51 protein-coding genes (2 of these 51 running past the window's edge) are annotated in these 57,544 nt (G+C 59.1%); 25 read left to right on the plus strand and 26 right to left on the minus strand.

The window, feature by feature from the left end:
* A protein-coding gene (locus tag LOC68_RS25395; protein WP_230224250.1) for a MotA/TolQ/ExbB proton channel family protein crosses the window boundary here: on the minus strand, positions 1-465 show its 5' end (the start). Its footprint begins 867 nt before the window's first position; the window shows 465 of its 1,332 coding nt (coding positions 1-465); it begins with the start codon at positions 463-465; its stop codon lies off the left edge, out of view.
* 714 nt (positions 466-1,179) lie between these two features.
* Between LOC68_RS25395 and LOC68_RS25400 the strand changes: the two genes are divergently transcribed.
* The 4 genes from LOC68_RS25400 (at position 1,180) to LOC68_RS25415 (ending at position 9,374) form a co-directional block, all read left to right on the plus strand.
* The gene (locus LOC68_RS25400) at positions 1,180-1,518 is read left to right on the plus strand and encodes a hypothetical protein (protein ID WP_230224251.1); all 339 of its coding nucleotides are present in this window, start codon (positions 1,180-1,182) and stop codon (positions 1,516-1,518) included.
* 52 nt (positions 1,519-1,570) lie between these two features.
* Positions 1,571-2,845: a helix-turn-helix domain-containing protein gene (locus tag LOC68_RS25405; RefSeq protein WP_230224262.1), complete on the plus strand. Its 1,275-nt coding sequence runs from the start codon at positions 1,571-1,573 to the stop codon at positions 2,843-2,845.
* A 334-nt stretch (positions 2,846-3,179) separates the two neighbouring features.
* Entirely contained in the window at positions 3,180-6,290 is a 3,111-nt protein-coding gene (locus LOC68_RS25410) for a cytochrome c biogenesis protein ResB (RefSeq protein ID WP_230224271.1), read from the plus strand.
* 9 nt (positions 6,291-6,299) lie between these two features.
* Positions 6,300-9,374 (plus strand): cytochrome c biogenesis protein, encoded by a 3,075-nt coding sequence (locus tag LOC68_RS25415; RefSeq protein WP_230224278.1) that lies wholly within the window; start codon positions 6,300-6,302, stop codon positions 9,372-9,374.
* 12 nt (positions 9,375-9,386) lie between these two features.
* On the opposite strand, the gene LOC68_RS25420 is transcribed toward LOC68_RS25415, so the two are convergent.
* Together LOC68_RS25420 and aroC are read right to left on the minus strand one after the other, a co-directional pair.
* A complete protein-coding gene (locus tag LOC68_RS25420) occupies positions 9,387-10,631 on the minus strand; it encodes a hypothetical protein (RefSeq protein WP_230224280.1) in 1,245 nt (414 codons plus the stop codon).
* Positions 10,632-10,676: 45 nt separating this feature from the next.
* Positions 10,677-11,816, minus strand: a complete 1,140-nt coding sequence (gene aroC / locus LOC68_RS25425) for a chorismate synthase (protein ID WP_230224282.1) — start codon at positions 11,814-11,816, stop codon at positions 10,677-10,679.
* 217 nt (positions 11,817-12,033) lie between these two features.
* Here aroC and LOC68_RS25430 point away from each other — a divergent pair, with 217 nt between their 5' ends.
* From LOC68_RS25430 to prmC, 4 genes are all read left to right on the plus strand, one after another.
* A complete protein-coding gene (locus LOC68_RS25430; RefSeq protein WP_230224289.1) occupies positions 12,034-13,020 on the plus strand; it encodes a bile acid:sodium symporter family protein in 987 nt (328 codons plus the stop codon).
* A gap of 124 nt (positions 13,021-13,144) precedes the next feature.
* Positions 13,145-13,384 carry a 50S ribosomal protein L31 gene (gene rpmE / locus LOC68_RS25435; RefSeq protein ID WP_146434160.1) on the plus strand — a complete coding sequence of 80 codons (240 nt, stop codon included), beginning with the start codon at positions 13,145-13,147 and terminating at the stop codon, positions 13,382-13,384.
* Between the two features lie 114 nt (positions 13,385-13,498).
* Positions 13,499-14,575 (plus strand): peptide chain release factor 1, encoded by a 1,077-nt coding sequence (prfA, locus tag LOC68_RS25440; protein ID WP_230224291.1) that lies wholly within the window; start codon positions 13,499-13,501, stop codon positions 14,573-14,575.
* A 67-nt stretch (positions 14,576-14,642) separates the two neighbouring features.
* Positions 14,643-15,503 (plus strand): peptide chain release factor N(5)-glutamine methyltransferase, encoded by an 861-nt coding sequence (prmC, locus tag LOC68_RS25445; RefSeq protein ID WP_230224293.1) that lies wholly within the window; start codon positions 14,643-14,645, stop codon positions 15,501-15,503.
* On the opposite strand, the gene LOC68_RS25450 is transcribed toward prmC, so the two are convergent.
* The 4 genes from LOC68_RS25450 to galE form a co-directional block, all read right to left on the minus strand.
* Positions 15,500-16,807, minus strand: coding sequence for a GGDEF domain-containing protein (locus LOC68_RS25450; protein ID WP_230224294.1), 1,308 nt, complete (start codon positions 16,805-16,807; stop codon positions 15,500-15,502). The genes prmC and LOC68_RS25450 overlap by 4 nt on opposite strands.
* A 141-nt stretch (positions 16,808-16,948) precedes the next feature.
* A complete protein-coding gene (locus LOC68_RS25455) occupies positions 16,949-17,983 on the minus strand; it encodes an HD domain-containing protein (protein ID WP_230224301.1) in 1,035 nt (344 codons plus the stop codon).
* A gap of 44 nt (positions 17,984-18,027) precedes the next feature.
* A complete protein-coding gene (locus LOC68_RS25460; protein WP_230224303.1) occupies positions 18,028-19,242 on the minus strand; it encodes a 1-acyl-sn-glycerol-3-phosphate acyltransferase in 1,215 nt (404 codons plus the stop codon).
* A gap of 23 nt (positions 19,243-19,265) precedes the next feature.
* Positions 19,266-20,249 (minus strand): UDP-glucose 4-epimerase GalE, encoded by a 984-nt coding sequence (gene galE / locus LOC68_RS25465; protein ID WP_230224305.1) that lies wholly within the window; start codon positions 20,247-20,249, stop codon positions 19,266-19,268.
* Between the two features lie 225 nt (positions 20,250-20,474).
* On the opposite strand from galE, the gene xerD reads away from it, so the two are divergent.
* Complete coding sequence (gene xerD, locus LOC68_RS25470; RefSeq protein WP_230224307.1) at positions 20,475-21,416, plus strand: site-specific tyrosine recombinase XerD; 942 nt, start codon at positions 20,475-20,477, stop codon at positions 21,414-21,416.
* Here the strand turns inward: xerD and LOC68_RS25475 are convergent, their stop codons facing one another.
* The 8 genes from LOC68_RS25475 to LOC68_RS25510 form a co-directional block, all read right to left on the minus strand.
* Complete coding sequence (locus tag LOC68_RS25475; RefSeq protein ID WP_230224309.1) at positions 21,417-21,980, minus strand: hypothetical protein; 564 nt, start codon at positions 21,978-21,980, stop codon at positions 21,417-21,419.
* Positions 21,981-22,185: 205 nt separating this feature from the next.
* A complete protein-coding gene (locus LOC68_RS25480) occupies positions 22,186-22,686 on the minus strand; it encodes an ExbD/TolR family protein (protein WP_230224311.1) in 501 nt (166 codons plus the stop codon).
* Between the two features lie 14 nt (positions 22,687-22,700).
* Entirely contained in the window at positions 22,701-23,132 is a 432-nt protein-coding gene (locus LOC68_RS25485; protein ID WP_230224313.1) for an ExbD/TolR family protein, read from the minus strand.
* A 39-nt stretch (positions 23,133-23,171) separates the two neighbouring features.
* Complete coding sequence (locus LOC68_RS25490) at positions 23,172-23,999, minus strand: MotA/TolQ/ExbB proton channel family protein (RefSeq protein ID WP_230224315.1); 828 nt, start codon at positions 23,997-23,999, stop codon at positions 23,172-23,174.
* A 235-nt stretch (positions 24,000-24,234) separates the two neighbouring features.
* Complete coding sequence (locus tag LOC68_RS25495) at positions 24,235-25,254, minus strand: tetratricopeptide repeat protein (RefSeq protein ID WP_230224316.1); 1,020 nt, start codon at positions 25,252-25,254, stop codon at positions 24,235-24,237.
* A 66-nt stretch (positions 25,255-25,320) separates the two neighbouring features.
* Positions 25,321-28,461 (minus strand): hypothetical protein, encoded by a 3,141-nt coding sequence (locus tag LOC68_RS25500; protein WP_230224318.1) that lies wholly within the window; start codon positions 28,459-28,461, stop codon positions 25,321-25,323.
* Positions 28,462-28,661: 200 nt separating this feature from the next.
* On the minus strand, positions 28,662-30,719 hold the full coding sequence (locus LOC68_RS25505; protein WP_230224320.1) for a vWA domain-containing protein: 2,058 nt from the start codon (positions 30,717-30,719) through the stop codon (positions 28,662-28,664).
* Positions 30,720-30,761: 42 nt separating this feature from the next.
* On the minus strand, positions 30,762-31,262 hold the full coding sequence (locus LOC68_RS25510; RefSeq protein WP_230224322.1) for an RNA polymerase sigma factor: 501 nt from the start codon (positions 31,260-31,262) through the stop codon (positions 30,762-30,764).
* 124 nt (positions 31,263-31,386) lie between these two features.
* Here LOC68_RS25510 and LOC68_RS25515 point away from each other — a divergent pair, with 124 nt between their 5' ends.
* The 6 genes from LOC68_RS25515 to LOC68_RS25540 all read left to right on the plus strand — a co-directional run bounded on the left by LOC68_RS25515 (position 31,387) and on the right by LOC68_RS25540 (position 35,993).
* Positions 31,387-32,457, plus strand: a complete 1,071-nt coding sequence (locus tag LOC68_RS25515) for a hypothetical protein (RefSeq protein WP_230224324.1) — start codon at positions 31,387-31,389, stop codon at positions 32,455-32,457.
* Positions 32,450-33,817 (plus strand): hypothetical protein, encoded by a 1,368-nt coding sequence (locus LOC68_RS25520; RefSeq protein WP_230224326.1) that lies wholly within the window; start codon positions 32,450-32,452, stop codon positions 33,815-33,817. Before LOC68_RS25515 ends, LOC68_RS25520 begins: the two co-directional genes overlap by 8 nt.
* 34 nt (positions 33,818-33,851) lie before the next feature.
* Positions 33,852-34,115 carry a DUF4236 domain-containing protein gene (locus LOC68_RS25525; protein WP_230224328.1) on the plus strand — a complete coding sequence of 88 codons (264 nt, stop codon included), beginning with the start codon at positions 33,852-33,854 and terminating at the stop codon, positions 34,113-34,115.
* Positions 34,116-34,120: 5 nt separating this feature from the next.
* Complete coding sequence (locus LOC68_RS25530; RefSeq protein ID WP_230224330.1) at positions 34,121-34,417, plus strand: hypothetical protein; 297 nt, start codon at positions 34,121-34,123, stop codon at positions 34,415-34,417.
* Positions 34,418-34,424: 7 nt separating this feature from the next.
* Entirely contained in the window at positions 34,425-35,075 is a 651-nt protein-coding gene (locus LOC68_RS25535; RefSeq protein ID WP_230224337.1) for a pentapeptide repeat-containing protein, read from the plus strand.
* 90 nt (positions 35,076-35,165) lie between these two features.
* Entirely contained in the window at positions 35,166-35,993 is an 828-nt protein-coding gene (locus tag LOC68_RS25540) for an alpha/beta hydrolase (protein WP_230224339.1), read from the plus strand.
* An 18-nt stretch (positions 35,994-36,011) separates the two neighbouring features.
* On the opposite strand, the gene LOC68_RS25545 is transcribed toward LOC68_RS25540, so the two are convergent.
* Entirely contained in the window at positions 36,012-37,319 is a 1,308-nt protein-coding gene (locus LOC68_RS25545) for an NAD(P)/FAD-dependent oxidoreductase (protein WP_230224341.1), read from the minus strand.
* Positions 37,320-37,461: 142 nt separating this feature from the next.
* On the opposite strand from LOC68_RS25545, the gene LOC68_RS25550 reads away from it, so the two are divergent.
* Positions 37,462-38,562, plus strand: a complete 1,101-nt coding sequence (locus LOC68_RS25550) for a hypothetical protein (protein WP_230224354.1) — start codon at positions 37,462-37,464, stop codon at positions 38,560-38,562.
* Between the two features lie 215 nt (positions 38,563-38,777).
* Here LOC68_RS25550 and LOC68_RS25555 read toward each other — a convergent pair whose 3' ends face one another.
* Positions 38,778-39,848, minus strand: a complete 1,071-nt coding sequence (locus LOC68_RS25555) for a thiamine phosphate synthase (protein ID WP_230224356.1) — start codon at positions 39,846-39,848, stop codon at positions 38,778-38,780.
* Between the two features lie 504 nt (positions 39,849-40,352).
* On the opposite strand from LOC68_RS25555, the gene LOC68_RS25560 reads away from it, so the two are divergent.
* The 3 genes from LOC68_RS25560 to LOC68_RS25570 all read left to right on the plus strand — a co-directional run bounded on the left by LOC68_RS25560 (position 40,353) and on the right by LOC68_RS25570 (position 43,933).
* Positions 40,353-40,787, plus strand: a complete 435-nt coding sequence (locus tag LOC68_RS25560; RefSeq protein WP_230224358.1) for a tetratricopeptide repeat protein — start codon at positions 40,353-40,355, stop codon at positions 40,785-40,787.
* A gap of 72 nt (positions 40,788-40,859) precedes the next feature.
* Positions 40,860-43,403 carry an ATP-dependent Clp protease ATP-binding subunit gene (locus LOC68_RS25565; RefSeq protein WP_230224360.1) on the plus strand — a complete coding sequence of 848 codons (2,544 nt, stop codon included), beginning with the start codon at positions 40,860-40,862 and terminating at the stop codon, positions 43,401-43,403.
* Positions 43,404-43,519: 116 nt separating this feature from the next.
* Positions 43,520-43,933 (plus strand): hypothetical protein, encoded by a 414-nt coding sequence (locus tag LOC68_RS25570; RefSeq protein WP_230224362.1) that lies wholly within the window; start codon positions 43,520-43,522, stop codon positions 43,931-43,933.
* Here LOC68_RS25570 and LOC68_RS25575 read toward each other — a convergent pair.
* The 5 genes from LOC68_RS25575 to ubiE all read right to left on the minus strand — a co-directional run bounded on the left by LOC68_RS25575 (position 43,916) and on the right by ubiE (position 47,839).
* Complete coding sequence (locus LOC68_RS25575; protein WP_230224364.1) at positions 43,916-44,734, minus strand: phosphatidylinositol-specific phospholipase C/glycerophosphodiester phosphodiesterase family protein; 819 nt, start codon at positions 44,732-44,734, stop codon at positions 43,916-43,918. The genes LOC68_RS25570 and LOC68_RS25575 overlap by 18 nt on opposite strands.
* Positions 44,735-44,812: 78 nt before the next feature.
* Positions 44,813-45,544: a type 1 glutamine amidotransferase gene (locus LOC68_RS25580; protein WP_230224366.1), complete on the minus strand. Its 732-nt coding sequence runs from the start codon at positions 45,542-45,544 to the stop codon at positions 44,813-44,815.
* A gap of 27 nt (positions 45,545-45,571) precedes the next feature.
* The gene (locus tag LOC68_RS25585; RefSeq protein ID WP_230224368.1) at positions 45,572-46,483 is read right to left on the minus strand and encodes a UbiA-like polyprenyltransferase; all 912 of its coding nucleotides are present in this window, start codon (positions 46,481-46,483) and stop codon (positions 45,572-45,574) included.
* The gene (locus LOC68_RS25590) at positions 46,467-47,135 is read right to left on the minus strand and encodes a UbiX family flavin prenyltransferase (RefSeq protein ID WP_230224371.1); all 669 of its coding nucleotides are present in this window, start codon (positions 47,133-47,135) and stop codon (positions 46,467-46,469) included. The genes LOC68_RS25585 and LOC68_RS25590 overlap by 17 nt, the downstream gene beginning before the upstream one ends.
* Positions 47,132-47,839 carry a bifunctional demethylmenaquinone methyltransferase/2-methoxy-6-polyprenyl-1,4-benzoquinol methylase UbiE gene (gene ubiE / locus LOC68_RS25595; RefSeq protein ID WP_230224372.1) on the minus strand — a complete coding sequence of 236 codons (708 nt, stop codon included), beginning with the start codon at positions 47,837-47,839 and terminating at the stop codon, positions 47,132-47,134. Before ubiE ends, LOC68_RS25590 begins: the two co-directional genes overlap by 4 nt.
* A gap of 199 nt (positions 47,840-48,038) precedes the next feature.
* Here ubiE and LOC68_RS25600 point away from each other — a divergent pair, with 199 nt between their 5' ends.
* Together LOC68_RS25600 and LOC68_RS25605 are read left to right on the plus strand one after the other, a co-directional pair.
* The gene (locus LOC68_RS25600; RefSeq protein WP_230224374.1) at positions 48,039-48,773 is read left to right on the plus strand and encodes a 2-phosphosulfolactate phosphatase; all 735 of its coding nucleotides are present in this window, start codon (positions 48,039-48,041) and stop codon (positions 48,771-48,773) included.
* A gap of 110 nt (positions 48,774-48,883) precedes the next feature.
* The gene (locus LOC68_RS25605; RefSeq protein ID WP_230225195.1) at positions 48,884-50,488 is read left to right on the plus strand and encodes a glycine--tRNA ligase; all 1,605 of its coding nucleotides are present in this window, start codon (positions 48,884-48,886) and stop codon (positions 50,486-50,488) included.
* 75 nt (positions 50,489-50,563) lie between these two features.
* Here LOC68_RS25605 and LOC68_RS25610 read toward each other — a convergent pair whose 3' ends face one another.
* From LOC68_RS25610 to LOC68_RS25620, 3 genes are all read right to left on the minus strand, one after another.
* On the minus strand, positions 50,564-51,052 hold the full coding sequence (locus LOC68_RS25610; RefSeq protein WP_230224376.1) for an RrF2 family transcriptional regulator: 489 nt from the start codon (positions 51,050-51,052) through the stop codon (positions 50,564-50,566).
* A 166-nt stretch (positions 51,053-51,218) separates the two neighbouring features.
* Entirely contained in the window at positions 51,219-51,854 is a 636-nt protein-coding gene (locus tag LOC68_RS25615; RefSeq protein ID WP_230224378.1) for a signal peptidase II, read from the minus strand.
* Complete coding sequence (locus LOC68_RS25620) at positions 51,829-52,236, minus strand: TraR/DksA family transcriptional regulator (protein ID WP_230224380.1); 408 nt, start codon at positions 52,234-52,236, stop codon at positions 51,829-51,831. Before LOC68_RS25620 ends, LOC68_RS25615 begins: the two co-directional genes overlap by 26 nt.
* A gap of 199 nt (positions 52,237-52,435) precedes the next feature.
* On the opposite strand from LOC68_RS25620, the gene thrC reads away from it, so the two are divergent.
* From thrC to LOC68_RS25640, 4 genes are all read left to right on the plus strand, one after another.
* On the plus strand, positions 52,436-53,836 hold the full coding sequence (thrC, locus tag LOC68_RS25625; RefSeq protein ID WP_230224382.1) for a threonine synthase: 1,401 nt from the start codon (positions 52,436-52,438) through the stop codon (positions 53,834-53,836).
* Between the two features lie 226 nt (positions 53,837-54,062).
* A complete protein-coding gene (gene dapB, locus LOC68_RS25630) occupies positions 54,063-54,860 on the plus strand; it encodes a 4-hydroxy-tetrahydrodipicolinate reductase (RefSeq protein WP_230224384.1) in 798 nt (265 codons plus the stop codon).
* The gene (locus tag LOC68_RS25635; RefSeq protein ID WP_230224386.1) at positions 54,861-55,232 is read left to right on the plus strand and encodes a hypothetical protein; all 372 of its coding nucleotides are present in this window, start codon (positions 54,861-54,863) and stop codon (positions 55,230-55,232) included.
* Positions 55,233-55,340: 108 nt separating this feature from the next.
* Positions 55,341-56,390, plus strand: a complete 1,050-nt coding sequence (locus LOC68_RS25640; RefSeq protein WP_230224388.1) for a threonine aldolase family protein — start codon at positions 55,341-55,343, stop codon at positions 56,388-56,390.
* Positions 56,391-56,552: 162 nt separating this feature from the next.
* On the opposite strand, the gene LOC68_RS25645 is transcribed toward LOC68_RS25640, so the two are convergent.
* Positions 56,553-57,544, minus strand: partial view of an ROK family protein gene (locus tag LOC68_RS25645; RefSeq protein WP_230224390.1) — the 3' portion only. Its footprint extends 1 nt past the window's final position; the window shows 992 of its 993 coding nt (coding positions 2-993); the start codon is cut by the window's right edge — 2 of its three bases fall inside, at positions 57,543-57,544; it ends in the stop codon at positions 56,553-56,555.

Here is a 57,544-nt window from a genome sequence, read left to right on the forward strand (position 1 = left end):
GGCTCGCTCGGCGTCTTGATCGGCGAAGTATTTCAGTTCTTCCTGCAGGGCGGCGGCGTTACCGCTGACATGGACATGTTCGATCCCCTGGAAGAGTCGACGCCAAAGCGAATGACGCTGCAATCGCTGCGGATATTCTTCTAATTGATCGAGCAGGCTGGCCGCTTCTTCAATCATCTGACCGTCGCGCGGCGGCGCGGGGAGTTCGATCTTGCCGACCGAAGCCAATTCGCGACCGACATCCTGCAGTTTCAACAGGATCGCGGCGAGGCCGACGAAGAACATCGCCGTTTCGATGTATTCGACCGGGTGTCCGGCGAAATAGCGGACGACCAGCGGGCTATTAATAACGCCTTGGTTGATCAGGGCGTAGAACCCAGCCGAGGCAGCCAGGCCAAGAGCGACCGGCCAGCCAAGTTTTCCGCTGATGTTGTACCAGAACTTCGAGGTGTTTCTTGCAGTCACCGATTTCTGTCCTTCCTACGCGGCGCCATCGAGCGGCCAGAGAGGTATGTCCGCACAATCGTCATAATCGGAACAACCGCGGCATGGGTTTGAGGATTTGTTGGCGCAATGAGTAGGAAACCAGCGTCGCGACGTCAATGCGAGGTGGTTTTTGATTGCTAGCAAGAGGTGGGGGACGAATTCAGCAACTTTTGCCGGTTTTGTGGAAAAGAACGTGAATGTCGGCGCGACCGCCTGCCGATAACTTCTTTTGTCGCAAACGACATCCATCTGACGCAAATCGCTACGCTCACTTGAGTTACATCAGGTTTGGGCCGAAGCGAAGCACAAATAAATCCCGGGGGGGAATGAAAGTTCGGCTGGAGCCCGCTTGGCTCCACCGAACTTCTTTTATTTCTTGACCCTCTCAAGCCGCTCCCCCCTCTTGCCGCGGTGAGCGATGGATTGACATTGCCTGCATTTCCGGGCTGCCGGTAGGATGCGCTCGTCTCACGCCGGAGGGAATCTGGAAGCGGAAGTGGTCGCAGTCGTAAGTCTTTTTGCTTGAATGGCTTACGGGCTTGTCACCGCTTCGGCGGCCCCATTCGTCCGGAGGATCGCCAATTGCGAAAGCGACTGGCCGCTAGCGTTTGGGGACGAAAGAGTTGCATCGAGGAAACGGGCTTCTAGAATAGAGGAGGTCCGATTCCGCAATCCACGAAGAGTAGGTGGTTTATGCGTAGTGCGGTGTTGGGCTTTACCCTTGTCCTGAGCCTCATCTTTGTCGTCGCTTGGTTGGATAGTCCTCCTACCCCAGCCCAAGCGCAAGCTCCGTATGCGGCGATGCCAAGCGGTTCGCTAATTTCCCACTCCACCAATACGGCGGCGGGAATGCAGCAGGTTGTCCTGATTGATCCGCAAACGAGAGTGATGGGCGTCTATCATGTTGATGGACTGACCGGAAAGATTTCTCTCAAGAGCGTTCGCAATCTACACTGGGATTTGTTGCTGGAAGCGCACAACAGCACCAACCCGAGTCCAAGCGAAATTAAAGCATCGCTCGGCCGACCCTAAGCAATTCGCTCAGGCAGCCGGGCACTTACGATTTGATAAACCGGAGCCTGGCATGGCCAAATTAATCCCCCTCAGCGAAGCAGCTCAAATCCTGGGCATCTCGGAAGAGCAGCTGGTCGAAATGCGATCACGCAACGAGATCCACGGATATCGCGATGGGGCGAGCTGGAAATTCAAAGAAACCGAAATCGAACGGATCAAATCCGAGCTCGCTTCGGGCGGTCTTTCCAGCCACGGCGACAGCGGTGAAGATCTGATCGAATCCCCCAGCGACTCCGATGACGACAGCGAATTCGAATTGTCGCTCGGCGGCGATGACGGTTCGTCGGGCGAAATCGATTCGCTCCTCGTTCAAGACGAAGGTCGCAGCGGCGAGTCGGGGATTATCATCGGCGATGAGCTTTCTGTCGGCGGTAGCGACCTGAAGCTGGCTGATAGCGATATCGAGCTCGGCTTTGAAGGTTCCAGCGCCATTGATCCTGCTTCGGACACGAACAGCAACCTGAACCTCGATCTGGAAGGTTCGGACGTTCTCAACAGCTCGTCGATCAACGTTCCGGTTGACGCCGAAGACGATGACGATGAGTTGCTTCTGGCTCCGATGGACAAAGATGACGTCGGTATCGGCACTGAAAAACGAGATCCCGAAGGGACCGGCTCGGGCGTCAGCCTGGCGTTGGGCGAAGACGATCTCGACCTGGGCGAAAGTGCGATTTCGGCGATCGACGATCTCGATAGCGGCGAATTGACCCTCGATGCCGGCGACAGCGGCGTGAGTCTGGTCGATCCGGCCGACAGCGGCATCGACATCGGCATGGAACCGTTGGATCTTTCCGGCTCGAAGGTCGACGCCTTCGACCTGGCCGGCGATTCGGGCGTCGAAGTCGATCAAGACATCGCTTCCGGCCTTTCGGCCAAGGGCGCCGGCGAAGACGACTTCCTGCTCACCCCGGTCGAAGGGGAGCTGGATGACGACGACAGCGGTTCGCAGGTGATCGCGCTCGATTCGGACTCGATTGGTTCGGAATCGGCGCTGTTCGGCAGCGGCATCGATGATGGCGATTTCGCCGCGGCGGAAGCTGGCTTGGAGCCGATCGACGATGGCGGCACGATGGAGGTGACCTCCGCCGGCGTTCCTTCGGCGGCCGCTCCGGTGGAAGCTCCCTACAGCGTGCTGAACATCATCAGCCTGGCAGCGACGGCCGCCCTGGTACTGGTCGCGGGCTTGATGGTGACCGACCTGGTTCGCAACATGTGGTCGTTCGATCAGCCGTACGCGATCAACAGCTCGATTATGGACGGGATCATCAGCTTGATGGGGGTCTAATTCCGGGCCAATCCGGGATCCCCGCAAACCAATTTAAGAAGCCGCGAGACCTCTCGCGGCTTTTTTCGTAACTGCTGTTTGCTGCAATCGTTACAACCGAACGACTTAATCGGCTGGTAGCGCCGCGCCTGCGGTATCTTTTCCCCCTGGCCGCGCTATAATCTACTAGTTGCGGACTTATTTCTCCGCGTGTCGAGGGGGGATGCTTCTCTCGGCGCCGTATCTGATGGCGTTTTGACCGCCAAGCGAAGTCAGCGTCGCTGACGAAGCCTGGTCCCGCCGCACAACGCCTTAAATTGCCGACACAACTCAACGCTGGCGAACATATAACCGCATGGCTCGACCGAAACTGGCCTCCTCTGACCAAAATCTTTTCGTCTGGGGAGTGTTGCGTCTGTACGAAATCGCCGCGTCCCTGCAACTGGCGGTGATCTTGCTGTTTGGGATGGCGCTGACCCTGGGGATCGCGACGGCGGTCGAAGCGGCGTTTAACACCAACGTGGTGCAGTTTTACGTTTATCAGTCGTGGTGGTTCTCGCTCCTCTACGTGCTGTTGGCGATCAACATCTTCTGCGCCGCCGCAATTCGCTTTCCTTGGAAGCGTCATCAGACTGGTTTTGTGATCACGCACATCGGCCTGTTGGTTTTGCTCTTCAGCGGGGTCGTCAGTCGGGTCTGGCGAATCGACTCGCAAGTGAGCGTTTGGGAAAACAACGTCTCGGACATCCGCGCGTTTGAGCCGGATCATTACCGCTTCGCGCTGCGGATCGATCGTCAAATCGGCTCGCCGCTTGATCCGGCGGAGAGCGTCGAAGTCGACATCCCGTTCAAGCCGGGCCCGTTCAGCTGGGACGACTATCAAGAAGGCTTTCAAAACATCGAAGTCGCGAAGCCGGAAGTGGCGAATCTCTTTTCGCCGTTGTTCTATCTGGCCAGCCGAAATCACAAGGGAGACGTCGTTTACGCCGATGGCGACATCAAGCTCGAAGTCCTCGACTATTACGGCGACAGCCATTGGGAAGATGGGATTCCGTCGGTTGAAATGCGTTTGAGCATGCCGGCCGGGCGAAAGATGGACGCCAATGGCCAGATGGTCGCTGGCGACATGCAATGGGTTCCGGTCAAGCTCGGCGTGCATGAGGTCGACGGCGATACGCAATACAAGTTTGGCGTGGGAGATCGGCAGCCGATGGGCGCCGGGGCGTTCACGATGGCGATCGCTCCTGATCGCGCGGCGACGGTCGCCTTCCTGGAAGGTGGGCCGAAGGGTGAGATCGGCGAGAAGGGACAAGCGGTTCTCTTCGCCGGCGGCAAACGTTTTGAAATCAACATTGCCGAAGCGATCGACAAGGATCCGACCCCGCTCGAAGGAACTCCCTACGCGTACGAGGTAATCTCCTTCATGCCGTCGGCCGTTCCGAGCCGCAAACCGAACGGAGGCATCCTCTGGGGCGATGGCGAACAGAGCGAAGTCCCGCAGAACCCGACCGTTCGAATCGAATTGACCAAAGATGGTAAGCCGTACGACGAGCTGGTCCTGCTCGCCGATATGCCGAACTTCAACGCTCAAGCCTACGACGCCGAAGTCTACGGTTCGTACTGGTTTAATCATGGCGAAAGAGACGCCGCTCAACTATTGCAAGCGAGCGGCCCTGGCGGTTCGCGGATCGACGTGATCCAAGGGGTCGACAAGGATGGCGAAACGAAGCGGCTCTTCTATCGCTACTGGAATCGAAAGGAAGTGGTCGCGTCGGGCGAATTGCCGCTTGGCGGCGGCAAAGAAGAGGCGGTCGACGCCTTCAAGATGCCGATCGCGCAGCTGAAGATGTACGTTGAGAGCTACGTCCCGGCCGACAAACCTTCGTCGACCGCGGTTCGCGATCCGTTCAATCCCAAGATGCAAATGCCGACTCCGGCGGCGCTGGTCCGATTGACCAAGGGAGACATGTCGGACGAGTTCTGGATTCAGGCTCACTTCGGCGATCCGAACGCCGGCCATGTCGACGAGAGCACAAAGCACGTGATGAAGGTCGGCGATACGACGCTGACCTTGGCGATGCCAATTGAGTCGTACGACATCGGCTTCCGCATCTTCCTCGAAAAGTTTGAGCGTCGTCTCGATCCCGGCACCGCGCAGCCGTCGCACTATTCCAGCGACGTCCACTATGTCGATCGCGTCCGTGATCGTTGGCTGATGATCTGGGACCCGGCCACGAGCAGCACGAAGCGAGTTGAGTTTCCGTTGACGATCGACAGCAACTCGCCGAGCGACATCGCCAGCGGCGACGGTCAGATCTATTGGGTCGACAACGGTTCGCCGGCGGCGATCTGGAGCATGCCGATCGCCGCGCTCGAGTCAGGCGACTTCGAGCAAGCGAAGAAGATCATTCCGTTCGGTTTGAACAACCCGCAACAGATCGCGTGCGATGCGAAGGGTGGCAAGCTCTACTGGACCGATTGGCGCAAAGGACGTTCCGGCGACGAGGGGGTGATTCGCAGCGCCAATCTCGACGGTTCGGCCCCGGGAAGCGTGATGACGTTTGCGGGACGACCGAGCGGAATCGCCATCGATAACGAGCGCAATTGGATCTACTACACCAACGACGCCTCCGGTTACGTGGGGCGGATGCATTTGGATGGCACTGAGCTGACGCCCGATTGGGTCGCGATTCCCGAGGGACGCGCAACCGACGTCGTCGTTGATCCGGCGACCGGGAATGTCTACTGGACCGACCAGGCGAAGAACGTGATCCGGGGAGCGACGACCGACGGCAGCATGCTCGACAAGGCGCCGTTCCTTGGCTCGGCAGGTAAGGGAATGCCGAACTCGCTGGCGATCAGCGACGACTATCTCTACTGGACCGACATTCAGCCGAATCCGAGCGATCCGACCTCGCGCAAGCATTTGAGCGACCCGACCTTCGACCGGACCAAGCCGCGTGAAGTTTTGACCCGCGTCCGCCGAATCAAGCTCGACGGCGAGGGGAACGACGAGGACGTCGCGACCGAAATGGTCAAAGCTCCCCGTGGCGCCGCCCTGGTCGACGGCAAGCTGATGTGGACCCAGAGCGCCGTGATCAAAGAAAACGTCTGGATCACGATGAACGCGCCGGACGCGTTCCGCGATCCGACCTATCGCCGCGACTTGCACGTCTTCCAGGAAAGTTTCCAGGGGCCGTTCAAGCCGGGCTCGCCGCAATACGCTCAATTCTCCAAGACCGAACGGAACGACGAAGAAATCTACGCGTCGGTCTTTACCGTGAATCATGATCCCGGTTCGGCCCTCCGCTACTGGGGTTGTTTGTTGGTGATTCTGGGAATCGCCACGATGTTTTACATGCGGGCTTACTTTTTCAAGCCGCGCAAACGGGAAGAGTCGCCGGTTGACTCTCGCCGTCCTAACGCAGCAGAGACCAAGCTTACCGACATGGTCGGCAAGTCCTAGGAAGATGCCATGAAGTCGATTCGCCCCCTACTCTCGGCCGTCAGTCTTGCGCTGGTCGCCCTGTGGTTCGCCCCTGTCGTCGCCGCCGAAAAGTTTGATGCGACGATCTGGAAAGAACTGCCGGTCTATCACAACGGTCGCGTGAAGCCGCTGGATACGTTGGCCAACCTCGTGGTGGAAGAGATCACTTCGCACGACAAAACGTCGGTGAAGTTGAATCTGAACGACTACTACGTGATGGACGAGCTGATCAAGTCCGATTACTCCGGCGCGATGTCGATCTTGCCGGAAGGAAAGGAACGGAAGTTCCAGCCGTCCGAATTGCTGCTTAGCTGGTTGGCCGAACCGCAAAAGTGGGAACGCGTTCCCTTTATCATTGCCGAGCATGAAGACGTGCGCAAGGCGCTTGGGCTGCAAGTGAACGGTCCGTCCGGCAAGCGACTCCGTTTCGTCTCGCCGTACGAAATCACCCACTCGGTCGCGCTCCGCAAGTTCCTGCTCGAGATCGATACGCGTCGCAAGGCGGAAGGAAAAGACTTCGCCATGACGCCGGCGGAAGAGAAAGTGTGGGACGTGCTGATGAAGTACGCGCTCTACCGCGACGTGACGTTTGATCCTCGCTTGTCGATTACGCTGAACGAAGCGATGCCGATGCCCGGCGGACGCGATCGCTTGTTCTACAGCGTGATGGCCGCCGCGAAGGTGATGTCGCAAGAGCCGAACGTCAAGAATCAAACGCTCGAAGATCAATTTCAGATGCTGATGCAGCTCGGCGGCGAATCGCCGATGGCCCTCTCCGCCAACCGGCTGCTCACTTCGTATCGCGCCTTGTTCTCGATGCTGGTCAACGCTCAGATCGACGCGCACGAGTTTTTGGAAAACACCAATGAGGATCCGCTGCAGCCGGAAGATCCGCCGACTCTGGCCGAAGTCGAGCCGCTGGTCGCCGACTTCCGCGCTTCGGCTCACGAGCTGGCCGAGTTGCTCCGAACCGAACGCGATCGGGCCGATACGCAGCAGACGCTAAGTCGTTCGCAGTACGAGACGATCAAGCCGATGTTCCAGGAAATGCTGGTGAAGACGAGCGAGCTCGATCGACTCGGCCTCGAAATGCAGCTGGGCCTGTATGAAGGTTCGGACCTGGTCAAAAAGTTCAACCGCAACCTCACCGGCACGCTTTACGTGGCGCCGGCCCTGAACGCCGCGGCGCTGAAGAAAGATCGCGACACCGAAAACATGGCTCAGCCGTGGCTCGGTTTGACGACCATCCTGTATGGCTCCGGCGAAGTGCTGAAAGGATATCCGCAAGACAAGATCAATCAGGTCAAAGCGGCCTGGAAGAACCTGGCCAGCGAATACGTCGCCGGCGAGCCGACCGAAGAGGCGCAGGTGCAATTGGCCGCCGCACTCCGTTCGATCGGCGAACAGACCGACGTTGCACGTCGCAAACTGGTCGCGGAAGATCAGCAGGACGAACATATCCTCGCCTATACCGCCTATCCGCCGGCCGACAGCCCGCGGATCGCGGCCGAAGTTCGCTACAACGCGCTCGACCCGTTCATGATCGCCTGGATCATCTGTTTGGGCGCCACGCTCTGCTATTCCCTCTCGTTCGGCGTCATGCGGAAGGTGATGTTCTGGTCGGGGACTGCACTCCTGGTGACGGCGATCGTCTGGTCGACCTATGCGTTTTATCTCCGCATCACGATTAGCGGCTGGGCGCCGGTGACCAACATGTACGAGACGGTCGTCTTCGTGCCGTGGGTCGTCGCCGTTTTGGGCGCGGCGTTCTTGCTGTTGCCGCTGATCGATCGGGGGCGACTTGAAGCGTGGCGTGCAACGGCATGTCCTGGCACTCCGGAAGCGACTCCGCTGACCGCAAGCCAACTCGAAACGCAAGGAGCGTCGGCTTGGAACGTGATGGGAATCGTCGCCTCGGTGACTCGCATTCCGCTGATGGTCCTCACCGTCTGGATGTTGGCCTTCGCACTCTACAGCGACGGCAATCGTCCGATCATTTCCGACCTGAACCCACTGACCGCTTTCACGCTGTCGTCCAACGTTGGAAAAGACGCCGCGATCTGGCTGGTGAAGATGCTGACGTTGTTGATCACCGTCTACTTTGTGCCGCGACTGCTGGCGAGCAGCTTGTATGCGGTCTACTTCATCCCGCGGGATTGGTTGGTGAATCGGAGCATTTCGACCAGTCTGCCGGCGGTGCTGGAACGTTCGTACTTTGGCCTGGCCGCCTCGGGCGCCGCGACCTTCTTCTTCTGCGTCGCGTCGTTCGCCCCGGTGCTGGACGAGAACTTCTCGCCGCTGCAGCCGGTGTTGCGCTCGAATATGTGGCTCACGGTGCACGTGCTGACGATCGTCGCCAGCTACGGCGCTGGGATGTTGTCATGGGCGCTCGGCGTGATCGCCTTGTTCTTCTACATGTTCGGCAAGTATCGTCCGCCGGTTGATCCGGTGAATACTCCGGACGGTTTCCGTCCGGCTCATCAGGCGCAAGCGGAACTCGGCTATCGTCCGCCGGAACAGTGCGCCATCTTGGCTGGTTACTGCTACCGCGCGATTCAGGTCTCGGTGTTGCTCTTGGCGACCGGGACGATCTTGGGCGGTCTGTGGGCTGACGTCTCTTGGGGACGTTTCTGGGGTTGGGACCCGAAAGAAGTTTGGGCTTTGATCTCGCTGTTGGTTTACTTGGCGATTTTGCACGGCCGCTTCGCCGGCTGGTTCAACAACTTCGGCCTGGTCGTCGGGACGATTCTCGGTTTCACGATGATCGTCTTCTCGTGGTATGGAGTGAACTTCCTGCTGCCGATGTTCAGCGGCGGTCAGGCGGTTGGTCTCCACTCGTACGGCTTCGGCGAAGGGGGTCAGGGATACGTCCTCGGCTTCGTCGCGCTAAACCTGGTTTACCTCGGCCTCGCCGCGGTTCGTTTCCAGGTGACCAACGTCGTCAAACCGGCGACGCACCAGACCGACAACGTCTCGCGTCTCGTGGAGGACGATGAAGAGATGGTCATCGCCGAGTCGTCCGATTCCAAGTCGGAAGAAGAAACCGAAGAAGTCTCGAAGTAGTCGACCGCGAGACTATCGCCGCAGCTCTTCGTAGCTCGGCTCTTCGGCGACAGCCGGAACGACGAGCAAGTCAAGCAGCTTCGCCGCTTCGGCCGTTGCGGGGACCGTTACCGTTTCGTCGGCGTCGAGGGTCTGAATCAGACTGGCTGACGGAACGTACTTCGCTTCCGGCTGCAGCGCAAGCGCGCGATGCGTGTTGGCCAGGATCACGCCGGGCATCTGATCGCAGCAGCCCCGAATCGACAATTGACCGGGGCGAAGCTGGAATTGAATTCCCAACTGGTCGAAGCCGACCTGGTCGATGCGGGGATCGTGCATCAGCGTGTCGGAAATCAGAATGCCCAGGTAGTGCGAAGCGTCCTGAACCAGCGAAACGCTGACGCGACCTCCAGAGTCGCTCGTCAGCCAGCCGTCAGCCGCTTGCAACTTGCCGTTGACCAGCACCGCTTCCTGTAAATTCAGGTTCGCTTTGCCGACCAACGTGTGGTCGAAACGCTTGTTGACGAGCGCTCCCAGTTCGATGTCGTTGACGTTCGCGCGGATCGTCGTTCGGTCGCCGGCTGCGGCGGAACGACGCACGTAGATATCGCTATAGGTCGCTTCCTCGCCAAAGACCTGTACCGACGGAAAGATGGCGGCCAGCATCTTGCTGGGGATCTTGGCGTCTCCGCTGTCGAAGACGATGTCGATGTCGTGTTGATTCGCGGCGGCGTCAAGCTGGGCGACGATCGGATGCGTCGACTCGACCCCTTCCAACGTGAAGAGAGCGGACGAACGACGAACGCCAGACTCGTTGACATTCGATTCCGCCGCGAACTTCGTTAGTGACGGCATGGCTGGTTCGTCGAATTGAACCGTGCCGATTTGCAGCGAGATCGTCTGGTTTCCAGCGACTGCGAGTCGCTCATTGAGAGTTTCCCACAGCCGGCGACGATGCGACCAGCTTAGGTTGCACTCAGCGGCGCGAATTCGCCAGACTCCCCCCTGCTCTTCCGCTTCAACCAGCGGAATGGCGATGGCCGGTTGATGGACGACGTGCAGTTTCAGATCTTCCAGCACGTATTTGCTGGGACGGGGATTGAACGCCCTGGCGAAGGTCGCCTTCAGACCCAGTTCATCCGAGAGTCGCCGCTCGAGCGCCGTGTGCGCCCAGGAGCTACGCCGGTAGCCGATCCAGCCGAACGTTGCGAACGTCGGCAAGATGCAGATGGCCAGAAAGGCCAAGCGGCAAAGTAGTCGGCTGGTCGACTCGTGCAACAGAACTTCCTTGTTCGTATCGCGCGACGAATGGGTAAATGTACGTTAGCGCTCGCGGGCCATCTGTTGGAACAGATCGTAGCGAGCTTTCATCTCTTGCAGGCTGTCTCCGCCGAACTTCTCGACCAGCGCCGTTGCGATCTCAAACGCGACGACGTTTTCGACGATGATCGCAGCGGCCGACACGGCGCAGACGTCGCTTCGTTCGTATGAGGCGCCCTGCTTTTCCTTGGTATCGAGGTTGATCGAATCGAGCGGCTTGGCCAGTGTGCTGATCGGCTTCTTTGCTGCGCGGATGATGATCGGTTGCCCGTTCGTCATCCCCGCTTCCAAACCGCCGGCGTTGTTGGTCGGACGCGTGTAGCCAAGGTGAGGCTGATCGCGATGCTCCGGATCAAAGTGAATCGGATCATGGACCTGCGAACCGGGGCGACGCGCCGCCTCGAAACCGAGTCCGATCTCGACTCCCTTGATCGCTTGAACCGCCATCACCGCTTGGGCCAATCGACCGTCCAACTTTCGGTCCCATTGGGCATGGGTGCCGAGGCCGAATGGTACTCCGTCGACCCGAACTTCCACAATGCCGCCTAGCGTATCGCCGCTCTTACCGGTGGCGTCAATCAGCTGCTTGATCTCGGCGTCTTGGTCGGGATTGAGCGAATAGATGATGCTGTCGCCACGCAGCTTGTGCAGTTGCTCTAAATTGCCTTCTTGCGAGTTGATTTTGACCCCGCCGAGTTCCGAGACGTAGCCAAACGCGGTGATGCCGAACTGCTTCAGCAGCAGCTTCGCCAAACCGCCGGCAGCGACGCGAACCGTCGTTTCGCGGGCACTCGCGCGTTCCAGAATGCCGCGGACCGGGCCGAGAAACTTGATGGCGCCGGTCAAATCGCCGTGACCGGGGCGAGGACGTGGGAGATCTTCGAGCCGCTCTAGCTTGTAATCTTTGTTGATCACCTGCAGCGCGATCGGGCTGCCGAGCGAAATACCTTTCCAGATGCCGGTCAGGATTTCGACTTTGTCGGTTTCGATCCGTTGGCGGCCGCCGCGACCATAGCCTCCTTGGCGAAGCTTCAGGTCGGCGTCGATCGCATCGGTCTCAATCTCAACGCCGGCCGGGAACCCGTCAACGAGCGCGAGGAGAGTTTTGCCGTGCGATTCGCCTGCGGTACTGTAGCGTAACATATTATCTTGTATTGACTTACGTGGTATCTTGGCCGCTTTGTCCGGCAGCCTGCATCGAATGTCGCTATTGGTTCGCCTCCGGCGAGCGACGCCCAGGCGAGCGACGCCCAATGGGTCAATTCTAACTGTTGATGTAGCTTGAAGATAGATTGCTTGTTGGCAAGCCGCACTCCGTTCACAATTGGGACGTTAATATCCATCCAAGGGGATTCTGCTAGTGATTCGTTTCGTCGGCCGCTATTGGTTTCTGTTGCTGTTGGCGGCGGCGATTGGCGTTGGGTTTGGATTTTCGCCAACGCTGGAATTTCTGACCAAGATCCCCTACCTGCAAAACGCGATCGTCGTCACCGTCCTCTTTTTGATGGCGTTTCCGCTCGAGTTCGGCGACTTGCACGACGCGGCTCGAAGGCCAGGACCTCCGGTTCTGGGAACTGCGATCAACTACGGGCTGCTGCCGCTGATCGCCTGGGGCGCTTCGCTGCTAGTGACCGGCGACTTGAGGATCGGCGTGAATATCGCGGCGGCGATTCCCTGTACGCTCGCCTCGGCGGCAGTTTGGACCCGAAAAGCAGGCGGAAACGACGTCGCGGCGCTCGTCGTGACGATTGTGACCAACCTCCTCTGCTTCGCCGTGACGCCGATGTGGCTGAAGCTGACGACCGGAGGCTCGGTGTCGCTGAATGTGGTCGAAATGATCCAGAAGCTGCTGATCCTGGTCGTCGCTCCGATGCTGGCGGGACAGCTGTGCCGGATTCCGCCGCCGATCGGACGTTGGGCGACCGCGAACCGAGCGGCGATGAGCGTCATCGCTCAGTTGGGGATCTTGTCGATGGTCTTTCTCGGCTGCATCGGCGCTGGGATGAAGCTGCGAACCTTGGAGGAGGCGGTCCCTCCGGTTGGAATGTTGGCGGTGATGCTGGCCGTGGTGATCGGCGTGCATGCGGCGGCGCTGGCGATCGGCTATTTCTCGGCGAAATCGTTCGGAATGCGGCCTGCGGATCAAATCGCGGTCGGAATCTCCGGCAGCCAGAAAACGCTGATGGTCGGCCTGTGGATCGCCAATACGTTCTATGCGTCCCAGCCGCTGGCGATTTTGCCCCTGATCGCCTATCACGTAAGTCAGCTATTCATGGATACTTGGGTTGCTGACGCCCATCTGCGTCGCCAGACGGCGGTCGAAGCGGAAACTCCCTCTGCGGCGTAGTTTCCGAAGCGTGCTTCCCCTTGTTGTCAGGCGGCACGACCGATATGATTGATGGATTATTGACTACATGTGAACGAGACGGGGTAGTACCGTCTCGCGACCAACCACGCAGGAAGATGCCGTCATGAAAGAGAAAATTCACCCCCGCTACGAGGAAGCGGTCGTGAAGTGCGGTTGTGGCAACTCGTTCACCACCCGCAGCACCCGTAAAGAAATCGTCGTTGACGTTTGCAGCGCTTGCCATCCGTTCTATACCGGCAAGCTGAAGTTCGTCGACTCGGGCGGACGTATCGAGAAGTTCAAGAACAAGATCGCCAAGAGCGGTTACGCGAGCCTCGAGAAGCCGAAGAAGAAAAAGAAGTAGCGACGGCATCAACGATTATCGCACGGCGCGAGCTTTCCGACCACGGAAGGCTCGCGTTCTTCGTTGACTGACTACTTTTTTCACTTGTTCGCCCTATCGTCGTGAGGTTCTCCGATGCGTGAGATGCTGGAGGAAAAGCTGGCCCGATTCGAGTTGCTCGAAAAGCAAATGAGCGACCCGGAGGTCATGAATAATTCTCACCAGATGGCGACCATTGCGCGCGAACATGGCTCTCTGGCCAAGTTGGCGACCAAGTACCGCACCTTCAAGAAGACGATCGACGAGCTGGCCGAAGCCAAAGAGCTGCTCGAAGGGGACGACGAAGAAATGCGCGAGTTGGCGGAAGCCGACATCGTGACTCTGAAGGCTCGTCGCGAGAAGCTGTGGCAAGAGCTGCTCGACATGACGATCGGCGGTGAAGACGCCAACCGCACCAAGATCGTGCTCGAAATCCGCGGCGGCGCCGGCGGCGACGAAGCGGCCCTCTTCGCTCGCGACTTGTACGAAATGTACAAGCGATTCTGCGAAGGGAAGAAGTGGAAGTACGAAGTGATGGAAGCCAACCCGACCGAACTGGGCGGCTTCAAGGAAATCATGGTCAGCGTCGAAGGCGAAGGGGTCTACCGCGAGCTGCAGTACGAAAGCGGCGGTCATCGCGTACAGCGCGTTCCCGAGACGGAAGCGAAAGGACGCGTTCACACTTCGGCCGCCACCGTCGCGGTGATGCCGGAACCGGAAGACGTCGAGTTTGAGCTGAACCCGGAAGACTTTGAAGTCGAGCGTTACGCCGCGTCGAGTGGTCCCGGCGGTCAGCACGTGAACAAGACGGCGTCGGCCGTTCGCCTGATCCATAAGGACGGCGTCATCGTGCAGTGCTGCGAAGAACGAAGCCAGCACAAGAACCTGGCCAAGGCGCTCCGCTTGCTCAAGACCAAGCTGTACGAAGTGAAGCGAGCCAAGGAAGAGAAAGAGCGGAGCGATCACCGCAAGTCGCTGGTCGGTTCAGGCGATCGCAGCCAACGTATCCGCACCTACAACTTCCCCGAAAACCGCGTCACCGATCACCGCATCAACCTGACGCTGTACAAGCTCGATCAGATCATCGCCGGCAACTTGCAGCCGGTTATCGATGGCCTGGTCGACTACGATCGCCAGCAGTTGCGCGGCGACATGGGCGACCTGGAAGAGTAATCTGACCCAATGACGCCGCAGAGGCGCAGCCGCGGGAGATGCTATGTCGGCGGAAGAGCCATGGACGGTGGGACGCCTCTTAAAGTGGACCGCTGACTACCTGCAGCAGCAAAAGGCGGACTCTCCCCGTTTGGACGCCGAACTGCTCCTCGCGCAGTCGCTCGGCTGCAAGCGGATCGAGCTTTACACGCGGTTTGACGAAGTCGTCGCCGACGAGCCCCGCGGGAAGTTCCGCAACCTGGTCAAGCAGCGAGCCTCGGGGATGCCGGTCGCCTATCTGCTTGGCCGTAAAGAGTTCTACTCGCGTGACTTTCGCGTCACGCCGGACGTGCTGATCCCTCGGCCCGAGACTGAGCACTTGGTGATCGCCGCGCTTGATCGCTTGCGTGAAATCGCCAAGACGGGCGCTCCGCAAATCTGCGACGTCGGTACCGGCAGCGGCTGCGTCGCCATCACGCTGGCGAAGGAACTGCCGACGCTGCACGTGACGGCGATCGAAATTAGCCCTGCGGCGCTTGTGGTCGCTGCGGAGAACGCCGAAAAGCTGGGTGTCGCCGAGCGAATCGAGTTTGTCGAAGGTGACCTGCTCACGACGCTTCCCGAAACGCCGGCGTTCGACGCGATCGTCAGCAATCCGCCGTACATTGGCTTGGTTGAAAAGCCGACGCTGCCGCGGGACGTGCTGCAGTTTGAACCGCACGGGGCTCTCTTCAGCGGCGAAGATGGCTTGGATGCGATTCGCGCCTTGGTGGATCAGGCGCCGTCGCGATTGAAGCCTGGCGGTTGGCTCTTAATTGAGTTTGGTCCGGTCGTCGCGGATGCGGCGACGGCGATCCTGGCGGGCAGTCCGCACTTCGAGACGCCGACCGTCGAGAAGGATCTCGCGAAGCTGCCGCGCATCTTGATCGCGCGGCGAAAGGCCAATTAGCGTTCTTCGACGTTGATCGTTCGCCCGACCACTTTGTATTCGGGCGGCGTGATCGGGGCCGGGCCGTTCCCTTCGTCGATCACGGTGCAATTGCGGCCGTTTCGTTTGGCGACGCGCATCGCCTTTTCCAGACGCTTCGTCACCTTGGTCGTGGTGTCATCGGCGACCACCTCGGTAATTCCGATGCTGACCATCATTTCAACATCTTCGCCGTCCAAGTTGAAACGAGTCGCTTCCAACGTCTGACGGATCCGTTCGACGCTACTGGTCGCATTGCGCGGACCAGTGTCGCCGAAGAAGATGACGAACTGTTGCCCGGTCGAGCGAGCGACGATGTCAAAGCCGCGGTCCTTGCGAATCAGCTCGCCCAACAGTCGGCCGAATTCGGCAAGCAGTCGATCGCCCGCCAGCGCGCCGAAACGTTCGTTGATCTTGCGGAGGTTGTCGATGTCGAGGAGGCCGACGCTGACGATTCGCTCGCGGCGAATGTCGGCTCGCCACCACTCGTAGAAGACGACTTCCAAACCGTTACGGTTGTGCAGTTTCGTCAGGCCGTCGAATTGCATCTTGCGATCGATGTCGGCCAAGCGGCGTTCGGCTCGCAAGATCGTCAGCAGGGTGTCTTGCATCTTGTCGCGCAGGTCGTGCGCCAGATCGATCAGGCGGCTGATTTCCTGCAACAAGCGGCGACGGCCGTCCGCCGGATCGGACGACAGGTCGAATTGTTCGATGTTGCTGATCGTGGTCTCGATCTGAGCGGCCTGCTCCATTAGCACCATGTTGAGCGAGCCGCCAATATCGGAGTATTCGCCCAGCGCGTCTTGATTGCTATCGAGGGTGCTGGCCGCTTCGGCTTGCTTATTGAGCCAGTCGCGGTTGAGATCTTCCAGTTCGACCGTGATAACTTCCAGCAGACCAGAGTCAGGGCTATCGTCCATGGCCCGCAGTTGGTTGTCGATTTCAATGAGAGCGTCGCGATACTTGCCGACTTCCAGTCGCAACACTTCGGCCGAAGCTTCGACCAGGCTGTTGGCGACGATCGATTCTCCCTGGAGCATGCCGATGTATTCCGGCGGAATCGCGTCAATCGAAGCGATCGCACGTGCGCGTACCGTCGTTTGAGTCGGCGCATTCGCCGATTCGCACGAGAGTTCACGACTGGCGTCAACCTCGGTCGTATCTTGATGCGAGTCGAACGCCACAACCGCTCGACCTTCATCTACGACTTGACGCAGGTATAACGCGAGGCCAAATCCGATTCCCAGATTGGCCAGCATCATCCCACTTAGGAATACCCACAACACGTTAAAGCCCCAAATTTCTCGCGATTGCGATCGACGACTTGTCGGACCGCTGCTGCCGAAGCCTACGTTAGTAAAATGTGGGAAGAATAGTTCCTGTCTCAAATCGGGGAATTCGTGTTCCGGTTATGCCGGTTCTTGCAGTCACGTCTGGCGGTTTGCCTCTGCGTCGGGGGAGGCCTCGCCTCGTAAGATGGCCCGTCGAAACGGGTTATCCTTCGGTATAACTGGCCCTTCGCCGGGCGACGCGAGCGCTGCGGAAAACCGTTGCAGCTCCGAATTGATCCGATCGGCCTGCTGAACCAGCAGCGCTTCGCACGAAATCGGTCGCCGATAATCGCCGTCGGCGTAGTAATCCTGATGCGTTAGCACGATCAGTTCCAAACGCCTCAGCAAGTCGGGCGAAACTCTGAGTCGCTGACCGGTTTCGCGTACCAGGTCACGTCCCATCAAAACGTGTCCCAGGATCTGGCCATCGAGCGAAGTCGCCACCCCGCCCTGCACCAGATCGATTTCCAGCAGTTTCCCCACGTCGTGCAGCAAGGCGCCGGCGATCGCCAGATCACACGTCGGCCGATCTTGCAGCGGCGGAAGTTGATGCCGATGCCGCTCGATTAGATCGATGACCGTCTGGGCGACGCTGAGCGAGTGCTCCAGCAAACCTCCCTGGTAACAGTGATGATGATAGAGCGCCGCCGGCGCGAGCAGCAACGGTTCCCGCTGCTCGGTATAGATCGTCGTTACCAATTGCCGCAGCGACTCGTCCTGGATATCGCATTGGCAAATCATCAGCGCCGCGTCCCACAGCTCGGCCGGGTCCTCTACCGATCGAGGTTGGCAGCGGGTCGGATCGAAGCCTTGCCGCAAATCATCTTCGTTGACTGGGCGAATCTTGCGCGGTACCAGTTCCTTTCCGCGGTGCGACTCGTGGTAGATCGCTCGGACCTTAAAGTGCTGGCCCAGTTTCCATTCGTCCTGGCACGCTTCGAACCATTGCGAGTCATTCCAGATCATGGCAAAAACGCGGCGACGATCGTCTCGAAATTCGAGCCGTCGATATGGTAGGCCGTTTTTGCCGATCCGCTCTTGGCGGTCGACCAGTTGAACGTAAACGTCGCCGAATTCTCCCGGGCGGAGATCTCCCAGCGTCGTCGCGATGGAAAGGGGATCGTCATTCATGTCCGCCATTCTAGCGGGAATCGATCCCCTCTCAAGAGTTTTCGTCAGTCCTGGTACAGCGGCGATTCTCGGGAGAGTTTCGCCAGCTTTGCCGCGAGTCGATCTCGCAGCAGCTCGCTCAGCGGGTCGATGCTCGCCGAGCGATCCCGCTCAGGCGAGACTTCGATCGCCGGGTCGACGTCGATCACCACGTGCAGCTTGCCATGGACCCGAACCTTGTCGGTCAGATCTTCTTCGTACCGCTCGACCGTTTCGAGCAAGCGATCGACCGACGGGTACTCGGCCAGATAATCGGGCAAATAGCAGGAAAGCTGTTGGGCCAGATAAATGTCAGCCAGCTGGTCCCAGCGGCGGTTCCGTTCTTCCTGCGGCAATGCTTCCTTCACCATCGCCGGCATGATCTTCATCCGCAGCGCTTTGACCCGCGGAACGACGGCAGGCGCTTCGGGCGGGCATTGCCACTCTTCTTCGAGCGGTCCAAGCAGTCGATTGATTAAGTTGTCGAGCCGCTGCTGCGTGCTGCCGGTGCGGATTTGCTGGAAGTACTCCGATTCTTTGAGCGCGAGCAGCGCCATGCCGACTTTTGCGATGCGATCGAACAGCGGCAGATGGCTTTGCGGCTTCCAGGTGAGCCGATGTTCGATTTCGGTGAGCACCGGATCAACCGCGCGGCGCAGATCGCCGCGAAACAGATACTTGATGCCGATCGGATGGATCACGACTTTGCCGCCGGTCGATTTGGCCCGCTTTTTGGCCGCGGCGCGAGCGATAAAGGTGACGCCGTCCAGCAGCGCATGAATTCGATCATTGGTTCGTGTGGTGGAGCCTTCGGGAAAGACCAGCAGCGGGCGTTCGGCGGTCGCCAGCGCGTCGATCGCGGTATTGATCGCCTGACGGTCGATCCCTTCGCGATAAATGCTGAAGCCGCCCATCAGGCGAATCGCCAGCGAGTTGAACCAACCTTGGTTGAACAAGTGCCAGCTCGCCATTGCGTAGAGATGAAAGCCGACGTCTTTCGCCAGATAACCGAGCGTTAGCGGATCGGAGGTGCGGCAATGATTCGGCGCCATCATCACGCCGTGCCCCGCGTCGAGCGACTCGCGGAGCAAGTGCTGATTGCGAAGTTCGTAGCTCTCGACCCCTTCCTTCTTTCGCAGGTAATAGCCGTACAAGTCCAATCTCTGGATCAACGCGGGCCAAAAGTGGCCGCGATGAGGAGGAATAAACGTGTACGGCTTTTCGAATACGATCTGCTGCATCGGAGGAGAGTCGAACTTGCTCGTTAGTCGGCGTAGCCGTGCGGATGGGCGACGTGCCACTTCCACGCGGTTTCTACGGTCTTTCGAATGTCCAGGTATTTCGCACGCCAACCCAATTGCTTCAGCGCCAGCGAGGCGTCGGCGACCAGTTCCGGCGGGTCGCCGGGGCGACGCGGAGCGATTTTTTCGGGGATCGCGTGGCCGGTGACGTCGCGACAAGCTTGGATCACTTCCCGAACGCTCACCCCTTCCCCGGTTCCCAGGTTCAGCTTCAACGCCACGCCGGGCTCCAGCTTTTCCATCGCCGTCAGATGGGCGGTCGCCAGATCGTCGACATGAATATAGTCGCGAATGCAGGTTCCGTCAGGCGTTGGGTAATCGTCGCCGAAAATCGAAATCGCTTCGCGCTGGCCGAGCGCCACTTGCAACACGATCGGGATCAGGTGCGATTCGGGATCATGGTCTTCCCCAATGTCGCCGTCAGGCGATGCGCCGGAAGCGTTGAAGTAGCGGAGCGCCGCGTAGCCGAATCCATACGCGTGAGCGTAGTCGGCCAATGCGTGTTCGATGCACAACTTGGTAAAGCCGTACGGATTGACCGGCGACTGCGTGGTCGACTCGGTAATCGGCATTTGATCGGGTTCGCCGTAGGTGGCGCAGGTGCTCGAAAAGACGATCCGGCGAACGTCGGCGGCCCGCATCGAGTCTAGCAGCGACAGCGTCGCGACGATGTTGTTGCGATAGTATTTGGCTGGATCGGTCACCGACTCGCCGACCAGGGCGCTCGCGGCGAAGTGCATCACGGCTTCGATTTTCAACTCCCGCATCAGGCTCGTCAGTTGCGGGCCATCGTGCAGGTCGCCGACGATCAAACGGTCGGCCGGAACCGCCCCGCGGTGACCTTGCGAGAGGTTGTCGTAGATCCAGACGTCATGTCCTTGCCGCATCAAATGACGGGCAGTATGCGAGCCGACGTAGCCGGCGCCGCCGGAAACCAGGACTTTCATGATATGCGCCTTACCAGTGTATTGGGGTGCGGGTGCGGTCATGCGATCCGTTGCGCCCAGATTCTGGACGAAAACGCCATTAGGATCAATATGACCGGTAAGGTTAACCGTGACTTGGGGTTAGGTTCGGTTTGGCGGCGAATTCGGGCCGTTTCAATCTAGCCTCGTCCGCCGCCGATACTGGATAATGACGCACTCAAACATACCGCGTGAAAAACGGCAGGCATGGCCAGAATAAGACGGAAATTAGTTCGCCCCCAACCGCAAGCTCGCGGCAACGTCGCCGCGCGGATGTCGGCGGCGTTCGCCGATTATTTGCAGAGCGAGTGCCACTTGGCCGCCAATACGGTCGCCGCCTATCGTCGCGATCTGGTTCGGTTTGAAAAATGGCTTGGGGCGCGAGAGATTAAGAGTCTGCGGGTTTCGGACCTGGCCGATTACGTTGCGTGGCTCCATCGCCAAGACCTGGCCCCGGCAACAATCGCCCGCGGCGTCGTGTCGCTGAAGATTTTCTTCCGTTATCTCCAGTTGGAAGGAATCTTGCAGGACAACGTGGTGGAACTGCTCGGCAGTCAAAAGATCTGGCGGCGGATCCCCTCCGTCATTGCGCCTCATAAGATCGACGATCTGATGACGGCGCCTTGGAGCGAAGATCCTTACTGGCGCCGCGATCGGGCCCTGTTGGAGCTTCTATACGCTACCGGTTGCCGTGCGTCGGAAGTGAGTAATCTTCGTTTAGACGACGTTCATCTGGACGAAGGGTACTGCAAGTGCGAAGGGAAAGGCTCGAAGCAGCGGATCGCGCCGCTAGCGAAAAAAGCGGCCGACACGGTCCGGGCGTATCTCGAAACCGATCGTCCGAAGCTGACCAAGCGAAATCCACCGGACGCGGTGTACCTGTTTCTCTCGCGCAGCGGCAAGCGACTGTCGCGCATCGCGATTTGGGAACTGGTGAAAAAGTACGCCGCCCGGGCCGGGATCGATCCGGAAGTGAGTCCTCACTCGCTCCGACATAGCTTTGCGACCCATTTGCTGGCCGGCGGCGCCGATTTGCGGCATGTGCAGGAAATGATGGGGCACGCCAGCATCGCAACGACGCAGATCTACACGCACGTCGACCAGTCGCGTTTGAAGAAGGTGCACGCACAGTTTCATCCGCGTGCGTAATTACTGGGCCGCTTGTTTCGCTAGTTGCTCGTCTTGCTCCATCGCCGCTTGGACGGCGCTGAAATCATTATTCTTCTCGTACCACGTTTCCCACGAAGCGACCTCTTCCGGACTACACCAGAGATTCACCTCGTAGATAGGCCCTGCAGAGCTTCGACCCCTCGCGGTAAACGCAGCTTCCGCTTGTCCCGATTGACGCTGAGCGACCTGGGTGCTGAGGTAATGGGCTTCGGGCGAAGGACAGGGAATCTGCTCGAAGCGAAACTGGCAGTGAACAAGTCGGCCTTGTTTCACCAGCGCATCACGATGGTAACGCCCCCAGTCGGCGGTCTGATCCCAATCGAGAAAACGAGCGACGATTCCATGTTTGCCGCCGTTCATGTAAGCGTTGATTTCGGAACTCGCCCAGGCCATCCCCAAACGATGAAATCGACCGCCCGTGAAGAGATAGACGGCGCCGGCAATCATCGCCAGAAGGACGACGACGCAGATTCCGCGTACGACGCGGTAGGGGACTTTGCTGTTGGGCTGCGACGTTGGAGCGTCGGCAGATGCGTTCGACATCGTCGTTCGGCTCTCGATAGTGAGCGGCGATTCGTGAAATAGACGCTGTCGGAATTTTAACCCGATGGGAACGGACCGGGAAAGAGACTTGCGGCGGCATGCCCTCGGCTCACGCCTTGGGCTACTCTTCGGGCCGCGCGCAAGAAAAGAGGCCGGGTCTGCTTTCGCGGTCCGGCCTCTTTCGGAGACGTTATTGATTCGCCAGTTAGCGTCCGGCGGAGGGAGAGAACTTGACCTTTTCGATCAAGCGCTGGATGTTCCCTTCTTTGTCGACGCGACCGGTGACTGCGGTCATCGCTTCGATGACATATTCGTACTGCAGGTTGTAATCGGCGTCGATTTCAATCTCCGCCTCTTCCGCCGCCGAGCCGGGACCGGTGTCGGTGCCGATTTGCTCGATGATCTGGTCCTGCAGCTTCTTGAACTTCTCTTGGTACGACAAGCCGGAGAACGATCGATCGCCCAAACGGACTTCGTCAAGTTTGCCGGTCGGCGTGGCTCGAAGCGTCAACTTCAGCGGAAGTTGGTCGCTGGGAGCGCCCTGAGCCGCTTTCGGCATCTTGATGTCGAAGTCCCCTTCCATCGCCGCGACTTTAAACGTCATGACGAAGAAGACGAGCAGCTGAAACACGATGTCGATCATCGGCGTCATCTGCAAATCGATCTTATCGCTGCCGGCATGGCGAGCGGAATTTCGTAACTTCATTGCCGCGGGACTTTCTACTTATACGTAAGCCGTTCTTTGGCTCTCAAAGCGAATAGTTCAAAGCCGACGTCCTGGCAAAGCCGGATTACTTCCTGCACTTTGCCGGTCGCCACTTCTCGGTCGCCGCGAATGATGATCGTGACTTTCGTCGGATCTTCGGCGTATTGCTTTTCCAGGATCATCCGCTTGCGCAGTTGTTCCATATCGTGCTCGTCATTGGCGATCACGATGATGCCGTTCTTGCGGACGTGCAACGTTAACGCGTCGATCAGCGGCGCGTCCGGGGGACGGGCCAGTTCGCTGTCGGGCAGTTTGACGTCTTTGTCCTGTTCCGCCTGGCTGAAATTAATCAGCACCATGAAGAAGGCGATCAATTGAAACGTCATGTCGATCATGGGGGTCATATCCCCCTCTGCGAGCACACGACGTGATTTTTTGATGCGCATGTATGTTCTCCGCTTGGCTCAAGGTCCGTAACGGCCTGATTACTTGCGACCGACGGTTTGGAAGCGGCTCATCAAACCTTCGCTGGTGATGCCGACTTCCAGGGCGAGACGATCGACCCGGTTGCGGAGAATGCTGAACGAAGCGATCGCCGGAATCGCGATCGCGAGACCGACCAGCGTCGTCATGAGAGCGGTTGAAATGCCGTTGGCCAATTCGGCCGGATTCGGCGTGGCGCCGCCCAGCGCGATCACGCTAAACGCGCGAATCATCCCGTCGACCGTCCCGAACAGACCGATCATCGGGCTGAGCGAGCCGATCAGAGCCAGGTAGCTGAGGCGGTGATCGAGCTTCATGTTCTCTTCTTCGCCCACTTCCTGCATCGCTTCGATCGCCTTGTCGTAGCCGAGCGAAACCTTTTCGAGGCCGGCCGACAGAACCTTGCCGAGGAAGGTGTCGTCTTCCTTCGCCAGATCGTACGCTTCCTGCACCTTGTTTTCGTCCAGGCAAGCTTCAAAGCTTTCGACCAGGTGGAGCGGCACCACGTTGTCGCGGCGAGCGTTGAGCAAGCACATGACGAACAGGGCGACGAAGATCACCGAAATGAGCAGGAAGATGAAGAAGTAGTAGCTGAGGGCCTGCATGGTCCAGGTCAAAGCGTCGAGCTTCTTCGGGGGCTCTTCGGTCGGAGCGGCGCCAGCGGCCGGAGCAGCCGCAGGCGCGGCGGCCGGTTCGGCGGCGGCTGGTTCAGCCGCATCGTCCTGGGCGTACATGACGGATGACATCGGGCCGGCGGTCGCACAAACGACGGCCAGCGCGGCAATCACAGGAAACAACCAGCGAGAAACTTGAGACGATCCTGCGATCATCGGACGCTCCGTTCGAGTTAAATCGATTGTGTGGGATGTGACGGCGAAAATGAGATGGGCCCAACGCGACTTGGGACGGAGTGTCGGCGTCGCGATTGGGGTTGGGAAGTCCCCGAAGAGCGATCGGCCCAGCGGGGAAGTTTCCAGTCTAATCACTCAAGTCTGACGGACAATCAGGCTTAGGCGAGTGGGATTACGTTGTTTTCGTACGAGAGCGGGCGTTTTATTCCCGGTCTTAGTTCATGCCGGCCCAGCGACTGCCGGAATAGCGGGAACGAAGCAGTTCGTACGCGGCGACCCCCTTGTCGGGGTCATTCACTTCTTTCCAAAGCTTGCTCATGAAGTAGAGGGCTTCGGCGTGCATTTCGGGGTTGCCGTAGAACAGGATGTCGGTGTGCAGATAGGCCAGCAGCGCATCTTTCGGCTGATTCGCCTTAAGGTAGCAGCGTCCCATTGCGTTGTACGCGGCCGAAAAAAGATCGATGTCTTTCGGGTTGGCGCGCTCGATGACCGGTTCGATCATCTTGACCCCGTCCATCGGTTTCCCCATTTCGGCGACGCAGATCGCTTTGCCGACCGTGGCGAAGTCCTTTTGGCGAGCGACGCCCGGCGACGGCGACTGTAGGGCGAGGACGTCGTCATACATCTTGACCGCTTCGGCGTATTTGTCTTGGGCGATCAAGGCGCGGGCGGCCAAGACGCGCGAGCGAGCCTGGTAGTCGGCCGCTTTGGCGTTCGCGATGCTGCCGTAGAACTGCGTGGCCCGATCGTACTGCTGCTGCGCGACCGCCAGGTCGCCGAGCAGTTCGGCCGCTTCGTAGAAGTGCCAGCTGTTGGGAGCGCTCTGGGCGAACTTGAACAGCAGGTTGGTCGCTTCCTTCTGGTCGGCCGAACCGGCCAGGGCCAAACGAGCGGTGCAGTAAGCCTTCAGGTATTCCCCTTCTTGCTTCACCAGGTCGGTGCCCGACGGTTCGAGCTTGACCAAGCGATCGAGCGCGTCCTGCAACTGGCCGTTGGCCGCTTCCTGTCGCGCCTGCTTCAGGGCGAACGGCTCGTCGTCGAACGAGACGGTGACGATCTCTTCGATCGGAACCTCAACCGGCGAGCCCGCCTTGTTGAGGATCAATGCGTCTTTGGTGCTGCTGACGATGTTGCCGGTCTGCCCGCCGGACTCGGTCCGAATTTGATCGGCGGAGGCGAGTCCGGTCAGCGCTGCGATCAGCGTGAGGGAAAGTAATTGACGGGTATTTCGCATCTTAACGCTCCAGATATTCTTGAGCTGGGAATGGCTCGATCGTGATTAGGTTGGGTTGGACGAGGATTACGACGCGGCGGCTTCCGGCTTGGAGAGGCCGACCGGCGATTTGTGCAAAGCGGTCTGAATTTTCTTCAAGAGCGCGTCGAAGCGAGCACGCCATTCGTCTCCCCCCATATCGGGATAGGCGAACTCGGTGCTGAGGATGTCTTTCTCGGCCATCGCCATGTACTTCTGCTTGGCGTCATCGGCCGACTGGCGCGAAGCGAACTGGAACCGAGCGAGGGCCATGTTGTAGCGAGCTTCAAAGAAGATCTCGCGATAGGCCGGCTGGTTGGCGTCCTTCGACGCGTAGCGAGCCAAGACCGATTGAATGCGGCCCCAGCCCCAGATCGAGTTCTGCTTCTTGTCGTTCGGGTAGGCGCCTTGGATCGCTTCGCCGAACTTGCGGGCTTCGTTTTTGGCGAGCCCCCAGTCGTACAGCATCTTGGCGGCGTCGACCTGAACGTTAACCATCATCGGGTTTTCTTTCAGGACGTCGACGTACGTTTCCATCGCGGGTTCAAACTCGCCCAAGCCGGCCCGAGCGGCGGCGATGCGCACTTTGACCTGCAGCAGGAGCTGAGGATTCGTCGTGCCTCCCTCGCTGATGATCCGTTCGTAAACCGTGATCGCCTTGTTGAAGAAGCCGGCTGCATCGGTAGCGGCGGTCGGATCGTCTTTCATGCTGACGCCGAGGCCGTAGAAGGTTTCGCCGACCCAGTTCAAAACGAGCGGATCTTTGGTCGATTCGCCGACCCGGTTGAGGAACGCTTCAAACCCGGCCGACAGAGCTTTCTTCTGAGCCGGTGGGGCGTTTTCCAATTGGGTTTGCAGGTCCTTGGCCAGCGAGATGTAGGTCGCCACCAACTGCTTCTTGCCTGCTTCGTCTTCGCCGACCAGGGCCTTGAGCTGCGTCATCGCCTCTTCGGCCTTGGTCATCATGGCGTCGGTGTCGGCCTGACTTTTAACGTTCGGCAAGGCCGAGATGTAGGCTCGGACCGCCGCCTTGTAGATCATCCCCGGCAACCCGGTTCGCGAGGTCGCTTCCGACTTCGACTCGACCAACTTCAGCAGGCCGAGGTTGTCTTTCTCGAACAGCGGGAACGCCTTTTCGGGTTCGCCGATGTCGGTGTAGATCTGGGCCAGCGACAGCGCAGCGATGACGTAGCTATAGTCGGCCGCTTTGCCGGTGTACTTGTCGACGCCGTCGGTCAGGACCTTGAGCGCTTTGTCTTTCATCGCAGTCAGTTCCGCGTCGGTCGGAGCGGCGTTCGGGGCGCCGTCGGCCGCGGCTTGACGCCGAGCGTTCATCCCACGGAGATAGTTGACCCAGATCGATTGACCGAGCTTCAATTCGGCTTCGGAACGAGCGATCGAGTCGGCGGGGATCTTGGCGAGCGTCTTTTCCGCTTCTTCGATTTGCCCTTGGGCGACTTCAAAGCCGACCAGGGTCGAAAGGGCTTCGTTCGATTCCGGTTCGCCGGCCCATTGGGTCGCGATGAAGTTGACGATCTTTTTGACCTGGGCGACTTCAAAGTCCTTCTTTTCGGCGGGCGAATCCTGGTAGATCAGCAGAGCCGAAGCGAGGGCCAACTTGGCACAAGCCTTGGCGCTGGCGCTGGTCGGATAGCGACGAGCGACGAACGAGGCCTGAACCATCGTCGGGAAGTAGTCTTTCTTCTGGAAAGCGAGGAACGCCAGGCTGTAGCGAATGACGTTCAGGTCGTCATTGGAAACGTCGACGTCCGCTTTGCCGAGCGCCATCTTGAGGTACTTGCCGGCGTTGTCAAACGCCTTGTCGAGTCCTTCTTGGGCCGTCTTGATCTGGCCGGCCAGGTCTTCTTTTTCGGCCGGAGTCTTGGCGGCGGCGAGCTGCTCTTTCAGCTTGTTGATGACGAAGGTTTGCGACTGGATCTCCTGCATCGCGGCACGCCCGGCTTCGTTCGCTTCCTGGAACGTCTCCGGCGGCTTGTCGGTGGCGGCGACGGCGGCGTCGGCGCCTTGCAATTCCGTGCGCAGCGCGAGGGCGTCTTTCTGGTAGGGGCCCGGATACTTCGAGGCGTCGACCACCAGCTTGACCGCTCGCTTCAGCGCTTCGGCCTTGTCTTCTTTCTTCTCCAGCTTCGGCGCGACCCCTTGGTAGGCCCGAGCGAGTTGGAGCTTCAGCTCAATCCATTCCGGATCGCGATCTTCGCTGACGCGTAGTTGTTGAGCGTCGTACCATTCGCCGCAAACTTTGACGATCTGTTCGTACTTCGGCGGCTTTTCCGCGTCCCAGCACTTGGCCAGCAACTTGACCGACTTCAACTTCAGCAAACGGAAGTCTTGCGGCTGATCGCCGAGGATCATCAGGTCGTTTTGAAGCGTGGTGGTCGCCTTCTTCGTGTCTCCCAGCGCCAGTTCGCATTCGGCCTGGTAGAGTCGGGCGTAGAGCCCCGAGAGGAACTTGCGATAGTTGCCGAAGATGGTGTCGAACTCCTTCGCGGAAGCGGTGAGGAGTTCTTTTTTCTTCTTGTCGTCGGCGGTGATCTTCGCTTTTTCGTAGAGCGAGGTCGCGGCCAACAGGTTAGCGCGAACGTAGGCGCCGCGGAGCTCATCGCGAAGTTCGATCTTCGACGCGTCCGCTTTCGGATCAAGCGTCGAGGGGATTTCTTTCAGCACGTCTCGGATTTGTCCGACCGCCGCTTGATAAACGCCGCGAGCCGCATCGTACTGTTTGGCCGCTTCGTCCATATGGGCCTTTTTAGCGGCGTCGTCCTTTTCGCGATCGGCCAGCAGTTCTTCCAGCTTGGCCCGTTCCAGCATGATGGCGCCGCGCTGCATCCGCGCATCGACCGTCTTGTCATGCTTCGGCTGGGCCTTCACGAACGCTTCCAGATTGCTGTCGGCTTGATCGAGGAGATCTTTGCGAGCGGCCGGGTTGCGTTGCGTACGCGAGACTTCGAGCTGGGCGATCGCTTTGCGATACGGCAGGGTCGCCTTCATCGCGGCGGGGGTCTTCGGCGACTTCTCGAGTTGCTCGATGTACCACATCGCCGGATCGTAATATCCTTGCTCGATCAACCCGTCCAAGAACGCTTCCCGCGGCTCCTCGGCGCAAAGGGGAGCCGAAAAGAGCATGGCTAGCGCGAACGTCAAGCTAAAACGTTGAACCCACAGAGGCATTGATAGAATCCTTGCTGGTCGCGAAATGCGAAGCGATTCGAGCAGAGAGGAGGAAACGACTCGATCGCGTGGCTAGTCTAGTTTACCAGGGTATGGTGAAAAGCGGTGGTTTCTGGTGAATACTGTGCCCCAAACAGGCCAGTTTGGTGGTTTGTTTTAACTTATCCGTCGAAACTCGATCATTCAACTGCATCCTGCATCTAAAATCCGTTTGTTCGTCGACGTTCGGTCGCTCGTATTAGTTGTTCCAGGTAGGCGAACTCGTCGTGACGTGCCAGTTGGCGGTTAGCGCGACCGAGCATCGAGGACAATTCGCTCGCGTCTCCCCCCCGTTGACGTACGAAGTACGATTCACGCATCAGCCCGCCTGCTTGGACCGCCAACTGCGCGGCTTGCAGCGAGAGAGGCGAAGCTTCCCACGACGGCGCAAATTGCAGGCGACTGACGACCTGCACTTCTTTTTTCGGTTTGCCGGTCGCCGGATCCTGCCAAGTCGCCTCGACGCGGGCGACTTCGTTCGGACCATCCGGCGTCAGGACGACTTCAAACAGCGCCGACGCCGCTTCTTCACCATGAAGTTCGAGCGGCTGTTGACCAGAACCAAGACCGGCCGCTTCGACCTGGCAACCGACCAGGCGGTACGAAGCGACGCTCTTTACATTCCAGTGAACGGTCAAGCGAAGGTCGGTCGCCAGGCAAGTCGACTTGCCGAAGTCGACCTGCTCGAGACCACGAAGGAGCGAACGTTCGTCGTTTGATGCGACGACCGAGCCGACCTCGCGCCAGAACTTGCTAAGCGGGCCGTACTGATCGCTATTGTCGATCGTGAACCAGTGGTAGTCGACTTGCTGCGAGTTGGCGTCGTCAATCAGCGGTTCCAGTTCGCCGCAGGTCGCGTCGCTCAAGTGGTCAAAGCGATCCGAGATGACGATCAGCGGACGGCGAATGTCGCCGAACGAAGCCGTGCGGAGGGCGACGGCCGACGAAAAACGAATCCCTTCGGCCAGGCAATCGCTGTCATTCGGGGTCATCTGTTGCAAGGTTTCACGCCAGGCGGCGGCGTCGGCCGAGGTCGCGTCTTCGACCAGCGTATGGCTGAATTCGTCAATGCAGACCAGCGAGACCGTGTCGTACGGCGACATCCGCTCGATCAGTTCTCCCAAGGCCTGGCGAACGCTGTCCCAGCGACCGCTCTCTTTCATCCCGGCGGTCAGGTCGACGGCGATCGTCAAATGGGTCGGGGGACGATCGACGATGTCGGCGCTGCCGGCGATCATGCCGACCTGCAGCAATTGGACTCCCGAGTTGGCGAAGGCAGCCGGACCAGCGGCGGTACGAAGAGCGACCTGCTGCCGTTCCGCTTTAATGAACATGGCGCCGCCGAGTGCGGCCAACTCTTCCAAGCGAATCGGTTGCGGCACGCCGGTATCGACAGTGATCTGGCGAACCGCTTCTCGCCAACTGCGAGTCGCCGCGAGCGGCGCGGTGATCGAGTTCAGTTTGTCGTTGGGGAGCGAAATGAACGGCTGCTCTTCTTCACGCAGCAGGAACTGGCGATCGTAACCTGGCGCGAGGGAAAAGAACTCGGCCATTTGGTCGGTCGAAGGAGCGCGCTGAATCTCACGCGGTTTGGCGTCGATCAGCGGTCGGGCGCCGAGCGGTTTCCACCGCATCAAGAAGGCGTCGGCCATCAGGTTCGACGGCAAGTCGGAAGCCAAGTGGACCAACTGCGGAGGAATCGCCTTCGCCGGAGGTTGGGTTGGATCGTCCCAGTCAAGTTGGCGATAGCCCGCCGTGTCGACGTTGGAGGTGGGCTGTTCCCGGAGATGTTGCGCCAAGTCGACAATCGCCAGATCGTCCGGAACCGGTCCGAGCCAAGCGAGTGATTCGACCGCCGTGTCAATCGGTTCGGGAGCGACTGCGATCGAGGGAATTGGCGCCTCAGGAGTCGGTTTTGTCGCCTGCCAGCCCCTGAACGAAGCCGATACTAGCAAGCAGGCAGCCGTCCCCCAAACGAGGATGTTTTGCCAGCGAAGAGGTTGCCGATCGCTGCGACGGGCTCGCTCATTGCGCGAACTGTGCAAAATTCGATCGGCAAGACCATATGGAACCGAGATGTCGCGCAGCGCTTCGTCAATCTCCCCGTCGGTTAGATCGACCTGCGATGCGGCCTGAAGACGCGCAGCCAGATCGGGCGGCGTCGGCGTGCGACGAAGGATTTCGTCTAAATCATCGAATTGTGGATCTGGCGTGTCCACTTGGGGGGAAACTCCGCAATCATATATCAGTCCGGCTATCTGTCATTTCGATTGACGAGCCGAAAGATATTCCCGTAGCCGCCCTCGCGCTCGATTCACGCGGGATAAGACCGTTCCAATCGGAACTCCCAGCGTTTCCGCCGCTTCTCGGTGCGTTAGCTCACCAACGACGACCAGTAACAGAGTCTCTTTCAGCTCGGTCGGCAGACGATCAAGGGCCGCTTGCATCTCGGCGCTTAATTCGTCTCCAAAAGGATCGACGTCAAACGTCGCGCGATCGAGCATCTCGGAATCGCCCACGCTTTTGACGTCGCTCTTTTTCCGCCAGCGATCAATGATTCGGCGTCGCAAGATCGACGCGAGCCAGGCTCGTTCGCTCCGTTCGGGATCGAGCTTCGCACGTCCGGTCCAGACCGACCGAAACGCCTCCTGAAGGACATCTTCAGCCAAGTGGCGATCCCCGAGCATCCGAAACGCAACGCGATAGAGCGCCGGGCTATGCTCGTGAATGAGTCGCTCAAATTGCTCGGAAGATAACGGCAACGCGGCTGGCTCCGATGGGCCAATGCTTCGATGGGAAACCTTTATCATATCATAACGTCGTTTTTTCGCCTCGGAATTTACCCGGATGTCGCTTCCCCCCGCCGGTGGACGATAAAATAAAGATATGAACGCCTCGGAAAGCCCCAAACGACGACCTCCCCGCAACTATTTCTCGCGTCGAGAGCAGGTCCGCCTGTTCCTCCTCTCGGGCGCGTTGACGCTCACTTTCATCCTGATTTACCAGGCGGCCCAACCGTCCACCTGGCAAAAACTGTTCGGAGACGAAGGTCCTCCGCCGGTCGCTCAGGAAGAGATCGACACGCGGGTTCCCCGCAAAGCGGTCGAAGATGAGCCGATGGAAGGAGCGTTTAAGGTCGTTCCGCCAACTCCCTTCACCATGAACCGAACCGGCGCCAAAGTCGAAGCGGGGAAACCGGCCATCCCCGAAGAAGACTTGGCGACCATTCAAGACGACTCGGTCTTTCGGCAGGCGGAATATGGAGCGTGGCGCCAAATCTTCTATGCGCTGCAAAAGACGCCTGACGATTCATTAACTCCGGCTCAGGCCGAGCCGGTGCAGTTCGCCCAACTCTTTCGTCAGCCTGACGAGTATCGCGGCAAGTTGGTCGCGGTCTCCGGTACGGTCAAACGAGTCGTGAAGGTCGACGCCTCGAAGGAAGATCTGGGAGTTGATCATCTTTGGCAGATCTGGCTCTTCTCCGGCGCTGACGCCAACCCGATGGTGATCTATTCGCTGGAACTCCCGGATCAGTTCCCGACCGGACTAAAGGTGAACGAACGAGCGACGATTGTCGGCGTCTTCTTCAAACGTTGGATTTATAAGGCGGAAGGAGGCATCTTCACCGCGCCGCTGCTGTTATCGAAGAGCGTCGCGTGGTCCCCTCCCCCGCAATACAAACCGATGTCGATGACGCAACTGGGAATCGGCATTGCCGTTTCGGTGGTCGTCGCCCTGGTGATCGCGACGTTGATTTTCCGCAAGAGTAACGACGCCGAATCCGTGGCCGAAAGAATGATCCGCGATCGCCAGGAAGAGAAGTTCCGTTCCGAAGTGGGCGAGATGGATACCGGCGTTTCGGTCCGCGACCAATTGAAAGCGGTCGCCGCCCAATTGGAACAGCGAACTAGTGATTCAAAAAGCGACGAGTCAGAAAGTGACGAGACGAATGCGTAGTACCAGACGAAACGTCGCTTGGCTCTTCTCGATGGCAGTGATGATCTTGTCGGCGCCTTGCGTCAGTCGGGCCGATGTGCCTGATCCGAGCGAAGTCGACTTGTCGACTCCGCAAGGTTTCATGGCGGGGATCGGCTTCGATGAGAGCTATTACAAGATGTTCGACGACGCCCAGCCTCTCAACGAAGCGGAGCAAGAACCGCTGATCCGGCTGCTGTCCCGAATCCGCCGTCCGAAACCGAAGCAGGTCGAATCATGGCTCAAGATTGAGCCGGATTGGAAGGCGTATGCCGAAGAACCGGCGCCGTCGCGGCTCGATTGTTTCCTGCTGGTCGGTCGCGTGGTGAAGATCGAGAGCCGGCCGATTCTGCCGGAACTGGGCGCCGCCTACGAATTGGAAGACTTCTATTCGCTGGAAGTGATTCCCGACGGCGACAAGACTGGTTCAGTCAAACGGGTCGTCCTACTGTCCTTGGCGATTCCGGAGCGTTTCAAGCCGCTAGTCGATAAGGAAGAAGGCGCCATTAACCAGCCGATCAGCGCCGCGGCTTACTTTCTGAAGCGAATGACTCCGGTCGACGCCGAGGAGACCACGATTGCCGCGGTGACGCAGCGGGTCTCATGGCATCCCGATCAGGTTGACGCCCAGCTTGGAGTCAACGAAGGGCAAGTCTTGTTAGCGGCGCAAGGGGTTGATGTCGGCGAGTTTGACGCGGTCCGCGATCGGGCCTCTTTCTCAGGGCTTGAAAACGAATCGTTCTATCAATGTCTGTCAGCGGTCTCCTCCGTTCCGCGGGAAGAGTTGGCCAAAGCGGCGACGACGATTTCCTTGCCGCGGCTATTGACCGAACCGGAGCAATTTCGGGGCGCTGCGATGCGGGTGAGCGGTACGGTGCGGCGGATTACCAAGATCGTCGTCGATGAAGAGACGGCGCGACGCCGCGGTTTCGATCACTACTACGAGATCAATCTGTTTGTGCCGCTTAAGGCGCCGATCATTTCGCAGGCCCACGGCGACCCTGCGACGCGACGCGAGTTCAAGGACGCGTATCCCGTCGTACTCTGCTCTCGTCAGTTGCCGGAAGGGGGAAGCGTCAGCGACGATTTGCATCTTCCGGTGACGGCCGACTGTTTCTTTTACAAGGACTGGGCGTATCGTTCGCCGTTCATGTCGGACGAAGATTCGAATCGCCGTCAGGTCAGTCCCCTCTTCATCGTCGATCGCCCCCGCACGATGGAGGGCGCATCAACGGCCGAGGTGAATTCGATCGCGGTCTGGCTCTTGATTTTCGCCGTTATCGCTTCAAGTTTGGGGATTGGCGCCGGCGTGATGCTGGCGGGAAGTCGGAATCGACGGTAAAACAACGAGCGTCGTCGCATCACGGAGAACGAACGTGGGATGGACAGCGCGGAAATCGATTACCTTGGGGCCGTTGCGCATCAACTTTAGCAAGAGCGGCGTCGGCTTTTCGTTCGGGATCACCGGCTTTCGCGGCGGCATGAGCGCTACCGGCAGAAAGTACGTCTCGGCCACCATTCCCGGGACCGGGATTCGCTATCAAAAGTCGGGCAAGACGTTGATGTCGTTGCTTGATTTCAGTCAGCCCGAAAAGAAAACAAAAAAACGAACTTACAAACGCAAGACAACGATTAGGTGAAGAGCGTGGATATTCAATTTGTTCGCATGGTCCGTACCGACGCCTCGGAACGATTTGTCCTGCTAGGAGCGGATGGCGCCGAGCTTGGGATGTTCGACCTCCACTTTTTGACCAGCGGCAACGTAATCGGCTCGCTGATCCTGCTCGACGAAAGTTTGGCCGCAGGCGAATCGGTTGAAAAACTGTTGCACCGGATCGACGAAGAGCTGCTGCCGGCCGTCAGCCTGGACGAAAAGAATCTGTCGTTCACGGTAGTCAAAGGGGAATTGATCGGCACCTTCTCCTCGAACGACGAAGAATAGACGGCGGATGGCGAAAAAGACGTGGGGCTACGGATTATTGGCCCCGGACCTGCCGGCTGACGAAGATCTGACCCCCTGCTCGGTCGAAACGATTGCTGAGGATCAAGCGTACGAGCGGGTCTTGATCCGCGGGCAGCGCACCTCGGGGACGATCGATCGGTTGACGATCGCCGAATCGCGACTGGACCAGGTCGCGTGGCCCGAAGCGAAGCTGCCGGAGGTGCTGCTCCGCGACGTGCAGGGATCGACCTGCGACTTCTCCAACGCCCAGATGCCGGGGGGCGAATTTCAGCAGGTCGAACTGGTCGGCGCGAAGCTGATCGGGATCGACTTTACTGACGCCGCCTGGCGGAATGTTGTGCTGACCCGCTGTAATCTTTCGTTCTGCACATGGCGCGGGGCCAAGCTAAAGAACGTTCGCTTTGAAGACTGCGAACTGGGAGACGCCGACTTCTACCTGGTTCAGTTTGAATCGGTCGAATGGATCGATTGCCGATTGCGTCGCAGTCGGTTTTACGGCGCCCGTTTTACCGAAACGAAGATGACGCGGTGCGACCTGCTCGATCTGGGCGCTGCGGCGGACGACTTGCGGAAGCTGAAGATGGACGCTGCTGGTTGGCTGCAACTGGCGCCTCTGTTTGACGTAACGATTGACTAGCCGGATTCGGGGGTTTTGATTGCTTCTGTGACCGGGGGGAAATATCTTGCAAGGATTGGTTAACGCCCCTTGCTTGAAAGCCCCAAGTCCATGAATCGAATCGTATTGCTCCTTGCTCTGTTGTTGCCAAGCGTAGTGATCCATTCTTCCGCGGCGCAAGCTCCTCGTCGTGAAGTTCAATGGGTAAATTCCGATATCGCCAAGGCGCCAGGACTGTCGCATAAGATTTTGGACAGCAAGGCGCTCGGACATGACGTTGGATACGTCGTCTGGACGCCGCCGCAGTTCGACGACAGCGGAAAGACTCGCTATCCGGTCGTCTACTTTCTGCATGGCGCCGGCGGTTCGGAAAAGTCGGACTCCGCCGGTTTCTCATCAATGGTTGCCGGGGCGATTCGCAGCGGTAAGTTTCCCGCCGCGATTTGCGTCTTTCCCAACGGCGGCATGAGCGGCTATCGAGCGGAGGTCGAGAAGATGATCGTCGACGAATTGATTCCGCTGATCGACAATGAGTATCCGACCAGGGCGGAGCAGTCGTCGCGCGTTGTCTGCGGTTTTTCGATGGGAGGCGCGGGATCGGTTCGACTATCGCTGGAACATCCCGATTTGTTCGCCGCCGCCGGAAGTTGGGGTGGCGCACTCAACTGGCGCGGACGGGCCGAAGATAGCACGATGCTGCCGGTCGCCAAACAAAACGCCGGAACGCTAAAGAAGAACAACTTCGCCCTGCTGACGATCAACGGCGATCAGGATCATCCCGAAGGGTTCGACCTACTGAAAGAGATTTTGACGGCGGCTGAAGTCCCGCACGAAACGCTCGTTCTGCCGGAAACCAATCACAATCTCGGCAAGTACTATAACGGCTCCAAAGAGAAGACGCTGCAGTTTCTGGCGACGCATCTAACCGAGTCGAATTAACGTGGCGGCCTGACTTCGCTACGAGTTCAAAATATCCTGCAGCTCTTCCTGGCGATAATCTTCACCGGTGATCAAGCGGGCCGAGCGATTGAAGGTGGAGTAAGCCCAACTCCATTGCATCAGCACGAGCAGGCGGCTTTCGAACTGGATCAGCTTCATCAAGTGAATGACCAGCCAGAGGACCCACGCGACGAAGCCGGTATATTTCCATTTGCCGAGCACCGCGACCGCTTTCGAGCGGCCGATCGTCGCCAGGCTGCCGGGGTCATGGTAGTGGAACGGATCGACCGGTTTGCCTTGCAGACGTTTGACGATCGTCTTCGCGGCGTATTGCCCTTGTTGCATCGCGACCGGAGCGACGCCAGGCAGCGGGTGTTCGCCTTGATGCGCGTAGCAGGCCATATCGCCGATCACGAAGATCTCGGGATGGCCGGCGATCGTGCAATCGGGCTCGGTCATGACGCGTCCGCCGCGATCGGTTTTCGCGCCGGTCTTTTCGGCCAGCTTGCGACCTAGCGGATTCGCTTGCACGCCGGCCGCCCAGATGATCGTTTTTGCTCGGATGGTCGTTTCTTCATCATTGTGCGAAACGACGACCGAGTCTTCCTCGACGTTGCACACCTTGTGGTGGTTGTGAACTTCCACGCCAAGTTTGACCAGCGCGTCATGCGCGTAGGTCGACAGTTCCACTGGGAAGGGCGCCAGGACGCGCTCTCCGGCGTCGACCAGCAGGATCCGCGCATCGGCGGGGTTAATGTTGCGGAAGTCGTACTTCATCGTGTTGTGCGAGATCTCGGCCAAGGCGCCGGCCAACTCGACGCCGGTCGGACCGCCGCCGACGATGACGAAGGTCAGCAACTCTTCGCGGAGTTTCGGATCGGTCTCTCGTTCCGCTTGCTCAAAGGCGGAGAGGACGCGGCGGCGGATTTCGGTCGCATCTTCGATCGACTTCAGGCCAGGCGAAAGCTTCGCCCATTGATTCTGCCCGAAGTAGCCGGTCTCGGCCCCGGCGGCGACGATCAGCGAGTCGTATGCAATTTCGCCGTCGTGCAGGATCACCTTTTTATTTTCAGGATCGAAGTCGGCGACGTCGGCCATCACCACTTCGGTATTGCGCTGACGGACCAGGATTCGCCGCAGCGGCGCGGCGATGTTGGCCGGAGAGAGCCCGCCGGTCGCGACCTGGTAAAGGAGCGGCTGGAACAAGTGAAAGTTCCGCCGATCGACCATCGTCACTTGGACCGGCGACGAACCCAAGCTGCGCGCCGCGTAGAGGCCGCCAAAGCCGCCTCCGATAATCACTACTCGATGCGTTTCGCCCTTCATGGAGGATCTCCCAGGTGAGTTTGGGACTTTCATTGTCGCGATTTCTGGAATTCCTTGAAGCAGGGCGCCTTTTGCGGATAATCAAAACCATGCGCGGATGGCATCTTTTGACTCTCCCCTGCCCTGGATTAAGGAATTCGACATGCGGACGACGCTTGGAGCCTTCGTGCTCAGTTTGACGATGGTCGCTGGTTTACATGCCGCCGATGCGGAAATGTACGGCCTGAAAAAAGGAACGCCCGAAATAAAATCGGCCGGACCGCTCGCTTTCGCCCCAGACGGAGTATTGCTGGTCGGCGATCCGAAATCGGCCGCCGTGTTCGCCATCGCTACGGGGGAAAAACCGGGCGCCCCGGAAAAGGTGAAGTTCGAGATCGCCTCGCTGCGCGAAAAACTCGCCAAGGTGCTCGGTGGCAGTCCGGCTGATCTGAATATCGCGGATCTGGCGGTTAATCCGGAAACAGGCACGGTTTATCTGTCGGTCGCTTCCGGCGGCAAGCCGGCGCTGGTGAAGATCGACGCCGATCAGAACATCACCTCGATCGCGCTGAAAGACGTTCCCTTCGCCCAGGTAGAGCTATCGGATGCTCCGGCCGACGAATTGAGCGGCGAAGGTCGTCGTCGTCGCAACCTGCGTAACGAGTCGATTACCGATATCGCCTATGCCGACGGTCAGGTCATCGTTACCGGTCTGGCGGCCGGCGAAGGCGCCTCGGCGGTTCGCAGCGTGCCGTTCCCCTTCACCACCGGCGATCAACTGTCGCGGATCGAAATCTTCCACGCCGCTCACGGACGTGACGAAGATACGGCCGTGGTTCGCACGTTCGTGCCGTTTAACATCGGCGGCGAACCTCACGTGCTGGCCGGCTTTACCTGCACGCCGCTGGTCAAGTTCCCGGTCAAGCAACTGCAGACGCAGGAAAAAGTGAAAGGGACGACGGTCGCCGAACTCGGCAATCGCAATCAGCCGCTCGACATGATCGTCTACGAAAAGGATGGCAAGACCTTCCTGCTGTCGGCCAACTCGGCTCGCGGCGTGATGAAGATCAGCACTGACGATCTGGAACGGGAAGAAGGTTTGACCGAACCGGTTAAAGGTGGCGGCACCGCTGGCCAGTCGTACGAAACGATCGGCGACCTGGAAGGAGTTGTGCAGTTGGCCAAGCTGAACGACACGAGCGCCGTCGTCGTGATCCAAGGCGCCGACAACGGCTGGACTCTGAAGTCGGTCCCACTGCCGTAAGGCGGATTTGACGTAACATTCCGGGCGCCACGGCTCACAGAGCCGTGGCGCCCTTTTTTTGTGGTTAGCCCTGAAAGCTCCTGCTTTCTGGGCGGCGCAGCCGCAGGAAGCATCAAAGCCAGGTCATGTAGTCTAGGGAGGCGCCGATTCCTATCCGGCCGCGGAGCGATGCTTCCTGGCGACGTTGTCGCCCCAGATAGCGGCAGCTATCTGGGCTAATCAGTTTGAAGAATTGCTCGCAGTTTCGCGGCCGCACTCTTCGGATCTTTGGCGGCTGCGACCGCTCCGCTCACCGCCACGCGAGTCAGTCCTGCGTCGATCACTTGACCGACATTCTCGGCGGAGATGCCACCAATCGCGAAAGCCGGCAAGCGGATCTCATCGGCCACTTGTCGCACCAGATCGAGTCCAGGGAACTGATCAAACGATTTCGTTTGCGACGGAAACGTCGGTCCGACGCCAATGTAGTCAGCGCCATCGAGAACCGCGCGGCGAGCTTGTTCGATGCTGTGCGTTGAGACGCCGACCAATTTGTCGACGCCGAGAATCGCGCGTGCTTCTTTAACTGACAGTTCTTCCTGTCCCACGTGTACTCCATCGGCGCCAGCCAGCGCTGCGATGTCTACGCGGTCGTTAACGATGAAAAAAGTGGAACTTTCGCTCGTCATTTTGCGCAAATGTCGCGCTCGTTCGAGCAGCGTTTTGTCGTCGAGTCGCTTGTCGCGAAGTTGCAAAATATCAACTCCGCCAGCGATCAACTCGCCTGCGAGTTGCGCGAAATGTTCCGCGTCACGCCCACCATCGATCAGCACATAGAGGCGCGCGTCGGCCAGTCTCGCGCCGTTCTCGCGCGTCGTGGTGATCGCTTTCTCGAGCGTGTAGCTGCGGTATCGGAGTTGTTCGAAATGGGACGAAACTGCCGGCTGCACCAGCTTGCTGAATTCCTCCAGCGTCCGGAGCGACTGCTGGGCCCGTTTGAGGTTCGAGATGGCAATCTGGGCAAGATCGGTTCTTGCCTGTTCCGCTTCGGTGGAAACCGTCACGCCGACGTCGGCTTGCGTATCTCTCGCCCTGTGCAGCGTTTCGGACGAGAAAAGCTTGAGTGTGGCGGTCAGGTCGTGGCGGAGGTTTTTCACCTGCGTGGTTAAATGACGATCATCCAGGCCGAAACGGACGAAATCTTCGACAACCCGCAATCCTTCGGCCGCTCGGTTGGCGGCGGCGTCGATGGCACGCCAGGCGGTTATGGTCGAATGGGGGTTTGCTGGCTGCGAGTCGTGCGACATCCGATATTTCCTGGGGTATTAGTCATCCCGATTGTAGAGACTCTGGCCCAGTGGGGCATTAGGGGCGAACATTTCACGTAAACGACGCCTGGGGCAAGGGTTGCTGAGTTGCCGCCATTTCCTTGCGATAGAAGTATCGGTTACATCGTTACCTTTAGAGATTTTGATCCTGTTCGCCCAAAGTGCGTAAGTTCATGGCGTTTCTTTAGTTGCCTTGCTTGCGCTTTATTTGCGAGTTAGAATTCCCAGGCGATTCCGACCGATCGCTCCGCTGTGCGGAGTTTGATCGCTTCTGGAGAGGTAGGGATGCTAAGTTCGCCATGGATATATTGCCTTTGGCCAGGGCTCACCGAAACGTGGGTATATGGTCGATGGCGAGGGCTCGTGTGGGCCGGCGGGTTCGCGCTGCTTTTGAACGCAGCGTTGATTCTGCACGGCGTTTGGCCAGAGCTCGTGGGCGAAACGATACGGCATAGCATTTGGTATGTAGTCACTGGCGTTTGGGTGACTTCCGCTGGATGGAGCATCTATCGCGTCGCTCGCGGCGGTTATCAACCGCTGGACGAGTCGGTCGAGGCCTTGTTTCACGCGGCCCAAAACGAATACTTACAAGGGCAATGGCACCAGGCCGAAGCGACTTTGCTTCGTTTGCTCTCGCGCGAACCGCGTGACGCAGAAGCGCGCCTGATGTTGGCGACCTTGTACCGGCACACTCAGCGATATGACGCGGCGCTCGAAGCGATCGCCAAGTTGACCAAGCTGGATGCGGCCGGACGCTGGTGGGCGGAGATTCAACGCGAACGCCGCTTGCTGGCCGATCGGATGGCGGATGAGAGCGAACCGGACGAAAGCGAACCGGATCCCTCCCCTTCAGCATCCAATCAGGAAGCAGAGAATGTCGGACGAGACGAAACGGCCCCGTCTACAGAGGCGGCATAGTCCGGATCGCCCAGTCCGATAGAATACAAAGCAGTAGACTACCCGCTATTACTCATCGCGAGGTTGAACTCCATGTACGAAAGATTTACCGATCGCGCTCGCAAGGTGATGCAGCTCGCAAACCAGGAAGCGCAGCGGTTCAACCACGAGTACATCGGCACCGAGCACATCTTGCTCGGGCTGATTAAAGAAGGAAGCGGCGTCGCCGCCAACGTCCTCAAGACGTTGGAAGTCGACCTCCGCAAAATTCGACTCGAAGTCGAGAAGCTCGTTCAGAGCGGACCCGACATGGTCACGATGGGGAAATTGCCGCAGACTCCCCGGGCCAAGAAGGTCATCGAGTACTCGATGGAAGAAGCCCGCAATCTGAACCACAACTACGTCGGCACCGAGCACATCCTGCTGGGCCTCTTGCGTGAGCAAGAAGGGGTCGCCGCCCAGGTTCTGATGAACCTTGGCTTGAAGCTGGAAGACGTTCGCGAAGAAGTTCTCAACCTGCTGGGACACGGCATGGAAGGGGACGGCGGACGCGAAGGCCGCGGTCAACCCGAAAGCAGCTCGGATCCCGCCGCCGCCAAGGGTAGCAAGTCGAAGACTCCGGCGCTCGACAGCTTCGGTCGCGATCTGACCGAACTGGCCAAGCAAGGGAAGCTCGACCCGGTCATCGGCCGTCAGCGCGAAATCGAACGTGCGATCCAGGTTCTCTGCCGCCGTACCAAGAACAACCCGGTTCTGCTGGGTGAAGCGGGCGTCGGTAAGACGGCAATCGTCGAAGGTTTCGCTCAACGCGTGATCGACGGCGACGTGCCGGAACTGCTGGCCGAAAAGCGGATCGTCGTGCTCGACCTCGCGATGATGGTCGCCGGTACGAAGTATCGCGGTCAGTTTGAAGAACGTATCAAAGCGGTGATGAACGAAGTTCGTCGCGCCAAGAACACGATTCTGTTCATCGACGAACTTCACACTCTGGTCGGCGCCGGCGGCGCGGAAGGCGCCATCGACGCGGCGAACGTGCTGAAGCCGGCTTTGGCTCGCGGCGAAATCCAGTGCATCGGCGCCACGACGCTCGACGAGTACCGCAAGTACATCGAAAAAGATAGCGCCTTGGCTCGCCGCTTCCAGGAAATCCAGGTCGATCCGGCCTCGAAGGACGAAACGGTCGAGATCCTCAAAGGTCTCCGCGATCGGTACGAAGAGCACCACAACGTGCAAATCACCGACGACGCGATCGTCGCCGCGGCCGAATACTCGGATCGCTACATCACCGGACGCTGCCTGCCGGACAAGGCGATCGACGTGATCGACGAAGCGGGCGCTCGCGTGCGGCTTCGCGTGATGACCCGTCCGCCGGATCTGAAAGAAATTGACGAAGAAGTGGAAACGCTGAACCGCAAGAAAGAACAAGCGGTCGCCGACCAGGACTTCGAAAAGGCTGCGGCTCTGCGTGATCAGGCCGACAAGCTGAAGAAGAAGAAAGAGTCGATCATCAAGGAATGGCAAGAGAAGTCGCGTCAGAAAGATGGCGTCGTCGATGAAGAAGTCATCGCCGAAGTCGTCTCGAAGATGACCGGCATTCCGCTGACCCGGATGTCGACCGAAGACACGATGCGTCTGATGCAGATGGAAGATGAACTTCACAAGAAAGTCATCAGCCAGGACGACGCCATCAAAGCGGTGTCGAAGGCGGTTCGCCGTAGCCGTAGCGGTCTGAAAGATCCGAAGCGTCCGACCGGCTGCTTCGTCTTCGCAGGTCCGACCGGCGTCGGTAAGACGTTGCTCGCCAAGGCGCTGGCCGAATTCATGTTCGGCGACGCCGACGCGCTCATTCAAATCGACATGAGCGAGTACATGGAGAAGCACAACGTCAGTCGTTTGATCGGCGCCCCTCCGGGATACGTCGGCTACGAAGAAGGTGGTCAGCTGACCGAAAAGATTCGTCGCCGTCCGTATGCGGTCGTGCTGCTCGACGAAATCGAAAAGGCTCACCCCGACGTCTTCAACATGCTGCTGCAAGTGATGGAAGAAGGTCGTTTGACCGACAGCTTCGGTCGCAACGTCGACTTCCGGAACGTCATCTTGATCATGACCACCAATGCCGGTGCGTCGGCGATCAAGAATGAAGCGGCTTTCGGCTTCCAAGCTCCGGAAGAAGGCGCCGAGTACGACAGCATGAAGCACCGCGTCGAAGAAGAAATCGCCAAGGTGTTCCGTCCCGAGTTCATCAACCGCGTCGACAAGACGATCATCTTCCATCACCTGACGAAGGATGATCTGAAGCACGTTATCGACCTGGAATTGGGCAAGGTTCGCGAACGTCTGGCCGAACGGGGTTACGACCTCATTCTGACCGACAAGGCGAAAGAGCTGATCATCAAACGGAGCCAGCAGAGCGACAAAGGCAACGACTTTGGCGCCCGTCCGCTCCGTCGTACGATCGAAAACTCGATCGAAGATCCGCTCTCGGAAGAACTGCTCAAGGGCGAGTTCCAAGGGAAGGATCAGATCATCGTCGATGCGATCTCGGACGACACCGACAAGCTGATCCGCTTGGACTTCAAAGGCGCCTTGAGCGAAAAAGAAGCCGAACCGGTCGCCGCCAGCAACGAGTCGAAGTAAGCTTCGCCTTGAAAAGTGAAATTAGAAAGCCCGGCCAAATTGGCCGGGCTTTTTTTGTTTCTTGGTATAACGCGAAGAGAAAGGGAAGATCGTTTTTATCGCGAAAGGCTCGTAACGTGAATAGCCGTGTTCTTTCGATCGGAGCACTGTTAATCGTTGTCGTCATCGCAATTGTGTTCCAGGTTCGTTCGGTAAGTGATTTCGGGATTTTGGAAGCCAATGCGAGAAGACGCACTCAGACGTTCTGGATGGGATGGCCAAGAACGTACTTTTACTGGACGGTTGAGGAGCGAAGTGTGTTCGATGGCGAGTCCTGGTGGGCAGAAGAACGGCCAACGGCGCATCTGGAGCGACATACAAACATCGATCTTGCGAATATCAACTACCGGAACCTTCTGATCGTAGTCGCCTGGTGGATGGCAGTCGCCGGCTCCGTTTGGGCGACTTTGCCGCTCTTGTGGCTGCGGTGGGATCTGAAGAGCCTCCTGCTGCTTCAGGCCTCGATTGCGGTGTTAGTTCTTTTGCGATAGCGCTTCGCCGTTCAGGTACTTGGCGAGCCCCGACAAGTCATCCGTATTGATCGCATCGACCCCGCACTCGTCCAACACTCGCCACATCGCTAGCGTATCAGGCGTTCCCCAAAAGCGAATCGCTCGTCCTTCGTCATGCGTGCGCCGCACCAACTGTCGCAGTTTCTCCTTCTCGGCGGCTGGGATCTCCCCTGCTCCGTTCCACTTGAAGTGCGACTTCCAGTTGTCGCTGATCAGCGGCATGAGATGCTTCGCCTTTTGGCCGCCGAGGTCTCCCAGGCGTCCGTCGATTCCGGCGTAGCGTGAATTCGCTGCGGCAATCGTTTGCTGCGGGCGGTTGCCGGAGATGACGACTTCGATCGCGCCCGGCTGGAACTTGCTGTCGTGAACTTGCGCGAGAATGTCCGCATACTTGGCCAGCATGATATTGAGCGCGGCGTACGTCGTTTCAGCATCGCTTTTGATATCGATCATTAGGCGAAACGGCGGTGCGTTGGGATAGACCTTGCCGTCGCCAGCCTTGACGCGCTGTTTGAGCGGTTCGAGATAAAGCGACTCGAGCGTTCGCTGCGGATGAATCTCTTGGTGCGAATGGGCGACCAGCAGTTGATCGTCAACCAGAAAGATATCGGCCTCGACGCTGTTAAAGCCGTGCGAAAGAGCGTCTTGCAGCGGTCGCTTGTGCAGGTAGTCGTTATGGGCGTGAGCACGCGGCAAGACGGTCGCGATCTCTTCCGCCTGCACTTGGGCGAATGTCGAAAGTAGAAACGACACGACCAGGAGGAGATGATTCAAACGCAAGGGACCGATCCGCAATTAAGGAAACTTCAGGCGTCAGAAAACTGCAGCCATTGTAACCTCGGCGGTCGCCGGATTGATCTACGCCCCGAGAAACTCCCGCTGAAACGCCAAGAGCAGCCCCTCCGTTTCGGTCGCCGCGGCAGTAAAACTCGCTTCAAACTCGTAGTACGGAATGCCGGCGATTTTTGCGCAGTATTCGGGATAGGCTCTGACTCGTTCCAACAGCGCGGGGACCGTCAGTTCGGGATGGAACTGCGTGCAGTAGATCGGTTTGTTGTGAACGCGGAACGCTTGCTGCGGGACGAGATCGCTTGAGGCGAGCAGGTCGACGCCTGGCGGCAGTTCAATCACGCGGTCTTCGTGTCCCATGTAGGCGGGGAAACGCTGGCTCAGGGTTCCGAAGATCGGATCGGCCCGACCGGCGTCAGTCAGGAAGAGTTCGTGCGTTCCCAGCTCCGCATGTTCCAGGTCATGGATCACGCGCCCGCCGAGCGCTCGCGCGAGCGCCTGAAATCCCCAGCACGAGCCGAACATCGGGACTTCAAGCTCGACAATTTTCCGCAGCCCCGCCATCGCCGCATGCAGCCACTCGCCGTCGGACGCGACCGAATAGTGTCCGCTGCCGCCGATCATCACCATGTCGATCTCGGCGAGATGACGCTCGCTAGGGGCGCCAGAGAGCAAATCAAACGGCTCGATCTGGCTCGGATGGCACTCCAGTGCTCGCGCGAAACAGCCGATTTCCTGGCCGCGAATCGGATCGTCAGCGTTGCGGATCTGAATCAGAAGATAGCGGAGGCGTTTCGTCATGCCGCCATTCTAGGCCAGCGGCGACGATTACTTCCAGAGCAGCAGGTCGAGCGTCGTCACAATGAAGAGCCCGATCCCAACGATCGTGTTGACATGAAAGAAGGCGAGATTGACCCGCGACAAGTCGTCAGGGCGAACGATCGCATGCTCGTAAATCAGCAGAATCGCCACGGCCGCAACGCCGATCCAATAGAGCAGACCGAGCGATGGATAGACCACCGGCAAGAGCGCCAACGCTCCGATCATCAGCGCGTGACATGCGGCCGCGATCCGCAAGGCGCCCGCGATGCCGAACGTCGACGGAACGCTGTGCAGTTTGGCGTCGCGATCGAACTCCGCGTCTTGGCACGCATAGATGATGTCGAACCCGGCGACCCACAACAGCACGGCGAAACCAAGCGTCACGGCCGGCAGCAGATCGAGCGGACTGGCCAGAATCGCCGCGCCACGGATCGCGATCCAGGCCGCGATCGGCGCCATCATCAACGAGGCGCCAAGCCAAAAGTGAGCGAGCGACGTCCAGCGTTTCGTATAGCTGTAACCGAACAGGAAAAGCAGAACCGGAACTGAAAGCGCCAGCGGCAGCCAATTCGGCCAGAAGAGCAGCGTCGACGCAATGAAGCCGATCGAGCAGGCGACAGTAAACAGCGTCACTTCGCCGACCGAAAGAATCCCGGCCGGGATATGTCGCGTTTTGGTGCGGGGGTTCTCGGCGTCGATCTTGCGATCGGCGAGTCGATTGACCGCCATCGCGGCGCTGCGGGCAAAGACCATGCAGAGGACGATCCCCAGCAGTTCACGCCATGAGAACCGCACGTCGATTCCCTCCGGTGTCGGCGCATTCCAGGCCATCACTGCGGCGAGCAATGCGAACGGCATCGCGAAGACGGTATGGCTAAAGCGGATCATCGCCAGGATGTCGCTAATTCGCTGAATCATCGCTCCCCCATCGTCGCATCAATGCGTGCGGAACTTCCAACTGATCCAAAATCCGGGCCACGATAAAGTCGATCAAGTCGTCGAGCGTCTGCACGCCGTGATACCAACCCGGCATCGCCGGCAAGACGACGGCGCCAGCTTCGGCCGCGCGACGCAAGTTGTCGAGATAAACGAGCGACAGCGGCGTCTCGCGCGGAACGAGAATCAGCTTACGGCGTTCTTTCAGGTGGACGTCGGCCGCTCGTTCAATCAACGTATCGCTGGCGCCATGGACGACGCCGCTCAGCGTTCCGCCAGAGCAGGGACAAATCACCATGCCGCGGGAAAGGGCCGAACCGCTGGCGATCGGCGCCAGAAAGTCTTTGTAGTGAAAGTAGCGGAGTTTGCCGGTCGTTTGCGGCTGATTTAATTCGATCGTTGCGGCCAGGCGTTTATCAGCGGTCGGCGTCGTTTTGGCCAGAATCGAATACGGATCAAACTTTTGCAGGTCGAGCGCAACGTCCAGCTCTTGCAGCCAGACGGCGCGGCCTGACTCGCTGATCGAGAGGTCGACGTCGTAGCCGGAGTGAATCAGCACGTTCAGCAGGCGTCGCGCGTAAACGGCGCCACTGGCGCCGGTGATTCCCAGCACAATGGGAGACGCCGCGCTCATTTGGTCCCCACGTAGAGCGTCGCAATGCCGAAGGTGAGCGGCTTGAAAAAGACGTCATGCAGACCGGCGGCTCGCATTCGCTCGGCGAGCGCTTCGCCATACGGAAACTCGCCGACGCTATCAGGCAGATACTTGTAAGCGTCTTCTTTGTTCTTCGCGAACATCCGTCCCAGCAGCGGCAGGATATTGCGGAAGTACCACAGGTAAAACGCCTTGAACGGCTGCCACTGCGGAATCGAGAACTCAAGGACCGCAACTTTGCCGCCGGGCTTGCAGACGCGGGTCATCTCGCTGAGGCCAAGATCGGTGTTCGTCACATTACGCAGGCCGAACGCCACCGAGACGATCTGAAACGTATCGCTCTCGAACGGCAACGCCTGGGTGTCGGCTTCCTGAAAGCGAATCCCTTCAATGCCGGCGCGTTGCTTTTTGACTTCGCCGATTTCGAGCATTTCGGGACAGAAGTCGGTCGCTTCGATCTGCAGCTTCCCCTTCGCCGCTTTGTAATAGGCGATCGCCAGGTCGCCGGTGCCGGTGCAGACGTCCAGAATCGGCGCGTCGCCGGTCGGGGGAACGATTTTGGTCGTTCGCCAACGCCAATAGCGGTCGACGTTCATCGACAGCAGATGATTCATCCGGTCGTATTTTCCGGCAATTTCGGCGAACATTCGCCGGACGCGCGTTTCCGATTTGTCGACGACCATGCGTTGCGCTTTCCCAGTGCGGGCGACTTGAAGCGATGAAACCACCTAATTTACCGCAAGCGGGAGGTTTTCGTAACACGGCGTCGGCGGGCGGCCTTCGGGGCGAAAAATCGGATCCTCCCTCTGGTGGCGGCTGTTGTCGCATTCCTTCCAGCCGCTGGGCGTTATATCATGGCGACCAACTTATCGAGAGGAAATCATGTCGTCTGCGCTTCACGTACATCTGCTGCCGGAACTTGCCTCGGAAGAAGCTCTTGCTGGATCGACCACGGTCGTCATCGACGTCCTTCGAGCGACTACCACGATCGTTCATATGCTGGCCGCCGGCGCCGATCATGTGGTCCCCTGCATCTCGATCGAAGACGCCAAAGAAAAAGCGGCCGCCATCGACGGAGCGCTTTTGGGGGGCGAACGCGGGGGCTTGCGGATCGACGGGTTCGATCTCGGGAATTCTCCCTCCGAGTATTCGACAAGCGTGGTTGGAGGCCATACGGTCGTCTTTACCACCACCAACGGCACCAAGGCGATGCAGCGCTGTCAGCGGGCGAAGCGGATTCTGATTGGCGCCTTCGTCAATCTTTCGGCGGTCTGCCGCGAACTTTCAGGCGCCCAAGAGGTCCATCTGGTTTGTGCCGGAACTGCCGGCGAAGTGACCCGTGAAGACGTCCTGCTGGCCGGAGCGATCGTCGACCTGATGGCCGCCACCGGCGATTGGGAGCTGAACGACGCCGCTCAAATCGCCCTCGACGCTTGGCAGACGGCCCAGGAAAACCTGGTCGCCGTCCCGTTGGTCGAGCGGCTGCAAAAGAGCCGCGGCGGCCGCAACGTGCTGGCGATCGGTCTGGAAAACGACATCCAGATCGCCGCGACGCTCGACAAGTTCGATCTGGTTCCCGAGCTGAACGCAAGCACGTGGGAAATACGTCTCCGGTAGACGTAACTCCCTATGGCAAGCTAAACTAGGTCCTTTTCGTCCCCATGTTTGGGCGACGATTGGTACGCCTTTACACCCCCACTCTTTGTTAGCCGAGTCCTGTCATGGAAATGGAAAAGCTGGTGTCGCTCTGCAAGCGACGCGGATTTCTCTTTCAATCCTCTGAAATCTACGGAGGGATCAACGGCTTTTGGGACTACGGGCCGCTCGGAGTTGAGCTGAAGCGCAACGTCAAAGAGGCCTGGTGGCGCGATATGGTCACCGGACATGACGACCTGTCGACGATGCCGGGAGCTCCCGAGCCGTACGAAATGACCGGGCTCGACTGCACGATCATCATGCACCCGCAGGTCTGGAAGTGCTCGGGGCACTACGACCTGTTCCACGACTACATGGTCGACTGCCGCCAATCGAAAAGACGCTATCGCCACGACCAGGTCGTCGGACGTTGGGTCGAAGCGAAGGGACAGATCGTCTTCGCGACCGCCGGATCGGACTCGGATCATCCCGAAGCCGACATCGAACGGAACGCGCTGAAGTTCTTCGGGCTTCGCACCAAGCAAGCCGATCAGCTGAAGTGGGACGGAGTGATGGTTTCGCTCACGACGGTTGACGACTTCTCACAAGTGCTGGGGCCAGACGCGAAAGAGCTGGGAACGCTGACCGAGCCGCGCGAATACAACCTGATGTTCAAGACGATCGTCGGGGCGCTCGGGGGAGAAGAAAACGCCGCGTTTTTGCGTCCCGAAACGGCTCAGGGGATCTTCGTCAACTTCAAGAACGTGGTCGACAGCTCGCGGGTTCGCGTGCCGTTCGGGATCGCGCAGATCGGAAAGAGCTTCCGCAACGAAATCACGCCGCGGAACTTCACCTTCCGTTCGCGTGAGTTCGAGCAGATGGAAATCGAGTTCTTCTGCCATCCCAACTCGTCGGCCGAGTGGTACACCTACTGGCGCAATCGTCGCTTCCAGTGGTACATCGACATGGGGTTGGCTGGGGACAAGCTCCGCCTGCGTGAGCATGATCCGGACGAATTGAGCCATTACTCGACCGGCACCGCCGACGTCGAGTACGCATTCCCGTTCTTGCCGGCCGGCGAGTACGGAGAACTGGAAGGGATCGCCCATCGCGGCGACTTCGACCTGCGCAGTCACATGGAAGGAAAGCTCGATCCCGAAAGCAACCCGCTGACGCTGGAACTGGACGAGAACGGCAAACCGCGGCATCGTGGCAGCGGCAAGGATTTGACCTACCGAGACGACATCACGAACGAGCGTTATACGCCGCACGTGATCGAACCTTCGGCCGGGGCCGATCGTGCGACGCTGGCCTTCCTGTGCGAAGCGTACACCGAGGACGAAGCGCCCGATGAAAACGGCAAGATGCAGTCGCGCGTGGTGATGAAGCTGCACCCGCGGATCGCCCCGCTCAAAGCGGCGGTCTTCCCATTGGTCAAGAAAGATGGAATGCCCGAGATGGCACAGGACATCTACCGCTCGCTGAAGAAGAAATTCAACGTCTTCTATGACGAAAAGGGAGCGGTTGGACGACGATATCGCCGTCAGGACGAGGCCGGAACGCCGTTCTGCATTACGGTCGATGGAGAGTCGATCAGCGACGGAACGGTCACGATTCGCCATCGCGACACGCTGGAACAATGGCGCGTCAAGAAAGACGACGTGGTCGCCGAGATCGATAAGCTGGTCAACGGCTAATCACGAAGTGCATCCCGCTTATGCGGCCTGGTGGCCGCATAAGCGTTTTTTTTCCGCGCTAGGTTGGCAAGAGAACTAGGTTCCCTGGCGAACCGGCACGCCGGCATCGGTCATCGTGGACGCGATGTGCGGGTGCGGAGCGATGACCGGACGGCCGTTGCCGCTTGACGCCTTGGTCACAAGCTTCGAGATCTTGATGTCGGCAAGTTGCTGACGCATCGCGCTGGTGACGTTGGCCAAAGCTTCTTTCAGGTTCTCCTGGAACGAAGTGTCGACTTCGGTTTCCAGCGGCAATCGCGAGTCCATCGGACCGTCGATCGCCTCGATGATTTCTAGGAGCGAAATCTGGTCGGCCGGACGCACCAAGGTGTAGCCGCCGTCGACTCCGCGCGTGCTGCGCAGGATGCCATGGGTGACAAGATTACGCAGGACCTGCAACAGGAAACGTTCTGGCATGTCTCCCTTGGCAGCGAGTTTGCTGCAGGGAACCGGGCTTTGGGAATCGGTTTCAGCCAGTTGGAGGGTCGCCTGAAGGGCATAGGCGACGGTACGCGAAAGTTTCATGGGATTGCCCCTATGTTGGGAGGTGAAGACTCCCGTGCGCATGATGAGAAGAAGTGTTTGACGATTGTTCCGCTTCCATTTCTCGCCAATGTGAGGGCATTGACCAGAACTTCCACGGGACAGGTGATAATTTACTAGAAATTATTACATTGTCAATAAAATATGCTTACACTTCTTGTTGGGGCGGGTGGTTGGCTGGGGATTGCGACGCTTTTTCCCCCGCAGGCTGCATAAAAGCATGGATAAGAAGCAATGCAGCCCCACAAACTAAAAAACTGTCCGCGATATTAAAATTTGGCCAGCGGAGGTCGTAAGAGCCAGCTGTCAGCAAAATCCAGTCGCGAACGGCGCCTTTGTCCCAATGACCGAAGCCGTGGTACATACCGAGTCGGTCATATAGATTTCCGAAAATGCCTGCGGTCACGCTGCCGAGCGCAATCGTCAGCCAGAGATCGCTCGCCGCCTTGCGGATAAAGAGCCAATAGACGATCCCAATTGCCGCTAATACCGAGAAACCAGCGAAAACCGGCGTCCCGCCCTGCCCTAGGCCGAACAGCGCGCCGTGATTGAGCGACGTCTCAAAGCCGACGTAGTTCTCGATCAGCCAGTAGATTCGCAGCGGCGGTTTTCCTGGGCGTTCGATCAGCGGAAACTGCGCGTCGGCCTGAAACACGGCGTGTTTTGTCCACAAATCCAACGCGCACCCGGCGATCGCCAAGGTGAAGAAGATGACGTAGCGGCTGACCCCAACGGTCGGTTGGATCGAAGGTTGCGGGCTAGGCGTGTTCTCGCTGGTTGGCACAGTCAATGCAAAGCGGTGTGTAAGGGATCGCGTTTAGTCGCGGCTTTTTAATTCGTCCGCCGCATTCGACGCACGCACCATACATTCCGGAGTCAATTCTGGCCAGTGCGTCTTGAATCAGTTGAAGCGTCCCTTCCTCGGCCGCCAGCATGTTGAGCGTGAACTCCTGCTCGTAGTTGTCGCTGCCGATGTCCGCCATGTGAATCGGCATGCTCGAGAGATCACCCGACGATTCGCTCCGTGTTTTGCGGAGAGCCGACTCGGTCATTTGCGAAACGTCTCCCCGCAGTCGAGCACGCAGCGTCTGCAGCAATACGCGGAAAGGCTCGGCTTCCGCAGGCTTCAAAGCGTTTTTTTTCGCGTCCGAAGGGGTTGTCGCCATGGCCGCGGACTCCATCGAGGTGAGTGAAAGCCCCCTTATTCTAATGGGGGAATTTTCGCCGCGTCAATTTTTGAACCATCTTCGCTTTTTCCGCCTCTACGCAGGGTGGGATCTCGCCTTGATGGGCGCGACTTGCTCCAATAGACTGAGCGTTCCCGATTTTTGTTCAAAAAGCCTTTCATAGTAAGTAATTAGCCACGTGGCCGACGCTCCCCACGCATTTCAAAAATGCCTCTCGCCTGACTGCGGAAAAACCTACGACATCGGCCAGGTTCTGGTTGCTTGTCCCGCTTGCGGCGAACTGCTTGACGTCAAATACGACTGGGACAAGGTAAAGCCCCCAAGCAGTTGGAAAGAGATCGAAGCGAACTGGTCGCGTCGCGATAACCCGCTCAACTTCAGCGGCGTCTGGCGTTTCCGCAGCTTGTTCCCCTACGCGTCGGACGAGCAGATCGTCACCTTGGGCGAAGGGCAAACGTTGCTGCAGCAGACCGATCGCGTCGGTCAGTACGTCGGGCTCGATTCGGGCAAACTTCATCTGCAGTACGAAGGGATGAACCCTTCCGGCAGCTTCAAAGACAACGGCATGACCGCCGCGTTTACGCATGCCCACATCGTTGGCGCGAAGCGGGCGGCGTGCGCTTCGACCGGCAACACCAGCGCGTCGCTGGCGATGTACTGCTCGGTCACCCAATTGATGAAGGCGGTCATCTTCATCGGCTCGGGCAAGATCTCGTACGGCAAGCTGTCGCAGGCGCTCGACTACGGCGCCCTGACGCTGCAGATCTCCGGCGACTTCGACGACGCGATGGCTCGCGTGAAGGAAGTGACCAAGGACCTGGGGATTTACCTGGTCAACAGCGTCAACCCGTTCCGTCTGGAAGGGCAAAAGTCAGTGATGTTCCGCGTGCTCGAAGCGCTGCGCTGGGAGCCGCCGGATTGGATCGTCGTCCCGGGCGGAAACCTGGGTAACTCCAGCGCCTTCGGCAAAGCGTTCGCCGAATTGAAAGAGCTTGGCCTGATCACGCGAATTCCGCGTCTGGCGGTGATCAACGCGGCTGGCGCCGATACGCTCGACCAACTCTACAACAACCACAATTTGCGCTGGAATGGTGGGCGCTTCGATCAGAAGGTGATCGACGGCTACTACAAGAACATGGACGAGACCGGCGCCAAAGCGTCGACCTTGGCCAGTGCGATTGAAATCAATCGTCCGGTCAACCTGACCAAGTGCTTGCGAGCGCTGCACGACTGCGACGGCGTCGTCCGCCAGGTGAACGATCAAGAGATCATGGACGCCAAGAGCCAAGTCGGCGCCGGCGGCATGGGTTGCGAACCGGCCAGCGCCGCCAGCGTGGCCGGCGCCAAGATGCTGCGAGAAGAAGGGGTAATCGCGCCGAGCGATCGCGTCGTCTGCATCCTGACCGGGCACCTGCTGAAAGATCCGAACGCGACGGTCGCCTATCACACGACCGACCAGGACTACTTCAATCAAGTCCTGGGAAGTCGCGGCGTCAAACGAGCGGCGCACGCGAATCGCGCCGTGGCGGTCAAGAACGAACTGGACGATATCGTCCGAGCTATCCAGCTTTACGGTTAATCGAAGCGGTTCAATCCGGGTGGCACTGTTGGCTTGCCCAACAGTGGGCGCCTGATACCGACTTTCCACTGCTGGACAAGCCATCAGTGGCACACGGCGTTTCGTTGCCAATCGCTCACCAGCTGTTCCACGACAAACGTGTGATTCATGCACATTCATTGCCACGCAGACGTGGCAACGGCACCCCAGTACCAGATCAAACAGAGTTCATCGGAGTATAGAAGCTATGAGCGCACCGCGCGTGGTGATCAGCGGCGCCGCTGGTCGAATGGGGCAACGTTTGATTGCGCTGGGACATCAAAATCCCGGCATCGAGCTGGTCGCGGCGCTAGAGCATGACGGCCATCCCAGATTGGGCGAAGACGCCGGCGCGATTGCTGGCGTCGGGCCGATCGGCTTGCCTCTCTCGTCGAAACTGGAAGTCTCGGCCGACGCGCTGATCGACTTCTCAGTTCCCGCTGGCGCCGATCGCGCGATCAAGCTGTGCGTCGACAACAACATCGCCCTGGTGATGGCGACGACCGGTCTGACCGACGAGCACAAAGCGGCGCTGCACGAAGCGGCCAAGAAGATTGCCATCGTCTGGGCGCCCAGCATGAGTCTGGCGGTCAACCTGACGATGAAGCTGACCGAAATCGCCGCCGCCTCGCTGAAGGACTATCCCGGCGGCGCCGACGTTGAAATCGTCGAGCGACATCATCGCTTTAAGGAAGACTCGCCGAGCGGCACCGCGCTGAAGTTCGGTGAGATCGTCAAATCGCAGATGGGACAAACCAAAGAAGCGCACGGCCGCGAAGGTCGTCCCGGCGAGCGTCCTCATGACGAGATCGGCTACCACGCCGTTCGCGTTGGCGACAACCCGGGCGAGCACACGATCATCTTCGGCTTGCTGGGCGAAACGATCGAACTGAAAGTGGGCGCCAGCAATCGCGATTGCTACGCGAACGGCGCGCTGAAAGCGGCGCAGTTCGTCGCCGGCAAACCGGCCGGGCTGTACACGATGGCGGACGTCCTGGGACTGTAAATGGCGAAGTGCGACGAAGGGTACAACTGCGAAGTGTGCGGCCGCCCGGTCGAGAAGCTGACCGAGAGCGACCTCTATCTGCGGTACGTGATCGGGATGCTTGACCCGGAAGTGCTGCACACGACGCCGGAACGCCACATTCGTTGCAACCCAGTCCTGGCTCAGTTCGTCGTCCATCCGGACTTTCCGCCGGTCGTCGCCGAGGGAGACTTCGCGAAGTCGAATCTCGATCCGGCGTTCGTCGCCGAGCGGGAAAAGTTAGCGACTCGCGGTTACGAACGGTTGCGAGAACTGGTGCAAGTAAATTTGCCAATTGTCGACTATCCTTTGCCCGAAGTGCGGGCAAAGTATGCGGAGAGCCGCGGAAAGTAAAATGCTCTGCGGTTTGCGCGCAGATTCTACAAGAGCCTTCGACGAGGATCAGGCATAATGAGCGATAACGCTTGGTCTTTCACATCTTCAGCTTCGTCGGAGGGTCGCTTGAACGCCCCCAATCCACTGCCGCGCCGTCAGTTCGCCAGCGATAACTACGCAGGCGTCATTCCTGAAGTCTGGGAAGCGCTCGAGCATGCCCGATTTGGTCATGCCCCTGCGTACGGAGATGATCCCTGGACTGCGCGTGCGTCCGACTTGCTGCGTCAGTTTTTCGAGACCGACTGCGAAGTCTACTTCGTCTTCAACGGTACGGCGGCCAACTCGCTCGCCTTGGCCTCGCTTTGCAACTCGTACCACAGTGTGATCTGCCACGCGCTCGCCCACGTCGAAACCGACGAGTGCGGCGCGCCGGAGTTCTTCTCCAACGGTACGAAGGTTCTCTTGGCCGATGGCGCCAACGGAAAGATTGATCCAGACTCGGTCGAAAGCATCGTCAATCGTCGCAAAGACATCCACTATCCAAAGCCGCGCGTCCTGAGCGTCACCCAGGCGACCGAAATGGGTACGGTCTACCAACCGGATGAACTCGCCGCGCTGTGCGACGTCGCCAAGCGGCATGACTTGCGAGTCCATCTGGACGGCGCCCGGTTGTCGAACGCCTTGGCTAGTTTAGGAAAAGCCCCGGCCGACGTTACCTGGCGACTGGGGATCGACGTCCTTTGCTTCGGCGGCACAAAGATCGGCATGCCGGTCGGCGAAGCGGTCATCTTCTTTGACCATGACCTCGCCAACGAGTTTGAATACCGTTGCAAGCAGTCAGGGCAGTTGGCCTCGAAGATGCGTTTCCTGTCGGCGCCCTGGATCGGGCTGCTCGAAACGAACGCCTGGCTGAAGCATGCCAAGAACGCCAACGCTTGTGCGGCGGCTCTGGGAAAAGCGGTCGAGTCGATCGAAGGATTGTCGCTACTCGCGCCCGTCGAAGCGAACGCCTGCTTCGTGCATTTGCCGGAGAATGTTGCGGCGGGACTTCGTGAGCGAGGCTGGAAGTTCTACAACTTCATCGGCAGCGGCGGCGCCCGCTTCATGTGCTCGTGGGATACGTCGATGGATGACGTGAACGCGCTGATTGATGATCTGCGTGAGCTGACGAAGTAGGGTCCGCTCTTCGGACCACGAATCGCGAATCCGCTAAACACTAGCCCGCAGCGCAAGCGAGGGAATGTGCTCGCATTCTAGTGGCGCGTAGCCCCATCAAAGTCGCTTCGAAACGAATCATGATCGCTAGACGCATTCCCTCGCTTGCGCTGCGGGCTAGTGTTAGGCGTTTTGTGCAGCGAGAGCGAGTGCGCCGTGGACGACCACTAGTTCGCCGAGCGCCGCCGGGACGATCGCGTAGCTGTCGGCCAGCGGCGGGAAGACGAACCGCCGGACTTGGGCGCGCAGCGGGGTGAAGAAGAGTTGGTCTCCCATCAGCGAGACCCCGCCGCCGACCACAATCACTTGCGGCGCGATTAGCGTGACGACCTGGGCGATCGCCCAGCCGAGCGCCTGGGTGCCATGGTCGAGAATGTCGCGGGCCAATTCATTGCCATCCGCGGCAGCCTGGCCGATTAGCTTGGCGGTCAGTTGGTCGAGATCATGGTCGCAGCGGAGGAGCAGATCACGCGAGAATTCGTCGCTGGTTTGTTCGGCGATCGGCCCTCGTTCGCGGGAAAGGGAGAGGGAACGGGAAACGTCTCCCATCAGACGGGAGCGAGCTTCGGCTGCAAGCCCCCAACCGCTGGCGATTGATTCGACGGTGATCTCGGCTCGATCGGCGTGCATGCCGGGACGCATGTGCCCAATCTCGGCGATCGCCGGACGATCGGCGCCAAACTGCTTTCCTTGATAGACGAAGCCGCCGCCGACTCCAGTGCCGACTGTGACGTAGAAGACGCTGCCGGCGCCCTCCCCTGCTCCGTAGGTCGCTTCGGCCAACGCGGCAGCGTCGCAGTCGTTGCAGATCGACGTCGGCAAGTTGAACGTCTTTTGACACCAGTCACGCAGCGGGAAGCGGTCCCAGCCTTCAATCTGATGGCTCTTGGCGACAATGCCGGTTTGCGGATCAACCGGGCCGCCGAAGCCGACGCCGATGCCGACCGGTTTGTTCTTTTGCAGCAAGCGATGCGTGGCGGTTTCGATCTGGTCGAGAATCCCAATCGCGCCACGATCAGGCTGCACATCCATTCGCTCTAAAGCGACTGGATCTTGTCCCGGCTCACCGATAACGACTTGCAGTTTGGTACCGCCGATCTCGATTCCGAGGAACA

This window comes from Blastopirellula sediminis, assembly GCF_020966755.1.
Taxonomy (GTDB): domain Bacteria; phylum Planctomycetota; class Planctomycetia; order Pirellulales; family Pirellulaceae; genus Blastopirellula; species Blastopirellula sediminis.

What these genes read in the sequence shown, in the direction of transcription:
- LOC68_RS25475 (WP_230224309.1), bottom strand. Translation starts at nt 21,980, where the DNA reads ATGTCGAACGCATCTGCCGACGCTCCAACGTCGCAGCCCAACAGCAAA.
- LOC68_RS25460 (WP_230224303.1), bottom strand. Translation starts at nt 19,242, where the DNA reads ATGCAGCAGATCGTATTCGAAAAGCCGTACACGTTTATTCCTCCTCAT.
- galE (WP_230224305.1), bottom strand. Translation starts at nt 20,249, where the DNA reads ATGAAAGTCCTGGTTTCCGGCGGCGCCGGCTACGTCGGCTCGCATACT.
- LOC68_RS25605 (WP_230225195.1), top strand. Translation starts at nt 48,884, where the DNA reads ATGGAAAAGCTGGTGTCGCTCTGCAAGCGACGCGGATTTCTCTTTCAA.
- LOC68_RS25520 (WP_230224326.1), top strand. Translation starts at nt 32,450, where the DNA reads ATGCGTAGTACCAGACGAAACGTCGCTTGGCTCTTCTCGATGGCAGTG.
- LOC68_RS25490 (WP_230224315.1), bottom strand. Translation starts at nt 23,999, where the DNA reads ATGATCGCAGGATCGTCTCAAGTTTCTCGCTGGTTGTTTCCTGTGATT.
- LOC68_RS25555 (WP_230224356.1), bottom strand. Translation starts at nt 39,848, where the DNA reads ATGTCGCACGACTCGCAGCCAGCAAACCCCCATTCGACCATAACCGCC.
- LOC68_RS25540 (WP_230224339.1), top strand. Translation starts at nt 35,166, where the DNA reads ATGAATCGAATCGTATTGCTCCTTGCTCTGTTGTTGCCAAGCGTAGTG.
- LOC68_RS25580 (WP_230224366.1), bottom strand. Translation starts at nt 45,544, where the DNA reads ATGACGAAACGCCTCCGCTATCTTCTGATTCAGATCCGCAACGCTGAC.
- LOC68_RS25400 (WP_230224251.1), top strand. Translation starts at nt 1,180, where the DNA reads ATGCGTAGTGCGGTGTTGGGCTTTACCCTTGTCCTGAGCCTCATCTTT.
- xerD (WP_230224307.1), top strand. Translation starts at nt 20,475, where the DNA reads ATGGCCAGAATAAGACGGAAATTAGTTCGCCCCCAACCGCAAGCTCGC.
- LOC68_RS25485 (WP_230224313.1), bottom strand. Translation starts at nt 23,132, where the DNA reads ATGCGCATCAAAAAATCACGTCGTGTGCTCGCAGAGGGGGATATGACC.
- rpmE (WP_146434160.1), top strand. Translation starts at nt 13,145, where the DNA reads ATGAAAGAGAAAATTCACCCCCGCTACGAGGAAGCGGTCGTGAAGTGC.
- LOC68_RS25455 (WP_230224301.1), bottom strand. Translation starts at nt 17,983, where the DNA reads ATGAATGACGATCCCCTTTCCATCGCGACGACGCTGGGAGATCTCCGC.
- LOC68_RS25410 (WP_230224271.1), top strand. Translation starts at nt 3,180, where the DNA reads ATGGCTCGACCGAAACTGGCCTCCTCTGACCAAAATCTTTTCGTCTGG.
- LOC68_RS25500 (WP_230224318.1), bottom strand. Translation starts at nt 28,461, where the DNA reads ATGCCTCTGTGGGTTCAACGTTTTAGCTTGACGTTCGCGCTAGCCATG.
- LOC68_RS25635 (WP_230224386.1), top strand. Translation starts at nt 54,861, where the DNA reads ATGGCGAAGTGCGACGAAGGGTACAACTGCGAAGTGTGCGGCCGCCCG.
- LOC68_RS25545 (WP_230224341.1), bottom strand. Translation starts at nt 37,319, where the DNA reads ATGAAGGGCGAAACGCATCGAGTAGTGATTATCGGAGGCGGCTTTGGC.
- LOC68_RS25610 (WP_230224376.1), bottom strand. Translation starts at nt 51,052, where the DNA reads ATGAAACTTTCGCGTACCGTCGCCTATGCCCTTCAGGCGACCCTCCAA.
- LOC68_RS25535 (WP_230224337.1), top strand. Translation starts at nt 34,425, where the DNA reads ATGGCGAAAAAGACGTGGGGCTACGGATTATTGGCCCCGGACCTGCCG.
- LOC68_RS25600 (WP_230224374.1), top strand. Translation starts at nt 48,039, where the DNA reads ATGTCGTCTGCGCTTCACGTACATCTGCTGCCGGAACTTGCCTCGGAA.
- LOC68_RS25585 (WP_230224368.1), bottom strand. Translation starts at nt 46,483, where the DNA reads ATGATTCAGCGAATTAGCGACATCCTGGCGATGATCCGCTTTAGCCAT.
- LOC68_RS25480 (WP_230224311.1), bottom strand. Translation starts at nt 22,686, where the DNA reads ATGAAGTTACGAAATTCCGCTCGCCATGCCGGCAGCGATAAGATCGAT.
- LOC68_RS25515 (WP_230224324.1), top strand. Translation starts at nt 31,387, where the DNA reads ATGAACGCCTCGGAAAGCCCCAAACGACGACCTCCCCGCAACTATTTC.
- LOC68_RS25405 (WP_230224262.1), top strand. Translation starts at nt 1,571, where the DNA reads ATGGCCAAATTAATCCCCCTCAGCGAAGCAGCTCAAATCCTGGGCATC.
- LOC68_RS25550 (WP_230224354.1), top strand. Translation starts at nt 37,462, where the DNA reads ATGCGGACGACGCTTGGAGCCTTCGTGCTCAGTTTGACGATGGTCGCT.
- ubiE (WP_230224372.1), bottom strand. Translation starts at nt 47,839, where the DNA reads ATGGTCGTCGACAAATCGGAAACGCGCGTCCGGCGAATGTTCGCCGAA.
- dapB (WP_230224384.1), top strand. Translation starts at nt 54,063, where the DNA reads ATGAGCGCACCGCGCGTGGTGATCAGCGGCGCCGCTGGTCGAATGGGG.
- LOC68_RS25565 (WP_230224360.1), top strand. Translation starts at nt 40,860, where the DNA reads ATGTACGAAAGATTTACCGATCGCGCTCGCAAGGTGATGCAGCTCGCA.
- aroC (WP_230224282.1), bottom strand. Translation starts at nt 11,816, where the DNA reads ATGTTACGCTACAGTACCGCAGGCGAATCGCACGGCAAAACTCTCCTC.
- LOC68_RS25590 (WP_230224371.1), bottom strand. Translation starts at nt 47,135, where the DNA reads ATGAGCGCGGCGTCTCCCATTGTGCTGGGAATCACCGGCGCCAGTGGC.
- prfA (WP_230224291.1), top strand. Translation starts at nt 13,499, where the DNA reads ATGCGTGAGATGCTGGAGGAAAAGCTGGCCCGATTCGAGTTGCTCGAA.
- LOC68_RS25620 (WP_230224380.1), bottom strand. Translation starts at nt 52,236, where the DNA reads ATGGCGACAACCCCTTCGGACGCGAAAAAAAACGCTTTGAAGCCTGCG.
- LOC68_RS25495 (WP_230224316.1), bottom strand. Translation starts at nt 25,254, where the DNA reads ATGCGAAATACCCGTCAATTACTTTCCCTCACGCTGATCGCAGCGCTG.
- LOC68_RS25415 (WP_230224278.1), top strand. Translation starts at nt 6,300, where the DNA reads ATGAAGTCGATTCGCCCCCTACTCTCGGCCGTCAGTCTTGCGCTGGTC.